General features: G+C 75.3%; 36 protein-coding genes. 22 read left to right on the top strand and 14 right to left on the bottom strand.

Going from position 1 to position 57,671, the window contains the following annotated elements; translation table 11 throughout:
- Positions 1-23: 23 nt before the first annotated feature.
- Positions 24-1,007, top strand: a complete 984-nt coding sequence (locus tag AC069X_RS04960) for a DNA topoisomerase IB (protein WP_478725200.1) — start codon at positions 24-26, stop codon at positions 1,005-1,007.
- 7 nt (positions 1,008-1,014) lie between these two features.
- Here the strand turns inward: AC069X_RS04960 and AC069X_RS04955 are convergent, their stop codons facing one another.
- A complete protein-coding gene (locus AC069X_RS04955; protein ID WP_478725198.1) occupies positions 1,015-1,560 on the bottom strand; it encodes a cysteine hydrolase family protein in 546 nt (181 codons plus the stop codon).
- 182 nt (positions 1,561-1,742) lie between these two features.
- Between AC069X_RS04955 and AC069X_RS04950 the strand changes: the two genes are divergently transcribed.
- Together AC069X_RS04950 and AC069X_RS04945 are read left to right on the top strand one after the other, a co-directional pair.
- Positions 1,743-2,726 carry a TIGR03557 family F420-dependent LLM class oxidoreductase gene (locus tag AC069X_RS04950; RefSeq protein WP_478725196.1) on the top strand — a complete coding sequence of 328 codons (984 nt, stop codon included), beginning with the start codon at positions 1,743-1,745 and terminating at the stop codon, positions 2,724-2,726.
- Positions 2,727-2,821: 95 nt separating this feature from the next.
- Positions 2,822-3,145, top strand: a complete 324-nt coding sequence (locus tag AC069X_RS04945; protein WP_478725194.1) for a plasmid stabilization protein — start codon at positions 2,822-2,824, stop codon at positions 3,143-3,145.
- A gap of 78 nt (positions 3,146-3,223) precedes the next feature.
- Here AC069X_RS04945 and AC069X_RS04940 read toward each other — a convergent pair whose 3' ends face one another.
- A complete protein-coding gene (locus AC069X_RS04940) occupies positions 3,224-4,117 on the bottom strand; it encodes a Rieske (2Fe-2S) protein (protein ID WP_478725192.1) in 894 nt (297 codons plus the stop codon).
- Between the two features lie 185 nt (positions 4,118-4,302).
- On the opposite strand from AC069X_RS04940, the gene AC069X_RS04935 reads away from it, so the two are divergent.
- On the top strand, positions 4,303-4,461 hold the full coding sequence (locus tag AC069X_RS04935) for a hypothetical protein (RefSeq protein ID WP_478725190.1): 159 nt from the start codon (positions 4,303-4,305) through the stop codon (positions 4,459-4,461).
- Between the two features lie 121 nt (positions 4,462-4,582).
- Here AC069X_RS04935 and AC069X_RS04930 read toward each other — a convergent pair whose 3' ends face one another.
- A complete protein-coding gene (locus AC069X_RS04930) occupies positions 4,583-5,002 on the bottom strand; it encodes a hypothetical protein (protein WP_478725188.1) in 420 nt (139 codons plus the stop codon).
- 90 nt (positions 5,003-5,092) lie between these two features.
- Positions 5,093-5,224, bottom strand: coding sequence for a hypothetical protein (locus AC069X_RS04925; protein WP_478725186.1), 132 nt, complete (start codon positions 5,222-5,224; stop codon positions 5,093-5,095).
- 101 nt (positions 5,225-5,325) lie between these two features.
- Between AC069X_RS04925 and AC069X_RS04920 the strand changes: the two genes are divergently transcribed.
- Positions 5,326-5,448 carry a hypothetical protein gene (locus AC069X_RS04920; RefSeq protein ID WP_478725184.1) on the top strand — a complete coding sequence of 41 codons (123 nt, stop codon included), beginning with the start codon at positions 5,326-5,328 and terminating at the stop codon, positions 5,446-5,448.
- A 278-nt stretch (positions 5,449-5,726) separates the two neighbouring features.
- Positions 5,727-6,683: a helix-turn-helix transcriptional regulator gene (locus AC069X_RS04915; RefSeq protein WP_478725182.1), complete on the top strand. Its 957-nt coding sequence runs from the start codon at positions 5,727-5,729 to the stop codon at positions 6,681-6,683.
- A 9-nt stretch (positions 6,684-6,692) separates the two neighbouring features.
- Here the strand turns inward: AC069X_RS04915 and AC069X_RS04910 are convergent, their stop codons facing one another.
- On the bottom strand, positions 6,693-7,076 hold the full coding sequence (locus AC069X_RS04910; RefSeq protein WP_478725180.1) for a hypothetical protein: 384 nt from the start codon (positions 7,074-7,076) through the stop codon (positions 6,693-6,695).
- A 136-nt stretch (positions 7,077-7,212) separates the two neighbouring features.
- On the opposite strand from AC069X_RS04910, the gene AC069X_RS04905 reads away from it, so the two are divergent.
- The gene (locus AC069X_RS04905) at positions 7,213-7,635 is read left to right on the top strand and encodes a VOC family protein (protein ID WP_478725178.1); all 423 of its coding nucleotides are present in this window, start codon (positions 7,213-7,215) and stop codon (positions 7,633-7,635) included.
- A 165-nt stretch (positions 7,636-7,800) separates the two neighbouring features.
- On the opposite strand, the gene AC069X_RS04900 is transcribed toward AC069X_RS04905, so the two are convergent.
- From AC069X_RS04900 to AC069X_RS04890, 3 genes are all read right to left on the bottom strand, one after another.
- Entirely contained in the window at positions 7,801-8,262 is a 462-nt protein-coding gene (locus AC069X_RS04900; RefSeq protein WP_478725176.1) for an ATP-binding protein, read from the bottom strand.
- A gap of 168 nt (positions 8,263-8,430) precedes the next feature.
- Positions 8,431-9,462, bottom strand: a complete 1,032-nt coding sequence (locus AC069X_RS04895; RefSeq protein WP_478725174.1) for an anti-sigma factor RsbA family regulatory protein — start codon at positions 9,460-9,462, stop codon at positions 8,431-8,433.
- An 8-nt stretch (positions 9,463-9,470) separates the two neighbouring features.
- Complete coding sequence (locus tag AC069X_RS04890) at positions 9,471-10,394, bottom strand: SigB/SigF/SigG family RNA polymerase sigma factor (protein WP_478725172.1); 924 nt, start codon at positions 10,392-10,394, stop codon at positions 9,471-9,473.
- Positions 10,395-10,581: 187 nt separating this feature from the next.
- On the opposite strand from AC069X_RS04890, the gene AC069X_RS04885 reads away from it, so the two are divergent.
- From AC069X_RS04885 to AC069X_RS04865, 5 genes are all read left to right on the top strand, one after another.
- Positions 10,582-10,926: an STAS domain-containing protein gene (locus tag AC069X_RS04885; RefSeq protein WP_478725170.1), complete on the top strand. Its 345-nt coding sequence runs from the start codon at positions 10,582-10,584 to the stop codon at positions 10,924-10,926.
- Between the two features lie 66 nt (positions 10,927-10,992).
- Positions 10,993-14,817: a HAMP domain-containing protein gene (locus tag AC069X_RS04880; protein ID WP_478725169.1), complete on the top strand. Its 3,825-nt coding sequence runs from the start codon at positions 10,993-10,995 to the stop codon at positions 14,815-14,817.
- Positions 14,814-17,219, top strand: coding sequence for a SpoIIE family protein phosphatase (locus tag AC069X_RS04875; protein WP_478725167.1), 2,406 nt, complete (start codon positions 14,814-14,816; stop codon positions 17,217-17,219). Before AC069X_RS04880 ends, AC069X_RS04875 begins: the two co-directional genes overlap by 4 nt.
- A gap of 112 nt (positions 17,220-17,331) precedes the next feature.
- The gene (locus AC069X_RS04870) at positions 17,332-17,688 is read left to right on the top strand and encodes an AsnC family transcriptional regulator (RefSeq protein WP_478725165.1); all 357 of its coding nucleotides are present in this window, start codon (positions 17,332-17,334) and stop codon (positions 17,686-17,688) included.
- A 62-nt stretch (positions 17,689-17,750) separates the two neighbouring features.
- Positions 17,751-18,557 carry an STAS domain-containing protein gene (locus tag AC069X_RS04865; RefSeq protein ID WP_478725163.1) on the top strand — a complete coding sequence of 269 codons (807 nt, stop codon included), beginning with the start codon at positions 17,751-17,753 and terminating at the stop codon, positions 18,555-18,557.
- Positions 18,558-18,584: 27 nt separating this feature from the next.
- Here AC069X_RS04865 and AC069X_RS04860 read toward each other — a convergent pair whose 3' ends face one another.
- On the bottom strand, positions 18,585-19,667 hold the full coding sequence (locus AC069X_RS04860; RefSeq protein ID WP_478725161.1) for a DUF5937 family protein: 1,083 nt from the start codon (positions 19,665-19,667) through the stop codon (positions 18,585-18,587).
- Positions 19,668-19,766: 99 nt separating this feature from the next.
- Between AC069X_RS04860 and AC069X_RS04855 the strand changes: the two genes are divergently transcribed.
- A complete protein-coding gene (locus tag AC069X_RS04855) occupies positions 19,767-21,074 on the top strand; it encodes an MFS transporter (RefSeq protein ID WP_478725159.1) in 1,308 nt (435 codons plus the stop codon).
- On the opposite strand, the gene AC069X_RS04850 is transcribed toward AC069X_RS04855, so the two are convergent.
- Together AC069X_RS04850 and AC069X_RS04845 are read right to left on the bottom strand one after the other, a co-directional pair.
- A complete protein-coding gene (locus tag AC069X_RS04850) occupies positions 21,049-21,450 on the bottom strand; it encodes a hypothetical protein (RefSeq protein WP_478725157.1) in 402 nt (133 codons plus the stop codon). The genes AC069X_RS04855 and AC069X_RS04850 overlap by 26 nt on opposite strands.
- A gap of 169 nt (positions 21,451-21,619) precedes the next feature.
- Positions 21,620-22,858, bottom strand: a complete 1,239-nt coding sequence (locus AC069X_RS04845; RefSeq protein ID WP_478725155.1) for an MFS transporter — start codon at positions 22,856-22,858, stop codon at positions 21,620-21,622.
- Positions 22,859-23,013: 155 nt separating this feature from the next.
- On the opposite strand from AC069X_RS04845, the gene AC069X_RS04840 reads away from it, so the two are divergent.
- Both AC069X_RS04840 and AC069X_RS04835 read left to right on the top strand, forming a co-directional pair.
- Positions 23,014-24,069 (top strand): hypothetical protein, encoded by a 1,056-nt coding sequence (locus AC069X_RS04840; protein ID WP_478725153.1) that lies wholly within the window; start codon positions 23,014-23,016, stop codon positions 24,067-24,069.
- A gap of 195 nt (positions 24,070-24,264) precedes the next feature.
- The gene (locus tag AC069X_RS04835) at positions 24,265-24,888 is read left to right on the top strand and encodes a TetR/AcrR family transcriptional regulator (RefSeq protein ID WP_478725151.1); all 624 of its coding nucleotides are present in this window, start codon (positions 24,265-24,267) and stop codon (positions 24,886-24,888) included.
- Positions 24,889-24,989: 101 nt separating this feature from the next.
- On the opposite strand, the gene AC069X_RS04830 is transcribed toward AC069X_RS04835, so the two are convergent.
- The 3 genes from AC069X_RS04830 to AC069X_RS04820 all read right to left on the bottom strand — a co-directional run bounded on the left by AC069X_RS04830 (position 24,990) and on the right by AC069X_RS04820 (position 29,641).
- Positions 24,990-28,202, bottom strand: coding sequence for a bifunctional cytochrome P450/NADPH--P450 reductase (locus AC069X_RS04830; protein WP_478725149.1), 3,213 nt, complete (start codon positions 28,200-28,202; stop codon positions 24,990-24,992).
- Positions 28,203-28,630: 428 nt separating this feature from the next.
- The gene (locus tag AC069X_RS04825) at positions 28,631-28,753 is read right to left on the bottom strand and encodes a hypothetical protein (protein WP_478725147.1); all 123 of its coding nucleotides are present in this window, start codon (positions 28,751-28,753) and stop codon (positions 28,631-28,633) included.
- Positions 28,754-28,828: 75 nt separating this feature from the next.
- Positions 28,829-29,641: a 4'-phosphopantetheinyl transferase family protein gene (locus AC069X_RS04820; RefSeq protein ID WP_478725145.1), complete on the bottom strand. Its 813-nt coding sequence runs from the start codon at positions 29,639-29,641 to the stop codon at positions 28,829-28,831.
- Between the two features lie 370 nt (positions 29,642-30,011).
- Between AC069X_RS04820 and AC069X_RS04815 the strand changes: the two genes are divergently transcribed.
- From AC069X_RS04815 to AC069X_RS04785, 7 genes are all read left to right on the top strand, one after another.
- Positions 30,012-32,894, top strand: coding sequence for a helix-turn-helix transcriptional regulator (locus AC069X_RS04815; protein WP_478725143.1), 2,883 nt, complete (start codon positions 30,012-30,014; stop codon positions 32,892-32,894).
- 601 nt (positions 32,895-33,495) lie between these two features.
- Positions 33,496-36,549 carry an AAA family ATPase gene (locus tag AC069X_RS04810; RefSeq protein WP_478725141.1) on the top strand — a complete coding sequence of 1,018 codons (3,054 nt, stop codon included), beginning with the start codon at positions 33,496-33,498 and terminating at the stop codon, positions 36,547-36,549.
- Entirely contained in the window at positions 36,546-39,683 is a 3,138-nt protein-coding gene (locus AC069X_RS04805; protein WP_478725139.1) for a helix-turn-helix transcriptional regulator, read from the top strand. The genes AC069X_RS04810 and AC069X_RS04805 overlap by 4 nt, the downstream gene beginning before the upstream one ends.
- Before the next feature lie 333 nt (positions 39,684-40,016).
- Complete coding sequence (locus AC069X_RS04800; protein WP_478725137.1) at positions 40,017-41,195, top strand: cytochrome P450; 1,179 nt, start codon at positions 40,017-40,019, stop codon at positions 41,193-41,195.
- A complete protein-coding gene (locus AC069X_RS04795) occupies positions 41,192-41,404 on the top strand; it encodes a ferredoxin (protein ID WP_478725135.1) in 213 nt (70 codons plus the stop codon). Before AC069X_RS04800 ends, AC069X_RS04795 begins: the two co-directional genes overlap by 4 nt.
- Positions 41,405-41,556: 152 nt before the next feature.
- Complete coding sequence (locus AC069X_RS04790) at positions 41,557-43,185, top strand: GMC oxidoreductase (protein ID WP_478725133.1); 1,629 nt, start codon at positions 41,557-41,559, stop codon at positions 43,183-43,185.
- A gap of 156 nt (positions 43,186-43,341) precedes the next feature.
- On the top strand, positions 43,342-57,671 hold a 14,330-nt coding region (locus AC069X_RS04785; protein ID WP_478725131.1), incomplete at its 3' end, for a type I polyketide synthase.

The following is a 57,671-nucleotide window of genomic DNA, read 5'->3' as shown; positions in this document are numbered from 1 at the left end:
CACACCGGCCGGGCTGGCGGCGCGTGCCCCACGGCCGGGGGTTCCGCTACCTCGACACCCACGGCCGGCCGGTCACCGCCGGACAGCGCGCACGGATCACCGCGCTCGTCATCCCGCCCGCCTGGCAGGACGTGTGGATCTGCCCCTGGCCCAACGGCCACATCCAGGCCACGGGCACCGACGCCGCCGGCCGCCGCCAGTACCTGTACCACCAGCGCTTCCGCGAGCAGCGGGAAGCGGCGAAGCACGACCACGTCCGGCGGGTGGCGGCGGGCCTCCCCAGGCTGCGGCGCGCCATCGCCGAGGACCTCGCCACGCGCGGACTGAGCCGCGACCGGGTCCTGGCCTGCGCGGCCCGGCTGCTGGACCTGGGGTTCTTCCGCATCGGCGGCGAGAGCTATGCCCGGGACCACGACAGCCACGGGCTGACCACCCTGCTGCGCGAGCACGCGCGGTGCCGGCGTGGCGAGGTCTGCCTGAGCTTCCCCGCCAAATCGGGACGCCACCAGCACCGGGCCCTCGCCGACGACGCCGCGTTCACCGCCGTACGGGCACTCCTGCGCCGCCCGGGCCCCGGCGAGCGGCTCTTCGCGTACTGGGCGGACCGGGCCTGGCACGAGGTACGGGCCGAGGACCTCAACGCCTACCTGCGCGAGCGCTCCGGACAGGACATCACCGCCAAGGACTTCCGCACCTGGCACGCCACCGTCCTCGCCGCCGTCGCACTCGCCGTGTCCGAGCCCGCGGCCGACGGCACGGCCACCGCCCGCTCCCGCGCCGTCACCCGTGCCGTCCGCGAGGTCGCCGACTACCTGGGCAACACCCCCGCCGTCTGCCGCGCCTCCTACATCGACCCGCAGGTCATCGAACACTTCGAGAACGGACGGACCATCGCCCGCGCCCTCGGGCGGCTCGGCGAGGACGCCCGCTTCGGCCACCCGGCCACCCAGGGGGCGATCGAGCGTGCGGTGCTGAGGCTCGTACGCGAGCCGCCGCACGGCCCCTGACCGGGGATCAGCCCGCGGGGGGCAGGGCCTCGGCGGCGGACACGACGCGGGCCCCCATGTTGGTCTCCATCATCTCCAGGGCGGCCGCGGCCAGATGGGGGTGGATGTGCGCGACCGCGTCCCGGGCCACCGTCACCGAGAGGTGCCGGATGTGCGCGTCGAGCGCGGAGTACAGCACGCACTGCTCCGTGACCTGCCCGCACAGCACCAGGTGGGTGACCTCCAGCCGGTTCACGAGGTAGGCGAGCGGTGTCTCGTAGAAGACCGAGTGGCGGGCCTTGACGACGAAGTACGAGTCGCCGTCCGGACGGAGCGGCTCCACCAGGTCGGCGTGGGCGCCCGCGAGCGCCACGTCCAGGATCTCCCCGTGGTGCGAACGCCACCTGCCGAAGTTGTCGTTCGCGTAGATGACCGGGACGCCCCGCTCCCGGGCCCGCTCCAGCAGTCGCACCATGGCCGGCAGCGCCCGCTCGACGGACCGGACGAGCGGCTCGGCATCCTCGTGTTCGTAGGTGTTGAGCATGTCGATGATGACCAGGGCACTCTTCGTCATGGCCGTCAAACTCCCAGATCCGCGGCTGCGGGAGGGCCACGGCGGCGCACGACACACGCGCAGGCCCCCGCTCGGCCCGGAGCGGGTCCCGCGGCCCGGGCGGCAGGGGCGTGAGCTCCCGGACACGGGGCAGACGCCGGGAACCGGGGCCCGACAGCGAGACGAGAAGAGGAGCACCCGCCATGACGTCCTACGGTTACTTCCTGGCCTGTGAGGAGTTCACACCGGCCCAGCTCCTCGACCAGGCCCGTCAGGCCGAGGCGGCCGGATTCACCTCGCTGGCCGTCTCCGACCACTTCCACCCGTGGAACGACGCCCAGGGCCAGAGCCCCTTCGTGTGGTCGGTCATCGGAGCCCTTTCACAGACCGTCTCCCTGCCCGTCACCACCCTGGTGACCTGCCCGACCGTACGCATCCACCCGTGTGTCACGGCCCAGGCCGCGGCCACCTGCGGCGTCCTGACCGAAGGCCGTTTCCGCCTCGGGGTCGGCACCGGCGAAGCCCTCAACGAGCACGTCCACGGCGACGCCTGGCCGCCCTTCGACGAACGCGCGGACATGCTGCGGGAAGCCGTCCACGTCATGCGCGAACTGTTCACGGGAGAGCAGGTCACCCACCGCGGCAGGCACTACACCGTCGAGAACGCCCGCCTCTACACCTGCCCCCGGACCCCGCCGCCGGTGTACGTGTCCGGATTCGGCCCGAAGGCCGCCGCGCTGGCGGCGGAGATCGGCGACGGCTACGTCCTGATGGGCCCCGACCGTGAGCTGGTCGACGCCTTCCACCGGGCAGGCGGGACCGGCAAACCCGTCATCGGCGGACTGAAGGTGTGCTGGCACGAGGACCGCGACACGGCCGTCGACACCGTCCACCGCCTGTGGCCGAGCGAACAGCTCCCCGGCGAGCTCGCTCAGCTCCTCCCCACCCCCGCCCACTTCGAACAGGCCGCCGAGCTCGTCACCCGGGACCAGGTGGCCGGTTCCACCCCCTGCGGGGACGACCCTGCCGAACACGTCGAAGCCGTCGGACGCTACGCGGACGCGGGGTTCGACGAGGTGTACATCGGCCAGATCGGCCCCGGCCAGACCGCGTTCTTCGACGCCTACCGCACGACGGTCCTCCCCGCCCTGGCACGGCGCGGCGGCGAAACCGCCGAGGCGGCGTGAGGCCCGGCGGCGCGGAGAAGCACGCTCGAACACGCTCGTGGGGACACCGGCGAGAGAGCACGAGAGAAGAGAACCCGACAGGAACGGAGAACGTCATGCCCCGTGGATCCTCCCCGAAGCGGGAACGGCAGTACGAGCACATCAAGGACTCCGCCCAGCAGCGGGGCGAGTCGGAGAAGAGGGCGGAGGAGATCGCCGCACGCACCGTGAACAAGGAACGGGCACGCTCCGGCGAGTCGAAGACGGCGAGCCGGTCCTCCACCCAGGACACGTCCTCGTCCAAGCGCGGCGGACAGCGCTCGCACAGCGGCTCCGAGGGACCGACGAAGGAGCAGCTCTACAACGAAGCGAAGAAGCGCAACATCAAGGGCCGCTCCGACATGGACAAGGCCGAGCTGAAGCGGGCCCTGGGACGCTGACCGGGCCCATGAGCAACCTGGGACCGCCCGGGCGGTCCCAGGCAGACCCCCTCATCGTGGTGGAGCAGCGGCCGCGGCCTACCGGCGCAGGCGGGCCTCCACCTGGCCGTCGACGGTCCGGGTGTCGAACGCGGGCTGGGGAGCGGTCGCGGGGCCCTCGACGTTCCACCCGTCCGAGAGCCGGAACACGCTGCCGTGCCAGGGGCACCGGACGCAGCCGTCCGAGATCTCCCCCTCCGAGAGGGGCCCGGCCATGTGGGAGCACCGGTCCGCCACCGCGCGGACGGTTCCACCGCTCTCGCGCACGACGAGTACGTCCACCCCGTCGACGCGCGCACGTCCCGCGCCGTCCACGGGGAAGCCGGCCACCGGACCGAGCCGGTGCCAGCCGTCGGACACCAGGTGCGGAACCTGCTCGGCGTGGTTCGCGCCGGCCGCCTGGCGGAACGCCAGGTGACCACCGAGGGCACCCGCGGCCCCCACCACGGCGAGCCCGGCCCACCCCAGCACCTTGCCGTGCAGGGTCCGGCCGCGGCGGCGCGCCACGAACGAGCTCGCGTACAGCGCCACGCCGGCCGTGTTGCCGAGGGCGTGTACGAGTCCCGTACGGGCCTGTTCGGGCGGCAGCTCCGCCCAGTCCGCCCAGCCGGCCACCGCGGCTGGGGCCGCCGCGGCCAGCCCGGCGCCGATCAGCAGCGGTGCCCCCGTGCGCCGGCCCGGGACCAGGTCCAGCACGCCGGCCGACAGCCAGGTGCCGATCGGGACCTGGACGAGCAGAGGGTGCGCGGGGTGGCCCAGCGGGCGACCGTGCAGCAGGTCGCGTGCCGCACCCAGGGGTACGGCCCGGACGGTCCGGCGCACCGCCGCGATCAGGGCGTCGGCCCGAGAGGAGCGCTCGAGGCGCTCCACGGCCGCGAGCAGCGGCCCGGGGCCGGCCCCGGCGACGGCAGAGGTTGTACGGTGCGTGTCCATGGGCCGCGCCTACCCGTCCCCGCCGGGCCCATGTGCGCGCGGCGCACCGCTGCCTCCGGGGCCAGGCCCGCCACGGGTACGCCGCTCGTGGCGCCACCGGGCGGGGTCGTGGTGGAGCTCCGGCACTGGTGATCCGGCTCCGTCCGCGATACTGGGCCTGCTGTGGTTCTGCCGAGGGAGGTGCCGTGACGGCGCAGAGGTGCTGTGTGTCGGCGGTGTTCTTCGACGACGAGGCGTTCGAGGCGGAGTGCACGCTCCCGGCCGGGCATCCGGGCACGGTGCACCAGGACCCGGTCATCGGCGGTTGGGACGAGGACGAGGTCTACACCGGCCGCTCCACCTGACCGCCGCCCGGGCCCCGGCCGGAAGCCTGTTGCGGGTCGGCGACGGACGGTGTTGGCTCTCTTTGGATCATGCCCGGCGACCGCGCCGGGCATACTGACCAGGGGGGACCCACATGCGTACTCACCGAGTTCGCGGCATCGCGGCCGCTGTCGCCGTGTCAGGAACGGCCCTCGGCCTCGCCCTTGCCACCGGCATGGCCCAGGCCGACTCGACAACTCCCGCGCCGGCTCCGATACCGAGCCCCACGTGCACGCCGACCCCGACCCCGGCGCCCACGCGGGTCCCGACGCCGACGCTGGCTCCGACGTCGACTCCGGCGCCCACGAAGGCTCCGACGTCGAGCCCGGTGCCGACGGTGGCTCCGACGTCGAGCCCGGTGCCGACGGTGGCCCCGACGCCGACTCCGGCGCCCACGAAGGCTCCGACGTCGAGCCCGGTGCCGACGGTGGCTCCGACGCCGACCCTGGTGCCGACGGTGGCTCCGACGTCGACTCCGGCGCCCACGAAGGCCCCGACGTCGAGCCCGGCGCCGACGTCCACGCCGCTCCCGACCTACGTGCCGGTCCCGACGGCGACCGCCGTGCCGACCGCGACACCCGTCCCGAAGTCCACCCCCACCCCGGTTCCCGCCTACGTGCCGGTTCCGACGGCGAGCCCCGCCTGCACGACCGGGCCGACGCCCACGCCCCTCCCCACGTACACGCCCGCCCCCACCCGCGTACCGGTCCCGACGTCCAGCCCCTCGGTGGGTCCGGCTCCCACCAAGCCGACGGTCGAGTAGCCAGGACGCCCGGGACTCGGCGGATCGCAACCGGATCCGCCGCAGCCGTGTCACATCTCCCCGGGCGGGCAAGCGCGTTCGTATGACATCCTCTGCGAACGCGGTGCTCGCCCGGGCCGCCGAATCCCTCCCCGTCTGGCTGCACCTCCTGGTGCTGGCCTTCGCCTTCGTCGTCCTGGTGGCCACCCTGGCCAGGCACAGGTAGACCTCCCGTGCTGTTCCTGGGGCTGCTGGTGCCGCCCCTGCTGATGTGCGCGGTCCTCGCGCTCGGCCGGTACGAGGAGCACCTGCTGGGACCGGCGGGCACGCCCGGCGGGCCCCCGTCGCGGGCGGTCCGGGGGAGGCACCGGCGGCGGGCCCGCCCCGCCGTCACGGGCCGGGCCGTCCGACCCCCGCCAACGCGCCCCGCGCGTCAGCCTCCCGACGTACCCTGAGCCCGCGCAGCTCCTCGTGCCGCGCCGCCGCGAGGAGGACTCCAGCGCCATGCAACGACAGCCGCACACCTTCCGGACCTCCGACGTGGACGAGGCGCGGGACTGGCTGAGGTCGGCGTACGGGACCAGCCTGCGCATGAAGACGCCCGCCCCGTCGAGCACCTTCCGGTACACCCGCCACAGCGCCGGCCCCGTGTCGCTGAGCACCATCGCGCTGCGGACCGACTACCGCTACGCCACCGGGCCCCTGGGCGCAGTGGCCGTCACGCACGTGGTCGGCGGCCGCATGGCCCGGGAGTGCTCCGACGACGAGGCCGAGGCCGGGCCGGGCGACGTCCTGGCGATCTCGCAGCCCCATCTGCCCTATGCGGGACGGGTGTACTCGGCCGAGCTGCGTGCGGTGACGGTACCGGTGGCGCTCGTGGAGGAGCTCGCGGGCCGCCCGGCCGACCGCGCAGGCCGCCCGCTGCGCTTCACCCGCTTCACGCCCGTCTCCGAGGCCATGGCCGCCCAGTGGAAGAGGACGGTCGCGTACGTGGAGGAGACCGTCCTCGCGCTGCCGGCCGGCGGCGAGCCGCTGGTCCTCGACGCCGCCGCGAGGATGCTCGCCGCGACCGTCCTGGCCGCGTTCCCCACCAACGCCCGCCCCGACCCCGTCCTGGCCGACGGCCGGGACGCGACGCCGGAGACCGTCCGCCGGGCCGTCGCCTTCATGGAGGCGCAGCCGGCCGCCGGAATTGGCCTGGCCGAGACGGCCGCGGCCGCCGGGGTCACGCCCCGGGCCCTCCAGTACGCCTTCCGGCGCCACCTCGGCACCACCCCGACGGCGTACCTGCGCCGCGTCCGCCTCGCGCTGGCCCACACCGACCTCGTCGCGGCGGACCCCGCCCGGGACACGGTCACGGCCGTCGCGCACCGCTGGGGCTTCCACCACCAGGGGCGGTTCGCCGCCGCCTACCGCGCCGCCTACGGGCGCATGCCCAGCCGTACGCTCGCCGGGTCCTGAACGGCCGGCTCAGGACGGCGCCCGCGGCGGCGGTTCCGGCGGCCGGACGGTGAGCAGGTGCTCGCCGTGGTCGGTGACGTCAAGGCCGGCCTCGCGCAGGATCACGGCGAGCGCCGTCCGGAGCGCCTTGTGCAGGCCCGCCAGCGATGTGAACCGTGACAGGTCGCCCTCGTGGCCGTGGACCTGGACGGTCGGCCGCAGCACCTCACGGGCGGCCCACCCGACCACGACCCCCTCCGGCGCCGTCCACACGCGCAGTCCGTCCCCCTCGCGCGGGGACGTGTCGAATCCCGCCAGCGCCAGAACGCGCCGGACGCGCTCGCAGTCGTCGGCGTCCCCTTCGTCGGGGGGTTCGGCGGGCTCGGGAGCCGGTGAGGGCGGTGTGCGTGGCATGTGCCCACTCCAGCGGCCCGGACGTCCGGACGAAAGCCGCTGCGCGAACGGATCCGCCCCGGCCGTCCGGAAAGCGAAACGCCCCTCCCCGCGTGACGCCACGTGTGCGGGCGGCCGCGCAGGGCACACGCGGGCCATGACCGTACCCAAGACAAGCGTCCTCGTACTGGACTGCGCCGAACCCGAACCGCTGGCCCGCTTCTACGCCTCCCTGCTGGGCGGCGAGGTGGGCCCGGCCGCGGGCGACGCCGGCCTCCTCCTCGTCTCCGGCGCCACCGGCACCGTCCTCGGGGTCCGCCACGACCCCGATCGGGTACCGCCGAGCTGGCCGCTGCCCGAAGGCTCCCAACAGCCCCACCTGCAGATCCTCGTGACCCCGGAGGAACTCGACGAAGCCGAGCGCGAGGCCGTGGCCCTCGGAGCACGCCCGGTCGCGGCGGAGGCGGACGGCGCCGGCACCGGCAGCAGGACCACGCAGCGCCGCTACGCCGACCCGGCGGGCCACGCGTTCGTCCTGACGGCCCTCGACGCGGCCGCGGGTGAACCATCGGGCCGATGACGGCAGGTGGCCGCACTCCGTTCCGGGGGGACGGAAAACGGAGTGCGGCCACCGTGCCCGGCGCGCTGCCACACCGCTCAAAGGGGAAACGCACCGGCACTGCGCGTGTGTCCCCGATCCGCGCCTTCAAACCCCCGGACCACCGGACGGTCCCGCGGCGCGGGCTCAGCCCGCCGTAGGCCTGCCGGAGACCAGCCGGGCGCCCTCGATCTCCGCCCACACCACCTTGCCCCGCTCGTGGACCTCGGAGCCCCAGCGGTCGCAGAGCCGGTCGATGATGTGCAGCCCGTGGCCGCCCGGGACCCCCGGCCGGGTGGCCGGACGGCGGTTCGGGAGCGCCGTGGAGCCGTCGAACACCTCGATGCGCAGGGCCTCGCCACGGGTGAGGACCAGCTGGAGGCAGCCGTCCGCGTGCAGACCGGCGTTGGTGACAAGTTCGGAGACGACGAGCAGGGTGTCCTCCGAGGTCTCGGTACCGTCCCACTCCCAGTCCCGCAGCGCCTGCCGCGCGAAGTCGCGGCCCTTCGCGACCTGGCCCCGGGCACCGGCCAGGGCCAGGAGCCGGCGCTGGCCCGCCGTCGGCCCGGGCCGCGGTGGACGGCCGGTCTGAGGTCCGCTGCTCTTCACTGTGGTCTCACCCCCGCCGTTGGCACGGCTGTCTTCTCCCGGCGACCGCTCGGGTCCCGGCTGGTTCCGTCGGAGTCCGGACGGTGGCCCCCGGCCCGGGCCGGGGACACCCGGCGGGCCGCCTCCCCGGTGACGTCGAGTGCCGGGACAGTTTACGGGGCCGGGTCCTCAGACGTCGGCCATGTGCAGTCTCAGGGTGAGGCCGGAGCGCGTGGCGCGGATCTCGACGAGGTCGCACAGCTGGTGGATCATCCACAGGCCGCGCCCGCCGTCGGTGGAGGCGAGCGGGGGACGGCGGCGGCCCGCCAGCGGGTCGGCCAGCCTGCCGCCGTCGCGGATCTCGGCCACCACGCCCCGCTCCTCCGGGCTGTTCCACAGCCGCAGGGTGCCGCGGCCGCCGCCGTGGGCGACGGAGTTGGCCGTGGCCTCGCCGACGGCGAGCAGCAGGTCGTCCCGCCGGGCCGTGGCGAGGCGGCTCCCCGTGGCCCAGGTCCGGGTGAACTCCCTTACCCGGGCCAGGTCTCCGCCCGCGTAGCCGAGGCCGGCCGCTCCGGTGGGGGGCTCGGGCAGCGGGGTGTCGCAGTCGCCGCTGACCACCGGGGCGTCGGCGTAGGCCGGGCTCGGCCGTTCGCGGCCGTCCTCGATGAGGGCGGGGTGCGTACGGCGGGCGTCGGCGAGTACGCCGGGGGAGAGGGCGCTGACCTCGTACGGGCACAGGACGGTGGCGTCGCGGCCCGCGAACGCGGTGTTGACGAGGGCTTCGTGGCGGGTGGCCTCCCGCACCTCGGCCGGCGTACGGCCCGGCCAGATCGGCTCGGCGACGATGCGGGCGGGCCGGCCCTCGTGCCGGTCGGCGAAGTCCCGCAGCGCGGCGAGGATCCGGCCGGGGTTGCGGCCCAGCCGCGTCATGTCCGCGAACTCGACGCCCGCCCCGCCCCCGAGGCCCTCCCGCAGCACTTCCAGCCGGGACCCGGGTACCGCGACCAGCACGGGCTCGTCCGCGGCGAGCGCGGCACGCACGAAGCCGCCCACGCCGTGGAGGTAGGCGTCGGGGCCCCGGTAGAAGAGCGCGGGATGGACGCACGCCCCGGGAGCGCCGGCCGCCGGAGCGGTGATCAGCGCCCGCCGGGTGTCCGGGTCCCCGCTGCCGCCGGGGCGCGCGCCCGCGCGGTCCCGCAGCGGTACGGCTGACAGTGCCACCAGGACTCCTACGGGGTGAGCATGCCCGCACGCAGCCGGCCCAGCGTGCGGGACAGCAGGCGGGAGACCTGCATCTGCGAGATGTTGAGTTCGGCGCCGATCTCGGCCTGCGTCTTCTCCTGCCCGAACCGCATGCTGAGGATCAGCCGTTCCCGCGGCTCCAGCTTCCGCAGCAGCGGAGCGAGGGTGTGGAAGTCCTCGAAGAGCTCCATCGCGGGATCGTTCCCGCCGAGCTTCTCGGCCAGCGCGCGGGCGGGGCGGCCCGTCCCCTGGGCCTCCTCGGCGTCGGCGGCGGTGTCGAGCGAGCCGCTGGTGTAGCCGTTCGCGGCGACCAGGCCGTCGATCACCTCCTCCTCGGACAGGTTGAGGTGGTGGGCGACCTCCTTGACGGTGGGGGCCCGGTTCAGGGTCTCCGTCAGGGTCTCCTGGGCCTTGGCGAGTTCGGACCGCAGCTCCTGGAGGCGGCGCGGGACGTGCACGGCCCAGGTGGTGTCGCGGAAGTGCCGCTTGATCTCGCCGGTGATGTAGGGCAGCGCGAGCGTGGAGAACTCGACCTCGCGGTCCGGGTCGTAGCGGTCGATGGCCTTGATCAGCCCTATGGTGCCGACCTGGACGATGTCGTCCATGTCGAGCCCGCCGCCGGTGGCCCGGGCCCGGAACCGGCGTGCGGCGTAGTGCACGAGCGACAGGTTCATCTCGATCAGCGTGTTGCGGGCGTACTGGTACTCCCGGGTGCCCTCCTCCAGGCAGCGCAGCCTCGCGAAGAACAGCCTCGACAGCTCGCGGGCGTCCGTGGGAGCGATCTCCCGGGCCTGCTCCACGCGGGGCAGCGGTGATTCCGAGGGCGGCCGCCCTCCCGCGGCCGGGGCGGTGGCCGGCACCCGGTGGTCCGTGGCGAGATCAGGGTTCACGACTGCTGCCGAACGAGGCATGGTGGCGGGTCCCTCCCTGTTGTCGATGGCTGCCGCCGCGCTCCTGCCCCGATACCGGCGCCTTACGCACACCGGAACGTGACGTCTGCCACGCGGCACTGCGCCGCCGATGGGACGTCGTCGCCGGGTGACCCAGCATGCATACTCCATTCCGGAACCCGTACAGGTGAGATCCGGGGAGGCGGACATGACCGGAGCAGGGGACGCACAGGGCGACGGCGTGGTCGGGGACAGCTATCCGGCGGGGCCCGGCTGGGTCGTCGCGGCGCGCGGAGAGCTGGACCAGGACACCCTGGCGTCGCTGGAGGAGGCCCTGACAGCGGCCGCGGACCGCCACCGGGTGGTGGTCCTGGACGCGAGTTCGGTCACGTTCGGGGACTCCTCGTTCCTCAACCTGCTGCTGAGGCTGCACCGTCTGACGGTGCTTCGGATCGCCGCTCCGGGCGAACAGTTGCGCCGCCTGTTCGCCCTGACCGGCGCGGACACGGTCCTGTCGCTGCACCCGAGCGTCGAGGACGCCCTCGGCCGGTGACGGCCGGGTGTCCCGCGTGACGGGGTTAGCCTTCACCGGTCAGGTACGGCGGAAGTGAGGTTGGCGATGGCTGAGCGGACTGGCGCGGTTGCACCGGGCGGAGCGCCAGTGGTGCCCGGCGAGGGCGGCATCACCGAGTCGGAGCTGCGCCTGCTGCTGGAGGGGCTGACGGCCGTACGGGACGGGGATTTCCGTACGCGGCTGCCCGGCGCGGCGGAAGGGCTCCTCGGGGAGATCGCCACCGTGTTCAACGGGATGGTCAACCAGCTGTCCCTGTTCACCTCCGAGGTGACGCGGGTGGCCCGCGAGGTCGGCACGGAGGGGACGCTCGGCGGCCAGGCCGACGTCCCGGGGGTCGGCGGAGCCTGGCTGGACCTCACGGATTCGGTCAATTTCATGGCCGGAAACCTCACCGACCAGGTACGCAACATCGCCCAGGTCGCCACCGCCGTCGCCCAGGGCGACCTCTCCCAGAAGATCACCGTCACCGCGCGCGGCGAGATCCTGGAGCTGAAGACGACCATCAACACGATGGTCGACCAGCTGTCCGCCTTCGCCGACGAGGTGACCCGTGTGGCCCGCGAGGTCGGAACCGAGGGCAACCTCGGCGGACAGGCCACGGTCCGCGGGGTCTCCGGGACCTGGAAGGACCTCACCGACAACGTCAACGTGATGGCCTCCAACCTGACGGGCCAGGTGCGCTCCATCGCCCAGGTCGCCACCGCCGTCGCCCGCGGCGACATGTCGCAGAAGATCACGGTGGAGGCGAAGGGCGAGGTCGCCGCACTCGCCGACGTCATCAACACGATGGTCGACACGCTGTCCGCGTTCGCCGACGAGGTGACCCGCGTGGCCCGCGAGGTCGGCACGGAGGGCCGCCTCGGCGGCCAGGCCCGCGTACCCAACGTGGCGGGCACCTGGAAGGACCTCACCGAGAACGTCAACTCCATGGCGAACAACCTGACCAACCAGGTCCGCAACATCGCCCTCGTGACGACCGCCGTGGCCAACGGCGACCTGTCCAAGAAGATCGACGTCGACGCGCGCGGCGAGATCCTGGAGCTGAAGACCACCATCAACACGATGGTCGACCAGCTGTCCGCGTTCGCCGCCGAGGTGACCCGCGTGGCGCGGGAGGTCGGCAGCGAGGGCCGGCTCGGCGGTCAGGCCGAGGTCGAGGGGGTGTCCGGCACCTGGAAGCGGCTCACCGAGAACGTCAACGAGCTCGCCGGCAACCTCACCCGGCAGGTCCGGGCCATCGCCGCCGTCACCAGCGCCGTCGCCGAAGGCGACCTGACCCGCTCCATCACCGTGGAGGCACCGGGCGAGGTCGGGGACCTCAAGGACAACATCAACTCCATGGTCGGCTCACTGCGGGAGACCACCCGCGCCAACCAGGAGCAGGACTGGCTCAAGTCCAACCTCGCGCTGATCTCCGGCCTGATGCAGGGCCACCGCGACCTCGCGGTCGTCGCCGAACTCGTCATGGACGAGCTCACCCCGCTGGTCGCGGCCCAGTACGGCGCCTTCTACCTGGCCGAGGACACCCCGCAGGGCACCATGCTGACGCTCGTCGGCTCCTACGGCCGCTCCGCCGCCGACGGCGTCGCCGTCCGGTTCGGCCTCGGCGACTCCCTCGTCGGACAGGCGGCCCGCAGCCACCGCATCATCGCCACCGACCAGGTCCCCGCCGACTACGTCATCTCCTCCGGCCTCGGCCACACCACGCCGGGCAGCCTGATCATCCTGCCGATCGTCGTCGACGACCAGGTCCTCGGCGTCATCGAACTCGCCTCGTTCTCGCCCTTCACCGCGGTCCACCGGGACTTCCTCGGCCAGCTGATGGAGACCATCGGCGTCAACGTCAACACCATCGTCGCCAACGCGCGCACCGACGAACTCCTCGGCGAGTCCCAGCGCCTGACCGCCGAACTCCAGGCGCGTTCCGCCGAACTCCAGGACCAGCAGGAGGAACTCCAGCGCTCCAACGCGGAACTGGAGGAGAAGGCCGCCCTGCTGGCCAGCCAGAACCGCGACATCGAGGCCAAGAACCTGGAGATCGAGCACGCCCGGCAGGAACTGGAGGACCGTGCCCAGCAGTTGTCACTGGCCTCCAAGTACAAGTCGGAGTTCCTGGCGAACATGAGCCACGAGCTGCGCACCCCGCTCAACAGCCTGCTGATCCTGGCGCAGCTCCTGGCGCAGAACCCGACCCGCAACCTCACCGCGAAGCAGGTGGAGTACGCGGGCATCATCCACTCGGCCGGCTCCGACCTGCTCCAGCTGATCAACGACATCCTCGATCTCTCCAAGGTCGAGGCGGGCAAGATGGACATCCACCCCGAGCGGGTCCACCTGCCTCAGCTGCTGGACTACGTCGAGGCCACCTTCCGGCCGATGACCACGCAGAAGAGCCTCGACTTCACCGTCACCACCGCCCCCGACGCCCCCACCGACCTGCTCACCGACGACGCCCGGCTGCGCCAGATCCTGCGCAACCTGCTCTCCAACGCGGTCAAGTTCACCGAGCGCGGCGGCGTCGAACTGCGCATCGAGCGGGCCACCGACGCCGAGGCCGCCGCCGGGCCGCTCCGCCGCGGGCCCATGATGGCCTTCCGGGTCCGCGACACCGGCATCGGCATCCCCGAACAGCAGCTGGAATCCGTCTTCGGCGCCTTCCAGCAGGCCGACGGCACCACCAGCCGCAAGTACGGCGGCACCGGACTCGGCCTCTCCATCACCCGCGAGATCGCCCAGCTGCTCGGCGGTGCCGTCGCCGCGGAGAGCACCCCGGGCCAGGGCAGCACCTTCACCCTCTACCTCCCGGTCAGCCACACCGAGTTCGAGGACGGACCCGGCTCCCTTCCCGCAATCCCGGTGCCGCCCACCGCGGACACCCCGCACGCACTGCCCGCGCCGCGGCACGAGGACGACGGGGAGAGCGGCGACGACGAGGGCGACGACGAGGGCCACGGCGGGGGCGGCGGCGCGCAGCGCCTGGCCCGCCGCCTGCTCGTCATCGAGGAACGCCAGGGCGGCCTGCTCTCGCTCGTCGCCGAGAGCGCCGAGCGCGACCTCGTACCGCACCCCGCCCCGAACGGCGGGCCGAGCGGCATCCAGGTGGTCGGCGCCACCAGCTCGCGCGAGGCCGCGTCCGTGCTGGCGTCCGAGCCGTTCCACTGCGTCGTCCTCGAACTGGACATGCCCGGCGGCGAAGCACTGGGCTTCCTCGACGCGCTCGACGGGGACCCGGCACTCGGCTCGCTGCCGGTCCTCGCGCACAACAACCCGCGCCTGAGGAGCGGCCAGGAGCAGGCCCTGCGCGAACGCGCGGCCTCCCACCGGGTCGAACTGCTCAGCAGCCTCGACGAACTCCGCGAGCGCATCGTCCTGCACCTGTCCGCCGACCGGCCCGGCGAGGTGCCGCCCCTCGCGGACGGGGCGGCGGAGCACGAGCAGACGCCCCCGCTGCCCGACGGGGAGCTGGCGGGACGCACCGTCCTCGTCGTCGACGACGACGCCCGCAACCTGTTCGCCCTCAGCGGCATCCTCGAACTCCACGGCATGCACGTGCTCCACGCCGAGGACGGCCGCAAAGGCATCGAGACGCTCACCCGCAACCCCGGCATCGACCTGATCCTGATGGACGTGATGATGCCCGAACTGGACGGCTACGCCGCCACCGCCGAGATCCGCGGCATGCCGGCCCACGCCGGACTGCCCATCATCGCCGTCACGGCCAAGGCGATGCCCGGAGACCGGGAGAAGAGCCTGGCCGCCGGGGCCAGCGACTACGTCACCAAGCCCGTGGACGCCGACGACCTCATCGGCCGCGTCCGCCACTGGCTCACCGGGCCCGGCCGCCGCCACGAGGGAGCGGCCGCACGGTGACCCACGCGCACACCTCCCCGGTCCACGGGGCACGAACGGGCGAAGAGCCGCAGGGCTCCCTCCCCAGGCAGGCGCCGACCCCGCTGGGACGGCTCGTCGCCACGGTCGAGCGGCTGCGCCGAGAGGTACGGGAAGCCCACGCGGCCGCCGACGGCCGGGCCCTGGTCGAACTGGCCAAGGGCATCCTGATGGGGCGGCTGAACTGCACCCCGGCCGCCGCGGCCCACCAGCTCGACGAGCTGTGCCGCGAGGCCGGGCTGTCCCCCCTCGAACTCGCCGCCGACATCGTCAACCAGGCGGCCCGCGACCACGTCAGCGAGGTCGCGGCCGAGTTCGTCGAGCGCACCTCGGCCGCCCCGCCCGCCGGCCGGGCCCCCACCTTGTCGGTACGCCTGCGCACCGCCGAGAGCGGCGCCCTCGCCGCCGCCGCCGACACCCAGGCCGTGGCGGAATCCCTGCTGGCCAACGCCCTCACCCCGCTGGGAGCGGTCGCCGTCGCCGTGTGGGCCGCGGCCCCCGACGGCTCACTGGCCCTCGCGGGCCACGCCGGATTCCCCTCCGAGGAAGCCTCCCGCTGGCGCCACGTCCCCCCGGGCGTCGCGACCGTCCCCCGGCTCGCCCTGAGCGAACGCGCCGCCGTCACCATCGCCGACCTCGGGCGCGAGGGCCTTCCCTCCATCGGGCACCTCCAATGGCCCGGAGGCGGCCGGATGGCCGTACCCGCCGGGACCGGCGGACGCGTCCACGGCGTCCTGGAAGTCTGCTGGCCGCAGCCCCTTCCGCCACAGCCCCCGCAGATCCAGCGCCAGGTGGAGGCACTGGCCGAGCTGTGCGCGCACACCCTGGACACGGCGCCGGTGCCCGACGCGGCAGCGGCCGAGGGACTGCTGCCCGACGTCTCGGAGCTCATCGACCTCGCCGAGGGGCTGCACGACCCCACCGTCGTCCTCACCCCCGTCCTCGACGCCGACGGCCGGCTGGCCGACTTCCGCATCCGCCACGCCAACAGCCGGTTCGTCGATCCCGTCGGCCGCCCGCGCGCCGACGTCAACGGAGCACGGCTGCTGGAGGCCTACCCGATGGCCGCCGGCGAGAGCGGCCTCTTCGACACCATCGAACGGGTGCACGCCACCGGCGAGCCCTTCCGGGCCGAGCGCGTCAGCCTGACCGCGCTGGTCGACCAGATCCCGCTGACCTCGGTCGCCGACATCAGCGTCAGCCGGCACGGCGCCGCCGTCCTGCTCGTCTGGCGGATCGAGGACGAGACCGCCCGGCTGGCCAACCTGCTCCAGCACGCCCAGCGCCTCGGCCGCATCGGCGGCTTCGAGGAGAACCTCGCCACCGGCGAGATCACCTGGAACTCCGAGCTCTACGCCCTCCACGGACTGCCGGCCACCGCGGCCCCCGTGCCCCTGCGGGACCTGCCCGAACACGCCCACCCGGACGACTCCGCCGCCCTCGGCCGCTTCCTGCGCGCGGTCCTGCGCTACCGGCGTCCGGCCTCCGTCAACCTGCGCCTGCGACGGTCCGACGGCATCCTGCGCCACATCCGGGTCGTCGCCGAGCCCGTACTCGACTCGGCCCAGCGGCTGCACACCCTGCGCGGCGCCTACCAGGACATCTCCGCCCAGCACTGGACGGAGGTTGCCCTCGCCGCCACCCGGGACCAGCTCGCCCTCTCCGAAGCCGAATCGGCCGAACGCAACCGGCTCGCCCTCCAGCTCCAGCACGCCATCATGCCCCCGCACCACCACATCGAGGCGCCGGGGCTGCGCGTCGCCGTCCGCTACCGGCCGGCGGAGACGGAGTCCCTGGTCGGCGGCGACTGGTACGACACGCTGGTCCTGCCCTCCGGCCTCATCATGCTCTCCGTGGGCGACGTCGCCGGACACGGCATCGAAGCCGCCACCGGCATGGTCGTCCTGCGCAACGCCCTGCGCGGCCTCGCCGTCACCGGAGCCGGCCCCGCCCAGCTCATGTCCTGGCTGAACACGGTCACCCACCACCTCACCAAGCAGGTCACCGCCACCGCCGTCTGCGGCCTCTACGACCCCCGCACCCGCGTCATGCGCTGGGCGCGCGCCGGACACCTGCCGCCCGTGCTCGTCAGGAAGGACGGGGCCCAGGCCCTCCCCCTCATCGAGGGCCTGCTCCTCGGCGCGCTGCCCGACGTCACGTACGCGGAGGGAGAGGTCCGGCTCGAACCGCGTGACACCCTGCTCATGTTCACCGACGGCCTGGTCGAGCGCCGGGACGCCTCCGTCCAGGACTCCCTGGCCCATCTGCTGGTCACGGCCGCCACCGGCGCGGGAGACCTCGACGGCCGGCTCGACGCGCTGCTCGCCGAGAGCTGGTCCGACACCGACGACGACACCTGCGTGATCGGCGTACAGGTCGACTGAGCCCGGCGGCCCGGCGGCCCGCCGGCCCGGGCCGCCGGGCGATGCCGGATCCGTACGGGAAGCCGGATTCCCCTCTGGCCATACCAGAATCGCAAACCATATAATTCCGGACATGGAGTCGGTGGAGTCCAGGTCCAGCTGGACGTTCGTCACCAACCACGCCCGGATCCTCGTCATGATCATCCGTGACCCGGAGATCCGGGTGCGGGACATGGCGGCGGGCTGCCGGCTCACGGAACGCGCGGCCCAGGCCATCGTCACCGACCTGGAGAGCGCGGGGTACCTGACACGGGTGCGCCACGGCCGCCGCAACCACTACGAGGTGACCCCCGGCACCGCCTTCCGCCACCCGGCCGAGGGGCACCACCAGATCGGGGACTTCCTGCGCCTGCTGGTCGACCTCGATCCACGGGCCGTCGCCCGCCCGGACCGGGAAGGTGACCACCGTGAGCCGGGTCAGGGCCGCTGATCCCGCCGGGGCCGGTCCGCCGCCGCGCCCCTCCCGCGTCGAGGCTGTGAAGGGAGCACGCCATGAGCTCTGATCCGGCCGGCCGGCCCGCCGCGCCCGCGCTCCACGTCAAGGCCACCATGCACCCCTCCGTCGTCAGCGTGCTCATCGAACCCGGCCCGCGGCGGGTGCTGGCACGGGTGCGGGGCGAGATCGACATGGACGACGCGGCCGGGCTGCGCGAGGACCTCGGCAGGGCCCTGACCGCCGGCGTCACCGGCCTCGACGTCGACCTGTCCGCCGTCGCCTTCTGCGACAGCTCAGGCCTGAACGTCCTGCTGGACCTGGACCGAGCGGCCCGCCGGGCCGGGAAGACCCTCGTGCTGACCGCCCCCGCACCCCAGATGGCCTGCCTCCTGCGCATCACCCAGGCCGACCGTCTCCTCACCGTCCGGGACTGGCCGGACGACCCCCTCGCGCGCGTGCCCACGCCGGCCGAAGGCGTCCCCCCGGCCGAGGGGGAGGGGGACACGGGTGTGCCGGGGGCGGACGACGTCGGCGCAGGCACCGAAGTGCGGGTCCGCGACGGGATGACCGTGGTCAGACCGTACGGCGAGATGGACATCACCCGCGCCGGGCAGTTCCGCGAGGCGCTGATGGCGGCCCTGGCCACCCCCGCGCGCCCGCACCGGGTCGTGGTCGACCTCCGCGACCTGGCCTTCTGCGATTCCTCCGGGCTCAACGTCCTCCTGAAGGCCCGGGCGGCGGCCGCCGACGGCGGTCCGGACCTGTACCTGGCCGGCCCGACCGGTCAGTTCACTCGGCTGCTGCGGATCACCGGGTCGGCGGAGCTGTTCACGATCGTCGCCTCTCCCGAATCCGCGGCCTGAGCGGGGAAAGGACGGGGACGGACGTGCTCACCGCAACACCGCGGCGAGCACGTCCGTCCCCAGCGTCGTGAGGTCCGTTAGGTTGAGGCTGTAGCGCACGTACCGCCCCTCCCGCCGGGCCACCAGGAGCCCCGCCTGCCGCAGCAGGGCCAGGTGGCGGGAGACCTCCGGCGGGGTCAGGTCCCATGCGTGGGCCAGCTCGCCGTTGGTGTGCGGGCCCCGGGCCAGGGTGCGCAGCAGACGCAGCCGTGCCGGGTGGGCCAGGGCCTCCAGCCGCAGGGTCACCGTGTCCAGGGAGACCGGCTCCGACGGGTCCGGCTCGGCCACCGGGTACTGCACCACCGGCTGCCAGCCCGGCGCGTGGACCATGGCCAGGTGCGGCCGGCCGAAGACGCTCGGGATGAACGTGACGCCGGTCCCGCGGGCGGTCGTCGTCTTGTCCAGCAGCTTGTCCACGAGGATGCGGTCGCCTTCCGGGGCCAGGGTGACCGCGCCGGACACCGAGGCGAGGGCGGCCCCGACGCCCTGGTGCTTCAGCAGGTCGTTCTTCAGGCGCAGGTCCGTGGCGAGGCGGACGGCGGCGTCGGCCCAGGCCGCGTCGAAGAAGGCCTCGGCGCAGGCCTCCAGGGTGTCGCGGACGCGCACCCGCACCGCCGAGGGGTCCGCGAGCAGCCGCTCCGCGAAGGCCTCCTGGCGCGGGCCCCGGGCCTGGGCCAGGTCCAGGGCCAGGTCGCGGGCGACGGTGTCGGTGAGGGGCGACGGGGAGGTGAAGTGGACCCGGTTGCCGCAGGTGGTGACCAGTGCGGCCGAGACGTACCGCTCGTCGTCGATCCGGTCCACGTCGTCCAGCTCCTCCCGGAGCGTCGCCCGGGGCCGGGCCGGGAGCATGAAGTCGGCCTGGGACGTGCGCCAGAGGAACTCCGCCTCCCGCAGGCGCTCGGCCAGTCCCGGCCGCAGCCCCGACCGTACTTCGGCGGCCCACGCGGCGAGCTCCGGATGGTGCTCGGGCTCGGCCAGCACGTGCAGCATCGCGGTCAGCTCGGCCAGCGGGGAGGCGGCGAACCGCAGCCCCTCGGACGGCATGCCGCCGATGTCGATCCTCAACGTCATCCGCACATCATCACCGCACCGGCGGACGGCCGCGACGACTGTTGACGATTCCCGTCAAGCGACGTGCCCGGCGGGGCCGGTGACCCCACCGTGCAGTCCATGGCAGTCACGAGCACCACCCCCACCCCCAGGACCGGCCCCCGGGCCCTCCTCCGCGCCTCCGGCGGCCCCCGGTACGCGGTCGCCCTGGCCGTCGACGCGCTCGGCACCGGCCTGCTGCGGCCCTTCCTCCTCCTCTACGGAGTGACCGTGCTCGGCCTGTCCGCGCCGGCCACCGGCCTCGCGATGACGGCCGGCATCGTCATCGGGCTGCTGTGCATGCCCGCCGTCGGGCGCTGGCTGGACCGGGGCGCCCGCAGCACCGTCGTCGCCGCGTCGATGCTGGTCCGCGTGGCCGGTGCCGCCGTGCTGCTGGCCGCACCCGCGGGGCAGGTCTGGCCGTTCGCGGTCGCGGCCCTCCTCCTCGGCATCGGCAACCAGGCGTGGCCGGCGGCGCACGCGGCCCTCGTCGCCACCCTCGCCCAGGGCCGGGAGCGCGACACCGCCCTGGCGGCGGGACGCGCCCTGCGCAACGCCGGGCTGGGGGTGGGGGCGCTCCTCGCCATGGCCTGCCTGGCGGGCGGCACCCCGGCCCTGCGGGCCCTGGCGGCCGGCACGGGAGTGGCGTACCTGGCGGCCGCCGGCCTCTCGTGGTCGGTCCGCGTCCGCGTGGACCGCGTACCGGGCCGGTCCGGCAGCCCGGCCGGGCAGGAGGAGCCCGCACCCCGCATGCGCGCCCTGCTGGCCGCCAACGTGGTCTACGTCTTCTGCCTCAACGTCCCCGAGATCGCGCTCCCGCTGGTCCTGCTGACCCAGCTGGACGCCTCCCCGATGTGGTCGGCGGCGATCTTCGTGGCCAACACGGTGCTGGTGGTCACGCTCCAGGTCCCGGTCACCGTCCTGATGTCACGCTACGCCCGGCGCACCGCGCTGACCGTCGCCGGCGTCGTCCTCACGGCCTCCTACCTCGGCTTCCTCGCGGCGGCCTCCCTGGGCGAGGGGCACGCGTGGGCCGCCCCCGCCGTCGCCGCGGTCTCCGTCGTCTGCACCCTCGGCGAGATCGTCTACGCGGGCAGCGCCACCGCCCTCGTGACGGCCCTCGCCCCGGCCCACGCCCTGGGACGCACCCTGGCCCGCTTCGAACTCTCCTCCGGCTTCGGCCTCGCCGTCTCCCCGGCCGTGATCACCGCCCTCGCGCCCCACGGCCCGACCGCTCTCTGGGGCACCCTCGCCGCCGCGACCCTCGTGTCCGCCTCGGCCGTCGCCCGGGAGGAGGGGGAGCGTGCGGGAGGACCGCCCGCGGTGACGGCGGACGGCCCTCCCGGTGGTGCCCGACGCGGCGTCAGTCCACCTTGTGCCAGTGGGTGACCTGGACCGCGCCGTCCTCGGCGCCGATGTGGGCGTACATGGCCAGGTGCTCCGGGGCGAGGAAGGTGTCCTTCTTCTCCTGGAAGAACGCCTCGTCGTACCAGGCCACGTCGAAGACGACCTTGCCGCCGGGCGCGCCGTTGCGCTCCACCCAGGTCCGCTGCCAGTCGTACGGGCCGTCGAGCCGGCCGGCGAGGCGCTCGTCGGAGGCCCGTAACGCCTGGACGCAGCGGTCCAGGGCTTCGTCGGAGGCGAGGTCGATCTCACAGTGGGACTGGGCGACCACGGTGCGGTCGCCCCGGCGCCCGGGCGCGGAGTCGCCCAGGAGCACCAGTTCGCGGGTGACGGGATTGCCGGGAAGGATCGTGCTGGACATGGGTTTCCCCCTCTGACGGGTGGCAGGGACCGCCTGGCACCCTCTGAGATCAGACACGATGTGCTCGGATGTGCTCGGCCGCATCCGTCCGTTGGACCGATTCCGGTCGGATTTCGACGCTAGGGACGACCCGGCGGCCCGTCAACGCCGACCAGCGGGAATCGGCCACCTACTCCTGCGAGGGGTGGTCGGGCACCTGGTCCGGAGCCCGTGACGGCTCCGGAGCGTCCGCCCCGACGGTGTGCCGCAGGAGGACCGGGCTGCCCGCCAGGGTGACGAGCAGGGTCCCCACCCCCGCCAGCTCCAGGGCCCCCGCGCCGCCGAGCAGCGTCGTGGCCGGACCGCCGAGGGCGGTCCCGGCCAGGTTGGCCCCGTTCAGCGTCGCCCCCGAAGTGGCGAAGGCCCGGCCCCGTACCGCCGCCGGGACCCGGGCGTGGATCAGGTTGCGGATCGCCAGCCCCTGGAGGGAGTTGGCGACACCGGTCAGGACGAACGCCGCCAGCGTCACGGCGAAGACCGGCACCGCCGCCCCGACGGCGAGCCCCGTCCCCATCAGGACCCCGGCCCCGGCCAGCACCCGCGGCTGCCACTCCAGGGGGACCCGGGGGGCGATCAGCGTGGAGGCGGCCAGCATCCCGACGGTGTGCGCGCTGACCAGGAAGCCGTACCCGGTGCCGGACACGCCCAGGTCGTCCCGGATGAAGAAGACGCGGGCCACGCTCAGCACGGCCGTGAACACGATCGCCGACGCCAGCGCGAGGATCGCGGTCCGCAGCAGACGGTCCCCGCCCAGCACCCGCACCCCCTCGCGGACCTGCACCAGCCAGCGCCCTCCCGGTCCCTCGACGGGCTCGCGCCGGACCCCCAGGAAGGCCAGCACCACGGCCATGACCAGGAACGAGGCCGCGTTCACGAGCAGCGCGACCCGTACGTCGGCCACGGCGATCAGCACACCGGCCAGCCCCGGCCCGGCCACGTTGCCGACGGACCGGAAGGCGTCGAGCCGGGCATAGCCCCGGGCGGTGTCGTCCGCGCCGACGATCCGGGGGACCAGCAGCAGCAGCGCCGGGGACGCCAGGGCCAGCCCGGCCCCGAGCAGGACCAGCAGGACCAGCGTGCCGGCCAGGCCGGTCACGAACACCAGCCCCGCGCCGGCCAGGGCCTGGAGGAGGGTGACCGCGACGATCAGCCGGCTGCTCTCGACCCGGTCGACCAGCGGGGCGGCCAGCGGCCCGACCACGACCAGCGGCAGGACGCTCGCGACGACCAGGGCCGAGACGGCGACGCCCGACCGGCCCTGGTCGTGCAGCCGGAGGGTCAGGGAGACGATCGCCATCTGGTCCCCCATGGAGGACAGGCCGTACGCGGCCGCCACCACGGTCAGGACGACACCACGGTTTCCCAGCATCCGCCGATGTTCCCAGCCCCGCTCCGCCCCCGGCGGTCACAGCGGCCGGATCAAGCCACTCCGCCGGCCGCCGCCCGCGCGGACGTGCGGACGTGCCCCACCGGTACCGTGCCCCCTGCGGAGGACCCCGCACGACGATGCGAAATGATGATCACATGAGTGATCGGCAAGGACATGCGGAACAGGAGTCCGTGGCGGGTCTCGCCCGCCGGCTCGTCGGGGCGGACACCCGGGGCTGGACGCCGGAGGGAGTGACGGCGCTGGTCGCCGCGCTCGGCTGGGAGTGGGACGGGAGCCCGGACGGCCCCGTCCTGACCGGACGCGCCCCGGGCAACGCCCGCCTGCGCCCGGTCGGCACGTACGAGGAACGCTACGCCGACGGCGAGTCGTACGTGGAGCTGGCCGTCCCCCTGACGGCCGCCGCGGCCGGCGCCGCGGCCCAGGCCGCCGCCTTCCGCGCCGCGTCCGAGGCCGTGAGCGCGGAACTCGGCAAGCCCTCCGTCATCGGCTCGCACGGCGACATCGGCCCCTTCTACGACAGCGGGCAGCTCTGGGGCGCCCCGTTCATGCGCTGGCGCGGAAGCCCGGACACGCTGGAACTGCGGGGCGGGAAGACCGGTCCGGAACTCGTGCTCCAGCCCACCGGCCCGGCGGAGAACTGGTTCTGGCGCCAGGGAGTCGGCGAGGAGCACTCGATCAGCGGCTTCTTCGGCAGCAACCGCGACGCGGCCAACGCCGGCCTCGGCTTCCCGGGCCGCTGGACCGCCCGCAGCTGGGAGACCGTCACCCGGTCGCTGGCCGACTTCCTCGGACCGCTGCCCGCCGAGACCTCCGCCCTCGGCATCCGGATCGGGATGCCCGTCTACGGGCGCACCGAGCACGGGGCCCCGCTCCTCTTCGACGTGGCGTGCGACGGCCGGCTGTCGATCGGCTGCTTCGCCCCCGACGGGACCGACCCGGCCGCGCTCGGCTGGGGCACCGTCGCCGAACACCCCGCCACGGCGGCGGTGTTCGACGACGGCGATCCCGTGTGGCGGGTGGACGGCGGCGGCCAGGGCGAGCCGCGGGGCCGGGAGCTCGCGGAGCTGCTCGTGGCCACGGCCAGGGCGGCCGGGGTACGGGAGCCCTCCGACCTGATCGTGGGCGGCGAGGCCGAGTACGTGGACGGCTACGACGTCACCTACTACGGCCTCGGCCTGCGGACCGGCTGACGCCGGGTCCGCCGCCGCACCCGGCCGGAGGCGCTCGGAGCCGCGCCGGCCGTCGGTCCTGGCCGGGGCGGGCCCGCGTACGCGGCGTCCACGCCCGGCCGGCAGCCGCAGGGCCGGGGGATCACCGTCGAGGACCCGCGGCGGCGATGTTCGTCCACCGACTTGATCCACCGACCAAGTCGCTATAGTGGCGGCATGGCTCACGTTTCCGCGGCCGAGCGCCGTCCCCAGCTGGTCAAGGCGGCCATCACCCTCATGACCCGGGAGGGCGTCGCGGCCGGGAGCACGCGGGCCATCGCCGCGGAGCTCGGCGTCGCCCAGGCGACGGTCCACTACACCTTCGGCACGAAGGAGGACCTGTACCGGGCCGTCATGGAGCAGCTCACCGTGGACCTGATCGCGCGGGTCGAACGGGCGGCCCCGCAGGACGCCCGTTTCGAGGAGGCGATCGCCGCACTAGCCGGCGCCCTCTGGCGCACCGTGGAGGAGGAGACGAGCGGCTACCGGCTGCTCACGGAGCTGGCCCTGCTCGCGCTGCGCACCCCCGCCCTCGACGAGGCCCGCCGCTCCCACCACCGGCAGGTCAGCGAGATCACGGCCCGGATCATGACCGAGACGGCGGCCCGCACGGGCTACGTCCTCGCCCAGCCCGCGGACCTGGTCGCCCGCTTCTTCCTCAACGGCTTCGACGGCCTGACCATGCAGCGCCTCTACGCCCCGGAGGAGCCCACCGGGAGCACCGACCTCAAGGTCCTGGTCGCCGCGACCGTCGCCCTGGCCGGCGGCCGGCTGGACTTCGCCGCCCTCCGGACCGGCTGAGCCGACGGCCACGGGTGCGCGCGGCACCCGTGGCCGTGACGTGATGCGGAGCCTTGGGGGCCTTCAGGGCCTTCAGGGCCCTCAGGGCGTACGGCCCCGGTTCAGCCGGCCCACACGTCCTCGACGTAGCGGCCGGACTCGATCAGGCCGGCCAGCCAGCCGGCCGCCTCCCCCTCGTCCGCGCCGGTCCGCTCGCGGCAGACGGCCGTGAACGCCTCCCGCACCGCGGGCGCCATCCGCCGGCCGTCGCCGCAGACGTACACCCGGCCTCCCGCCTCCAGGACCGCCCACACCTCCTCGGCCTCCCGGGCGATGCGGTCCTGGACGAACCGGGCCCCGTCGACGGGAGCGTGCGTGAAGGCGGGGCGCATGCGGACGGCTCCGGCCGCCTCGGCCGCCTCGAACTCCTCGCGGTGCAGGTAGTCGACGTCCGGGTGGTCGCAGCCGAAGTAGCACAGCAGCGTGCCGCCCGACCCGGTGTGCTGCCGGTCGAGGACCGCGCCGCGGAACGGCGCGAGACCGGTGCCCGCGCTGACCAGGATCACCGGGACGGACGGGTCCTCGGGCAGCCGGAACGACTCCCCGCACGGCAGCACCCGCGCCTGGACGACGTCACCGGCGCGCACGCGCCGCGCGTAGTCCGAGGCGATGCCCCGGAAGGTGCCCTCGCCGGAGCGGTGGGGCGCGGCGAGCAGCGACACCATCAGCTCCACCTCACCGGGCCGGGCGGCCGCGGACGAGGAGATGGAGTAGTGGCGGGGGCGCAGCACCGGCAGCAGCTCCAGGAAGCGCTCGAAGGGCAGCTCGCAGGCGCGGTACCGCTCCAGCAGGTCCAGGACGCTGATGCCCCGTGACGTCACCCGCTCGTGGAACGCCCCGGTGTCGGCGGCGAGCGCGGCCAGGGGCTGCTTCTCCGGCGGGCAGGCGGTGTGCCCGGCGAGGACGGCCACCTGCTCGGGGGTGGCCGGATCCTGGAGTTCCACGAACTCGGTGAGCAGCCGGCGCAGCGTCAGCGGGCGGTCGACGGGCAGCGCGCCGCGGCTGCGGCGCCGGGCGCGCAGCCGGACCGTCCGGTCGAGGTCGAGGCCGAACCGGTCGGCGACCCGCCGGACGAGCGGCTCCGGATTGGCGGGGAGGAGCGCCAGGTGGTCGGCGGTGCGGTACGTGACGCCCTCGGGCAGCCGCAGGCGCAGGTACCGCTTGGAGCGCCCGAGTGCGTGCTCCGTGTCGACGAGTTCGTACGCGTCGAGCACCTCCATTGGCTGGACGCCGTGCCGGGAGGCGAGGCCGGCGGTGACCGATGCGGCGGTGTCCTCCAGCTCGTACAGTCCCTGCCCCCGGTCGGGGTCCGCGGCGGCCGGGGCCCCGGCGGGGGCGTCGCCGTACCGCTCCAGCAGGGCGGTCCACAGGTCCGCCGTCCAGCGGTCCACCGTGCCGGCGAAGTCGCCGGAGGCGTCGGCGGCGCCGCGTGCGAGGAGGGGCACGGCCCCGGCCGCCGCGAGGCGCTCGTCTATGAGGGCGGGGATCCGCTGGTAGGTGGCGGCCCAGTTGCGGTCGCCGACGCCGAGCACGGCGTACGGCAGACCGGCGAGCGAGCCGGGCTCCAGCCCTTCCAGCCGGGCGACGAACCCGGCGGCGTCGTCGGTGGGGCGGCCGTTGTAGGAGGCCGCCACGATCACCAGCGGACCGCCGGCGGGGTCCAGCCGGCCGGCGTGGTCGTCGAGGGGGGACACGGAGGCGGCGAAGCCGCGGTCGCCGCCGTCCGCGGCCAGCTCGCGGGCGATCCCGGAACAGGTCCCGAGGTTGGAGCCGTGCAGCACGGTCAGCGCGGTGCCGGAGGCCCGCCGGGCCGCGTCGCCCGCCTCCGGCCGGCTCGCCGTCCCGCTCACCGGCGCGGCGGGGCGGCGCCGCTCCGCGCCGGTACGCCGGGCCAGTCCGAGGGTGAAGCCTTCGGGCTTGAGGGTGAGCGTCTGCTTGATCTCCAGCCGGTAGTCGTGGTGGTCGATGAGCCGGTAGCGGTGGACGAGGAGCCCGAGCAGGAGGGTGGCCTCGTGGAGGGCGAACTGACGTCCGATGCAGGCGCGTTCGCCGCTGCCGAACGGCTTGAAGAGGTGGACGGACCGCGCCTCCTCCCGCTCCCGGGTGAAGCGCTCGGGGTCGAACAGCTCCACGTTCTCTCCCCAGGCGGGGTCCCGGTGCAGGGCGGGGGTGAGCACGAGCAGCGTCTCGCCCTTGCGGACGGCGTACCTGCCGCCGATGACGGTGTCCTCCAGGGGTTCCACCGCGTAGCCGGGGGCGGTCGGCCACAGCCGCAGGCTTTCGTTGAGCACCTGGCGGACGTACGTGAGCCTGCCGACGTCGCCGTAGCCGGGGTCGGGCGTCTCCTGGTCGCCCCACAGCGCGTCGACCTCGGCCTGGGCCCGGGCGAGCACTTCGGGGTGCTTGGTCAGGTAGTGGAGGGCGAAGGACAGGGCGCCGCTGGTCGTCTCGTGCCCGGCGATGAGGAAGGTGATGACCTGGTTGCGGATGTTCACGTCGTCCAGCGGCCGGCCCGTCCGGGCGTCCGGGGTGTGCAGCATCCGGCCCAGGAGATCGCCGGTGCCGGTGTCACCGGACTGCCTGCGCCGGCGGATGACGTCGTCGACGAGGCCGGTCATGAGGTCGACGTCCTGGCGGAACTGCTGGGACCGCCTGGGCTGGAGCCATTCCGTGCCGGGGATGGACTCGACCGTGTCCTGGGTGAACGCCAGGGCCCGGCCCATGGCCCCCACGAAGGGGTGCGGGTCCTCCCGGCGGAACGACTCGAAGTCGTAGCCGAAGCCGCACAGTCCGATGGTGTCGAAGGCCAGGCGCGTCATGTCCTCGGGCACGTCCACGGCACTCCGGCCGGCGGCCCGGTCCCACGTGCCGATCAGGGACCGCGCCACCCGGAGCATGGTCGGGTGGTAGTCGCGCATGGCGCCGAGCGAGAAGGCCGGCATGAGGATGTCGTGCGCCTTCCGCCAGTTCGGCTCGTGGTTGAAGGCGGTGAAGAGGCCGTCACCGGCGAACCGCCGGATCTCGGCCAGGTCCGGGTGCACGTTCTTGCGGAAGCGGGACTCGTCCGCCAGCTCCGTCACCAGATCCAGGCCGCCGACGACCACGACCTCGGTCCCGAAGACGCGGATCCGGTAGACCGGCCCGAGTTCCTTGACCTCTTTCATCATGTGGACGGTCGCCGCGAACCCCTTGGGGAGGCTGAGGGCGTGGCCGACGAGCGGGAGGGCCGGGCGCTCGGGGACGGGCTGGGCCGTGAGGACGGACGGCTGGTTCATGGGCGTGCCTTTCGTTCCGCGGCGTCATTCGGTCCCCTCAACGTACAAGTGACTTTGTCAGTCGACAATGTCTCATGATTGTGTTGAACGACACGATCGCTTGACAGAACCATTCGGGGCCCTCGGACGTACCGCACGGGCCCTCGTCGCCGGCGACCGCTCGGCGGGACGGTCGGCCGCCCGCCGGTGCCGTCCTCGGCGGGTTGAGCAGGCCCTACGGGGGGCGGGGTGACGGGGGCGTGGGCGGGGCCGGAAGGTGTGCACGGCCCGCACCTGGACGGCCTTGCCGCCGATGTGCGTGAGCTTTGTCGTCACCTCGAAGCAGGTAATCCGCTTCTGCCCGTCCAGCCAAAGGTTGACGGCCGCCTCGTGCGGGGTGTGGTCCGGGAAAGCGGAGGTCGGCATGGAGTGGCCGGCCTCGGCCGCCGTCAGGCGGACCCCGACGCCCCCGGGATCTCGCGGGTGGACTCGCCGGAGCGGGCGGGCAGGGCGGCGGGCGCCAGGACGGCCGCGGCCGCCCGCGCCGAACGCCGGAAGGAGGCAGCGGACATGTGTGCCGGTCCCCGTGTACGGTCGATCCGGGGGAGGCCGGAGAACCCTGGTCCCCCCGGCCCGGTCCGGCCGGGCTACCGGACCCCGGACAGGGCCCCGGCGGCCGCGTCGTCCAGCACCCCGAGGTGGTGCGTGCGGACGGTGATCCCGGGGTCCGTGCCCGGCGCCCGCTCCAGGGCCACGGCCGCCGCGTGCCCCGGCCCCACCGGCACGTCCCGGACGCTCCACCCGGGCGGCCGGGCCGGCGCCCCGACGCCGGGGTCGCCGAGGTAGTCCAGGTCCGGGCTGCGGCCCACCCCCGTGCCGAGCCCCTTCAGGTAGGCCTCCTTGCGGGCCCAGAGCCGGGCGAACACGGCGGGCCGCAGGGCCGGCTGGGCGGCGCGGACGGCCCGCCGCTCGGCGGGGTGCAGGGCCTCGCTCACGGTGGCCGCCTTGTCCGGCGGCGGCAGCGCCTCCACGTCCACGCCGACCACCCGCCCGGCCACCCCGATCAGGACCAGGCCGCCCGTGTGGGACAGCGAGAAGTGCGGCGCGCCGGAACCGGCCAGGGCAGGGCGCCCGTGGGGTCCGCCGCAGCAGGGGCAGGGACTGCGGACGAAGTGCAACTCCGCCGGGCTGACGCCCTCGTAGGCGCAGAGCACCCGGCGCAGCGCGAGGTGCGCGGCCACGTACCGGCCCCGGTCGAGGGGGTGCACGAACGCGGCGGCCCGGGCGCGCTCCCGCGCGTCCAGCGGGGACCGGTCGAGGACCACGGAACGCAGCCCGGAGTCCGGGACGTGGAACAGCCACAGGTCCGAGGCGTCCCCGGCCGGCCGGGGACGGGGCCCGGGCCAGGGGGCGGGCGGCCAGCCCGGCGGCGGGCAGGACGGTTCCGGATGGGACAGCACGCAACTCTCCGGTGGATTCGGCGGCCAACTGCTGCTCCGGCACGATAAAGCAGCCGGTGAACGGGAATTGATGGCCGGATTCCGGCTGCGTTCTTCCGCCATGCGCCCGGCCCGCGCCCGCCGCTCCCACGGCGAATCGGGGAATTCGGCTCCGGGGAAAGTCCGAAATCCGGTGGGAATTCTCGCCGTTGGACGGTCCGCGGTGGCATGTGCCTCGGCCAAGGTCCGGCGCATTCTGGCTCAAATCGAGCGGATCGTCCGCAAGTTCCCGGGGAACATCCCTTACGATCTTGGTCACGCAGGGACATTCCGGCGTCGTACCGCCGGGATGACCGGAGGCGGTTCCACGAAGGAAGAGAGAAATACCGTGGTGTTCACCGCTGGAAAGGCGCAGGACCCCGTCCGTACCCCGGACGTTCCCACCCCTGAACTCGAAATCCTGCTGCGCCACGCAGCCGAGGCCCGGACGGGATCCGCGCGGGCCGTCCTCGTCAGGGGCCCCGCCGGAACGGGCAGGACCCGTCTGCTGGACCTCGCGCGGCAGCGGCTGGCCGCCGCCGGATGCGCCGTACGGTACGCCGCCGGCCCGCCCGCCGGCCCGGCCCGCACACCGGCGGCGGACACCCTGCTGCCGCCCGCCCCCGGATCCCCGCCCGGATCCCTGACGGGATTCCCGCCGGTATACCCGCCGGGGCTCCCGGCTCCCGCCGCACCCGGTGACCTCCGCCCGGACCGGCACGTGCTCCACCGCCGGGCCCTGGACCTGCTCGCCGCCGGCCCCCTGGCCCTCGTCATCGACGACGCGCAGTGGTGCGACGAAGCCTCCCTGCGCTGCGCCGACTTCATCCTGCGCCACGCCGCCGCCCGCCCCCTGCTCCTCGTCCTCGCCCAGCGCACCGACGCTCCCGGCCCCGGCACCCCCGTACTCGCCGAGATCCTCGCCCGGGGCCGCTGCACCCTCCTGGAACCCGCCCCGCTCACCGAAGCCGCCATCGCGCACCTGGTCAGCCGTACCTCCGGCGCCCCGGCGGACCGCCGGTTCGTCCGCCGCTGCGCCGAACTCACCGGCGGCAACCCGCTGCTCCTGCACCGGCTGCTCACCGCCCTGCGCACCCTCGGCATCCCGCCCGACGCGGACGCCGTACCCGGCCTGGACGCCGTCCACCAGAGCGTGCTGACCGCACGGGTCCCCGAACTGCTGGCCGCCGGCCCGCGCCGCACCCGCCAGGTCGCCACCGCCCTCGCCGTACTCGGCCGGACCGCGCCCGACCCGCTGGCCGCGCTCTGCGGACTGGACGTCCGCGCCGTGGAGGCCGCGCTGACGGCGCTGCGCCGGATCGAGGCCGTGGTGCCGGGCTCCCCGCCGCACATGCGCGAGGGAGTCCGCAGCGCTGTCCTCGCCACCCTGCCCGGCCCGGAACTGCGCGACCTGCGGGTCCGGGCGGCCCGGGTCCTCAGCGACGCCGGACGGCCCGCCGCGGAGGTCGCCGAACAGCTCGCCCCGCTCGACCGGATCGACGAGCCGTGGATGTTCGCCGTCCTGCGCGACGCCGCCGCCGAAGCACCCACCCGGGCGACCGTCAGGGCCGCCGGCCGCTGGCTGCGCTCGGAGGCGAGCCGCGGCCTCACCGACGCCGAACGCGGCGGCCTGCACGTGGAACTGGCCCGCGCCGCCAGCCGTACCGTCGTCACCCCGGCACACGCCCTCTGGCACCTGCGCCAGGCCCTCGCCCTCACCCCCGACCCGCGCGGACGGGCACCCGTCGCCGTCCAGTACGCCATGCTGGCGCTCGGCACCCGCCGGGCCCCGGAGGGCCTGCGCTTACTGGAGCGGGTGCTGGACGGCCTGACCGGCCCCCCGAACGGCGGGGCGGACACCGACCGGCACCTGCGCACCACCGTCGAATCGGCCCTGCTGGCCACCGCCGTCAACGACCGCGAGGCGCTGCCCGCCGCCCGAGCCCGGGCCGCCGCCCTGCCCGTCCCCACCGGGCACGGCCCGGCCGACCGGCGCCTGCTCGCGGCGCTCAGCGCCTTCGCCGCCCTGGACGGCGGATCCGCGGACCGGGCCGCCGCCCTCGCCCGCCAGGCACTACGGGCCGACGAACCCGGCACCGCCGGCTGGGGGGTGTTCTGTTCCTCCGCCGTCCTCGCACTCGCCGACTGCGTGGACGAGGCCCTCGCCGCCCTGGACCGGGTGCTGTCACCGGCCCAGGAGCACCCGCCGCTGTGGCCCCGGCGCGCCGCCCTGGCCGGCCGCTCCCTGCTCCTGCACGGCATCGGCGACGTGCCCGCCGCCGCCCGGGACGCCCGGGCGGCCACCGAGGTGACCGGCCCGGCCGGAGCCCCGCCCCTGGCACACCTCGCACTGAGCTCCGTACTGCTCTCCCAGGGGGAGGCGGGCCGGGCCGGCGCCGTCCTCGACGGACTCGCCCGCACCGCGGGCCACCTGGACCGCAGCGTCTGGGAACGGCACCTCTACCTCTACACCTCGGGGCAGGTCCGCCGGGAGCGGGGCGACCTCGAAGGCGCGCTCGAACTGTGGCGCCGGTGCGGGCGCAGCCAGGAGGAGGCGGGCATCGCCAACCCGGTCCTCGCCCCCTGGTGGCTGCCGGCCGCCACCACGCTGGCCCGGCTGGGCCGGGGCGCCGAGGCGGCCGGGCTCGTGGAGGCCGCCCGGGAACGGACCCGCGGCTGGGGCACCCCGCGCGCCCTGGGACTGGGCCTGGTCGCGGCGGCCTCCGTCGTCGGGGGCCGCGCCGGTACGGAGCTGCTGGCCGAGGCCGTGGAGACCCTGGCCGCCTCCCCGGCCCGGCTGGAACTGGCCAGGGCCGAGTACCGGCTGGGCCGGGAGCTGCTCGCCCTCGGCGACGCCAGGGCGGCGCGCGGCCACCTGCGCCAGGCCATCGAACTCGCCACCCGCTGCGGCGCCCACGCGCTGACCGCCACCGCCCGCGACACGCTGGTCACCGCGGGCGGGCGGATGCCGCAGCTGGCCGTGGCCCCGGTGGACTCCCTTACCCCCAGCGAGCGCCGGATCGCGACCCTGGCCCAGCGCGGCCACAGCAACAAGAAGATCGCCGAGGCGCTGTTCATCACCCCGCGCACGGTGGAGATGCACCTGACCAACGTCTACCGCAAGCTCGACGTCCGGGGCCGCGGCGACCTGCCGCGCAGCCTGGCTTCCCGCCCCCGCCCCCACCCCAGCCCCCGTTCCGCCGCACCCGACCCGGCCGACGGCGTGCCGGCCTAGTGCTGTGACCGGAAAGGCTCACCGGGTCGCGGCGCCCGGCACGGCACCTCGCGGCGTTGTCGGACCACGCAGGTACGTCCCGTACGAGCCGTGGCCCTCCGCCTTGCGATGCACCGCACCGGACACCGCGACCCGGCAAACCTTCCCGGTCACAGCACTAGCGGGTGTGCCAGGCGGCCCGGGCCCGGCCATGATCCGTCGGACACCCCCTAGTACCGCGGCCGGAAGGGTCTGCCCGGCCGCGGTGTCCGGTGCGGCGCGTCGCGGGGCGCAGGGCCCCGGCCCGTACCGCGCGTACGTGCGTGGTCCGACGGCGCGGCGAGGCGCCCCAGCGGCGCCGCGCCCCGGGAAACCTTCGGCCGCGGCACCAGGCCCCGCCGGCACGGCAGCGCCGGTCAGGCCCGTGGCGGCCGGGGCGCCGCACCGGCCGGGCGGTGACGGGCGGAGCCGCGCGCGGGGCGCGCGCGAGGGCGGCACCCCGGCCCGCTGCCTGACGGGCCTCACGGTCCGGGACCCACCCGGACGTCAGGCCCGCCGGCGGACGCCGCACGGGGCCGGCGGGGGAGCCCCATCGACACCACACCCAGGAGGACGGACAGCCATGCCACGGACGACAGCCGCCCCGACAGCCCGCCCGGCCGCCCCGCCCACGGGGCCGCCCGACCCGTACCCGTACCCGCAGCCGCATCCCGCCCCCGGCGGCCGGGCCGCACCGCCCGGGCGCGAGGCCGAGGACCGGCTGCTGCGCGGCCTGCTGGCCGACCTGAGGCGGGGACGGCCCGCGCTCGTGGAGGTGCACGGACCGCCCGGCATCGGACGCAGCACCCTGCTCGACCACGCAGCGGCCCTCGCCGCCGAAGCCGGGGTACGGGTCGCCGCGGCGGCGGGCTCGCCCGAGGAGACCGGCCTGCCCCACGGGATGGCCGCCCAGCTCCACACCCAGCTGTTCCCCGTGATCACCCCGGCCGCCAGGGCCCTCCGGCCCGGCCCCGTCCGGCCCCGCGACGCAGGCTCCCGCGCGCCCGGCGACGGCGGCCCCCGCGCGCCTGCCGACGGCGGCACCGGCACGCCCGCCGACGGCGGCACCGGCTCGCCCGCCGACCTGGGCGCCGCGTTCCTCGCCGCCGCCCGCAGCCGCCCCCTGCTGCTCGTCGTCGACGACACCCAGTGGGCCGACCCTCCGTCGCTGCGCGGGCTGCAGGCGCTGGCCCGGCGGCTGGCCGGGGTGCCGCTGATGCTGCTCACCTCCCGCAACAGCGCGTCCCACCCGGGCCCCTACGACCGGATCGAGCCCTGCCCGCTGGCCGACGGGCGCTCGGTGGCCCGGCACGTGCTGGAACTGCCCCCGCTGCCCGACGCCGCCGTCCGGCAGATCCTCCACGACACCTGGCCCGACGCGGTCGACGCGGAGTTCCAGCAGGAGGCCGCCCGCCGCATCGAGGGCAACCCCGCCCTGCTCCGGTCGGTCATCGCCCGCTTCGTACGCCACGGCTGGGCCCCCGGGAGCGGCCACCTCGCCCACCTCGCGGAGAGCACGGCGGAAGCCGTCAGGGAACGCACCGTACGCACCCTCCCCCTGCTGCCCCCGGAACTCCTCGCCGTCCTGCGCGCGATCGCGGTCGCCGGACCGGACTGCACGCCCGCCCTGATCGACGCGCTGGCCGCCGGCCCCCGCACCCCGGGCACGGCCCGGGCCCTGACCCTGCTGTCCGGCACCGGGCTGCTCGCCGACGGCCCCCGCCCCGCCCTGCGCAGCGAGGCCGCCGCCCGGGCCGTCCTGGCCGACCTCGGCACCGGCCGCCGGGAGGAACTCCACGCCCGCGCGGCAGCCTGGGCCCACCGGGCGGCCCTGCCCGACGGCGCGGTGGCCCGGATGCTGCTCGGTGCCGGCCCGGTCGGCGCCCCCTGGGCCGTCGCCGCCCTGCGCCGCCGGGCCGCCGAACACCGGGCGGCCGGCCGCCACGCCCGGGCCGCCCGGCTGCTCGAACGGGCCCTGCGCGAGCCGGTGCCGGAAGCCCTCCGGGTCCGGCTGCTGACCGAGCTGGGGACCGCCGCGCTCCCCGCCGACCCCGAGGCGGCGGGCCGGCACCTGTGCCGCGCCCTGGACCCCCCGGCGGACGCCACCGCCACCGCCCCCGCCGACCCCGGCACGGTACGGGCCCGGCTGCGGGCGGCGGAACTCCTCGTGGCCCGCGGCGACTTCCTCACCCCCGCCGCCCGCATCGCCCGGGCCGCCGCCGAGGCGGAGCCGGGCACCGCCGAGCACTCGGGACTGCGGGCCCTGCTCTGGCTGGCCGAGCACGGCCGCCCCGACCCCGAGGACGGCTGGGGGCCTCCGCTGCCCGACCCATGGCCGGGCCGGCCGGCGCAGGCCGCCGAGGCCGCCGTCGCCGCCTGGCGGACCGCGCAGCGGGGCCTGGACATCACCCGCGCCCGCGGGCTCGCCAGGGCCGCCCTGGCCCCGGAGGCCCGCGCGCACGTGCCGGCGGCCGTCCGGGCGGCCGCGGCGCACGCACTCGTCCTCAGCGGCGACACCGGCGAGGCCCGCGACGCCCTCGACGGGATCCTGGTGGCCGCCGGGCGCCGGGACGCCCGGCCGGTGGCGGGCGTGGCCCTGCTCGTCGGCTGCGTCGCCGAGCTGTGGGCCGGGCGGGACGCCGCCGCCTCGGAGGCCCTGGACCGGTGCGACGAGGTCATGCCGGGCCACTGCTGGCACCCCCTCATGGCGCCCGGCCCCCTCGCCCTGCGGGCCCTGCTGGACCTGCGGCGGGGCGACGCCGACGCGGCCGCGCGGACCCTGGACGTCCGGCTGCCGCCCGCCGCCGAGGGCGGTCTGGCCTGGGCCTACCTCCTCTACGCGCGCGGGCGGGTCCGGCTCGCCGCCGGTGAGCGGGACCGGGCCCTCGCCGACCTGCTGGAGTGCGGGCGCCGGCTGCTGGCCCGGCAGGCCGCCAACCCCGCCCTGCTGCCCTGGCGTTCGGCCGCCGCGCGGACCCGCGACCCCGAAGACCCCCTGGCGGTGCGACTGCTGGCCGAGGAACGCCGCGGGGCCCTGCTGTGGGGCTCGCCCGCCGCGCTGGCCACGGCACTGGCCCCCGGCCCCGGCGGGGCCGCCGCGCCCGGAGCGGCCGCGCGGCCCCGGGGAGGCGCGGCCGGCTGGCAGTACCGCCAGGCGCTCGTGGCCCTCGGCACGGCCCCCTTCTCGGGCCACCTCACCGTCGACACCCTGCTGGGCGACGAACGGGCCGCCGCAGGTCCCGTACCGGAACGCCGCGGAGGGCCGGGCCGGGGACCGGAGGCGGCCGGGCAACCGGGACCGGACGCGGCACGAGGCGTACGGGAGAGCCGCCGGCGGGACCCGGAGCGACACGGCCCCGCCCCCGGCGGGCCGCAGGGCACCCGGCGCGACGGAACCCCGGCCGGACGCCCTGCGCCGGCCGCCGGCGCAGGGCCCGTCCCCCTGACCGACGCCGAGTCCCGGGTCGCGGCGCTCGCCGCCGGAGGACTGCCCAACCGGGCCATCGCCGGGGAACTCGCCGTCACCCCGCGCACCGTGGAACAGCACCTCACGAAGGCCTACCGGAAGCTCGGCATCCGAAGGCGTCACCAGCTGGCCGCAGCACTCGAACGAACAGCGACGGAGGAACCGTTATGAATCCCCTGCTCCACCGGCAGCAGGAACTGGGCCTCATCACAGCGGCGTTGGACGCCACGGCTCGCGGAGCGGGAGGCGGGTCGCTGACCGTGGTGACCGGGGGCATCGGCATGGGCAAGACCGCCCTGCTGAGGTCCCTGCCGGACCTCGCCGAACGGCGCGGCATCCGCGTCCTCACCGCCAGCGGAGCACCGCACGAACAGGCCTTCGGCTCCGGTGTGCTCAGCCAGCTGCTGACCCCGCTGCTGCCCGCCGCCCGGGACGCCCTCACCCCGCCCGGGGACCCCGCCGACTCCGCGGCCGGTCCCGGACAGGACGCCGAGCTGCTCACCCTGGTCGCCGAACACGCCGACCGCAAACCGCTGCTCCTGCTGGTGGACGACCTCCAGTGGGCGGACGCCCCCTCGCTGCGCTGGCTCGCGCGGCTGGCCGGACGGCTGCCCCGGCTCCGCGTCACCCTGGTCACCGCCCTGCGCGAAGGGGACCCCGGCGAGGACGAACCCCGCCTGCACCGGCTGACCGGTCGCGCCGCCGCCGTCCTGCGGCTTCGCCCGCTGTCCCCGGGGGCCACCGCCGACCTCGTCGGGACCCGCCTCGGCCGGGCCGTGGACCAGGACTGCGCCCGCGCCTGCCACGAGGCGACCGGAGGCCACCCCCTGCTGCTCACGGCCACCCTCGACGCCCTGACCGCGGCCGGACCGCGGTCCCACGAGGACGGGCTGCCGGACGCGCGGGTCATCCGCGGGATCCGCCCCGACGGCCTGCGCGAACGCCTCGCGGTCGTCCTGCGCGGCCAGCGCCCGCCGGTATGGCGGTTCGCGGCGGCCCTGGCCGTCCTCGGTGAGGACGCAGGTGAGGGCGGCGGGTACACCGGGGCGGACGGGACCGGCGGGGCCGACGGGACCGGCAGGGCCCACGAGACCGACGGGACCGGCGGGGCCTACGGGATCGGCGGGACCGGCAGGGCCTACGGGATCGGCGGGGCCTACGGGACCGGCGGGGTCCACGAGACCGACGGGGTCCACGGGACCGACGGGACCGACGGGACCGACCGGGACGCGGGGGAATCCCGGGCGCGACGGGAGCCCGGCGCCTCCGGGAGCGCCGGCGACGCCCGGGGCCGCGGGAACGCGGGGAACACCGCCGCGGCCGGAGCCCCCCGGGACCACGGGGACGCCGGAGCCGTCGCGGAGGACCCCGCCGGGCGGCTCGCGGGCCTCGACGCCACCGGCCGCGCCGAGGCGGTCCGGGCACTGCGCCGGCTCGGCCTGCTGGCCGAGGACCCGGTGCCCCGGTTCGTCCACCCCGTCGTCGCCGACGCCGTGGAGGAGGCGATGACCCCCGCCGAAGCCGAGGCCGTGCGCCTGCGCGCCGCCCTCATGCTGCACCAGGGCGGGTACCCCGCCGAACGGGCCGCCGCGCAGCTGCTCGCCGTCTCCTCCTGCGCGGAACCCTGGACGCAGGAGGTCCTGCGGGCCGCCGCGACCGCCGCCCTGCGCCGCACCGCCCCGGAGGCAGCCGCCCGCTACCTGCGCCGCGCCCTGCTCACCGGCCCGCCCGACGGCCCCGCCCGCGCCGACCTCCTCGTCGAACTCGCCTCCATCGAGCGTGACTTCGCCCCCCGGGCGGCCCTGCGCCACTTCACCCAGGCCCTGCTCCTCCTCCCCGACCCGGACCGCCGCGCCCGGGTCGCGGGCCGCATACCGCCCTTCCTCCTCGACGACTGCCCGCCCGCCACCCTCGACACCGTCGCCAGGACGGCCGCCGAGCTGGGGGACGCGGCCGACCTCACCGGCACCGCCCGGCGCGGCGCCCTGCGGCTGGAGGCCCGGCTCCGGCACGCCGCCGTCGCCGCCCCGGCCGAACTGGCCGCCTCCGCCGACCGGCTCCGGGCCCTGGGCCGCGTCCCCTGCCTGGACACCGCCGCGGACCGCGAACGGGTCACCGTCCTGCTGCACGGCGCCGTCCTGGCCCAGCGGGTCACCGCGGCCGAGGCCGTCCCCCTCGCCGAACGGCTGCTCCAGCACGAGCCGGCCACCCCGGACCACGTCCACACCGCCCTGCCGCTGCTCACCGACGTCCTGGTCGCCGCCGACTCCCTCGGTACCATCGGCCCCTGGCTGCACACCGCCTACGACCGCGCCCGCCGCGACCACGCGGGCGTCCCGCGCGCCCTGATCTCCGTCGAGCTGGCCCAGCTCGCCCTGGCCCGGGGAGACCTGGCGGCGGCCCGCGCCCACGCCGCGGAGGCGCTCGGCCTGGGCGCCACCGACTGGGCCACCCTGCGCACCCTGGCCGCCGTCGTCCTGGCCGCCCTGGAAGCCCGGGACACCGCCCTGTGCGAACGGCTGCTGTCCGGCTCCCCGCCGGACGCCGTCCACGGCCACCTGCCCTCGCTGCGGCTGCTCATCAGGGGCTCGGCCGCCGCCCTGCGCCGCGACCTGCCGACCGCGCTGGGCTGCTACCTCGACTGGGGGCGCACGGCCGAACGCGCCCACTGGCACAACCCGGCCGTCGCACCCTGGCGCTCGTGGGTCTCCGCCCTCCACTACCGGATGGGCCGGCCCGGCCAGGCCCACGACCTCATGGACGAGGAGTACGAGCGTGCCGTGAGCTGGGGCAGCCCCGTGGCGATCGGCCGCGCCCAGCGCGGCCGGGGCGCGATCACCGGGGGAGAACGGGGGATCGTCCTGCTGCGCGAGTCCGCGGCCACCCTGGAACGGACCGCCCACCTCCTCGAACGGGCCCGCACCTCCCTGCTCCTCGGCAGACGGCTGCTGACGGCGGGCCGGGAGGCGGAGGCCGAGCACCGGCTGACCCTGGCCCGGGAACAGGGGCTGGAGTGCGGGGCCCCCTGGATCGCCGACCGCGCCGGCCGGGCCCTGCACACCATCGCCGGCTCCCAGGGCGCGGACGCGGTCGCCGCGCTGACCCGTACCGAGCGCCGGGTGGCCGCACTGGCGGCCGCCGGCACCTCCAACCGGGCCATCGCCGAACGGCTGGAGGTCAGCGCCCGGGCGGTCGAGAAGCACCTCACCCAGGCCTACCGCAAGCTGCGCATCGACGGACGCGCCGAACTCGCCCCGATGGCGAGGCTGCTGTCCGAGGACCGCTGCCCCGACCCCCCTGCGTAGCCGGGGGAGGACGGAGCGGGAGATCCGACGGGGGCGGGGGAGGGGGGCGGGGGGGCGTACCGTACCGAACCGAAGCCCCCCGGTACCGCCCGTAACCGTACCCCCCCGGCACACGCCCACAGGGTTAGTGCGCGGGGGATTGATTTCGTTGACACCTTTCACCGGATCTCCATACCTTCGTCATGGCGCTGATCGAACTGCGCGGACGGCGGAGTTCGAATTGCAGAACGCCGTGTCGAGAACGCGTTGACGCCGTGTTGAGGCCGCGTTTCCGAAGGATTCAGCCGCAATACGGCCGGCCATGGAAGGGCATGTATGAGCCAGGGTTTACCGGTGCACTTTTCCACCGTACGGGACGGATACTTCAACCCGCCCCCGGCGGTCCGGCAACTGCGCCGGAACGAACCGCTGACGCGCATGGAATTCGCCGACGGCCATCTCGGATGGCTCGTCACGGGCTATTCCGCGGCCCGGGCCGTCCTCGCCGACGCCCGGTTCAGCGCCCGCGGAGAGCTCAAGCACCCGCCGGTCCCGCGCGCCGCGACCCTCGACGAGGCCCCGGCGGCGCCGCCCGGCATGTTCATCCAGCACGACGACCCCGAGCACCAGCGCTACCGCAAGCTCCTGGTCGGGCAGTTCACCGTCCGCCGCATGCGCCTGCTCACCGAGTGGATCGAGAAGATCACCGCGGAGCGGCTCGACGAGATGGAGCGCCTGGGCTCGCCCGCCGACCTCTTCGAGCACTTCGCGCTGCCCATCCCCTCCCTCGTCATCTGCGAACTGCTCGGCGTGCCCTACGCCGACAGGGCCACCTTCCAGCACCACACCCACGTCTGGAGCAGCTTCGGCGAGTCCACCGAGGACGTCACCGCCGCCTTCCTGGAGCTCGGCGCCTATCTGGGCGGCCTGGTGCGCCTCAAGCGAGCCGACCCCGCCGACGACATCCTCAGCGGCCTGATCACCGCCGACCCCGGCCTCACCGACGAGGAACTCACCTCGATCGCCTTCCTGCTGCTCGTCGCCGGCCACGAGACCACGGCCAACCAGCTCGCCCTCGGCACGTTCGCCCTGCTGGAACACCCGGGACAGCTGGCCGCGCTGCGCGCCGACCCCTCCCTGATCGAGGGCGCCGTCGAGGAGAGCCTGCGCTACCTGAGCATCGTCCACCACGGCCCCACCCGGGCCGCCCTGGAGGACGTGGAGATCGAGGGCACCCTCATCAAGGAGGGGGAGGTCGTCATGGTCTCCCTGGCCGCCGCCAACCGCGACCCCGAGCGCTTCCCCGACCCCGAGGCCTTCGACGTGACCCGGCGCGCCGCCGGCCACCTCGGTTTCGGACACGGCATCCACCAGTGCCTCGGCCAGCAACTCGCCCGCATCGAACTGCGGGTCGGCTTCACCGCCCTGCTGGAGCGCTTCCCGGACCTGCGGCTGGCCTGCCCGCCGGAGGAGATCCGGCTCCGCCACGACATGCAGGTCTACGGCGTGTACGCGCTGCCGGTCGCCTGGTGACGGACGGCCCGCTGCGGGTCGGGGTCAGCCGCCGGCTGTGCTGCGGCGCCGGCATGTGCGCCCTGCTCGCCCCCGAGGTCTTCGACCAGTGCGACGAGGGCTTCGTGGTCCTCCTCGACCCCGCCCCGCCCGCCGCCGCGCACGCCGCCGTGCGCGAGGCCGCCGACCAGTGCCCCTGCTCGGCCATCACCCTGCGCACCGCCGGCTGACGCCTCACCGCACGCGCCCGCACGCCCGCACGCCCCCGCGTCCCCGGCGTGCCGTTCCCCGCGTCCAGCCCCCGACGCCTTCCCGCGTCCGCCGCGCCCGGCACCCCCACGCCACCGCTCGCCCCATTCCTCCCGAAAGTCAGGTACACACCGTGGAACAGCACCTGTCACGCCGCCGCTTGCTCGGACTGACGGCCCTCGGCGCGGCGGCCCTCGCGGGCGGCACCACCATCGGCGCCCCCCGGGCCCTGGCCGCCGACCGCGCCGACGGCACCGCGTTCGTCCCCGCCGTCGTCATCGGCACCGGCTACGGCGCCGCCGTCTCCGCCCTGCGCCTGGGCGAGGCCGGAATCCGCACGGTCATGCTCGAAATGGGCCGGCTGTGGAACCAGCCCGGCCCCGACGGCAACGTCTTCGCCGGCATGCTCAACCCCGACAAGCGCACCACCTGGTTCAAGAACCGCACCGAGGCCCCCCTCGGCAGCTTCCTCTGGCTGGACCTGGCCAACCGCGACATCGACCCGTACGCGGGCGTCCTGGACCGCGTCAACTTCGACCAGATGTCCGTGTACGTGGGCCGGGGCGTCGGCGGCGGCTCCCTCGTCAACGGCGGCATGGCGGTGGCCCCGAAGCGCTCGTACTTCGAGGAGGTGCTGCCGCGCGTCGACGCCGCCGAGATGTACACCCGCTACTTCCCGCGAGCCAACTCGATGCTCCGCGTCAACCACATCGACACCACCTGGTTCGAGAACACCGAGTGGTACAAGTTCGCCCGGGTCTCCCGTGACCAGGCCCAGAAGGCCGGACTGGGCACCGTCCACGTCCCCAACGTCTACGACTTCGACCACATGCGGCGCGAGGCGGCCGGACAGGCACCCAAGTCCGCGCTGGCCGCCGAGGTCATCTACGGCAACAACCACGGAAAGCAGAGCCTGGACAAGACCTACCTGGCCGCCGCCCTCGGCACCGGCAAGGTCACCATCGAGACCCTGCACCAGGCCAGGACCATCCGGCAGCAGAAGGACGGCACCTACCTCCTGACCGTCGAACAGCGTGACGCCGACGGCCGGCTGCTGGCCACCAGGGAGATCTCCTGCCGGTACCTCTTCCTCGGCGCCGGCAGCCTCGGCTCCACCGAACTCCTGCTGCGCGCCCGCGAGACCGGCACCCTGCCCGAGCTCAGCTCCGAGATCGGTGCCGGCTGGGGCCCCAACGGCAACATCATGACCGCCCGCGCCAACCACGTGTGGAACCCCACCGGCGCCAGCCAGTCCTCCATACCCGCCCTGGGCATCGACGACTGGGACAACCCGCAGAACCCCGTCTTCGCCGAGATCGCCCCCATGCCCGCCGGCCTGGAGACCTGGGTCAGCCTCTACCTGGCGATCACCAAGAACCCCGAACGCGGCACCTTCGCCTACGACGCGGCGAGCGACCGGGCGGCCCTGCGCTGGACCCGCGACCAGAACACCCCCGCCGTCAACGCCGCGAAGTCGCTGTTCGACCGCATCAACAGGGCCAACACGACGATGTACCGCTACGACCTCTTCGGCAAGCAGCTGAAGGCCTTCTCCGACGACTTCACCTACCACCCGCTCGGCGGCTGCGTCCTCGGCAGGGCCACCGACGACTACGGCCGGGTGAACGGCTACAAGAACCTCTACGTGACCGACGGTTCGCTCATCCCCGGCTCCATCGGCGTGAACCCGTTCGTCACCATCACCGCCCTGGCCGAACGGAACATCGAGCGCGTCATCCGGCAGGACGTCACCGCCTCCTAGCCGGCGGCGGACGCCGGTCCGCCGGGCCCGAGGGGGCGACCGGTCCGGCAGCACAGGGGAACACCACGGGGGTCCTCCCCGGTACGCCCGCACGCCCCGAGGCGCTGCGGAACCAGCACACCAGCAGTAGTTCAACGGGTCGATGGAGCACACATGATGCGCGAGTCTGTTGCGATGCCGGAGGAATCCGGGAACGGCGCACACGAGGTGATCGTGGCGATCGGGTCGGCACACCGGCCGGCCGAGGACACCGGCACGGGCCGGGCGTTCGACGCGGAATTCCTCGCGGAGGCCACCGGAGACCCGTCGGACCCCGCCCTGGCCGGTGCCCTGGCCGCGGCCCTGCCGTACGGCCCGGCCGCCGCGGAGACCTGGTGGGCGGCGCTGGAGGACGCCGGAGTCGTCCCGGCCGCGGCCCCGCGCACCGGCGTGTTCCTCGCCGTCCCCGCAGGGCCGGACGCCGGGCTCCCGGAACAGGAGGAGGCCGCCGCCGCGGTCGGTGCGGTCCTGCGGCTCGCCCCGGACGCCGCCCCGCCGCCGCACCGCCTCCCCACCGGCGCCGACGCGCTGCGCGCGGCCCGCGAGAGCCTCGGCCGGGGCGAGAGCAGCCTCGCCCTGGCCGCCGGCCCCGGCGTACACCTGCCGGGCGCGCCCGGCGCCGGGGCCGGCGGCTACGGCGCCGTCCTGCTGAAGTCCCTCGCCGGAGCCCGGGCCGACGGCGACCGGGTGCTCGCCGTACTCGGCCCGGACGGCCGCTTCACCACCCCCGCCGCCCCCGGTACGGGCCCCGAGGCCGCCACTGCCGACCTGGGCTGGAACGCCGTCCCCCGTACGGCTTCCGGCGCGGCCGCCGTCACCGGCCGCGCCGACGGTGCCGGGGCGCCGCTGCCCTGGGTCCTGTCCGCCGCCGGCCCCGAGGCCCTGCGCGCGCGAGCCCGGCAGCTCCACGAGCACCTCACCGCACACCCCGGCCTCGACCCCGCCGCCGTGGGGCGGGCCCTCGCCACCACCCGGCACTCCTTCCCGCACCGCGCCGTCCTCCTCGGCGACGGCCCCGGCCGGCTCCTCGACGCCCTCGCCAACCTCGCGGACGGCGGCTTCGCCGCCGACGTGGTCCGCGGCACCGCCACCGACCGCCCCGCCGCCTTCGTCCTGTCCGGCATCGGCGGACAGTGGCCCGGCATGGGTGCCGAACTCCTCGACACCTCGGCGGAGTTCCGTACCGCGGCCCTGCGCTGCGAGCAGGCCCTCGCCCCCTTCACCGGCTGGCTCCTCACCGACGTGCTCCGCGGCGCGCCCGGCGCCCCCGCCCTGGACACGCCCGACGTCAGCGTGCCCGCCACCTTCGGCGTGCAGATCGCCCTCGCCGAGACCTGGCGGGCCCACGGGGTCCGCCCCCGTGCCTACGCCGGCCACAGCATCGGCGAGGTCGCCGCCGCCCACCTGGCCGGTGCCCTCGGCCTGGAGGACGCCGCCCGCACCATCCACGCCTGGGGCGAGGCCCTGGCGGAACTCGCCCGACAGGGCGGCGACATGCTCGCCGTGAGCCTGCCCGGTCACCGGCTCCAGGAGCGGCTCGCCCACCGGGCGGACCGGCTGGTCATCGCCGCCCACAACGGACCCGAGTCCCACGTCGTCTCCGGCGACGGCGACGCCGTACGCGCCCTGCGCGCCGAACTGGAGGGCGAGGGCGTCCGCTGCGGCCGCGTACGCCTCGGCGCCGCCGCCCACTCCGCGCACGCCGACGCCGTACGCGACCGGATGCTCGCCGCGCTCACGGGCCTCGCGCCCCGCGCCGCCCACACCCCCCTGTACTCGTCCGCCACCGGCGGCCTCGTCGACGGCCGCACCCTCGACGCCGGGTTCTGGTTCGAGGCCCTGCGCCGTCCGGTCCGCTTCGAGCAGACCACCCACGCCCTGCTGGCCGACGGCCACGAAGCCTTCGTGGAGATCAATCCCCATCCCTCGCTGACCGCCGCCGTGCAGGAGACCGCCGCGGCCGCCGGACGCCACGCCGTCACCGTCGCCACCCTGCGCCGCGACCAGGGCGGCCTGCACCGCCTGCGGACCGCCCTCGCCGAGGCCTGCGTCCACGGCGTCGGCGTCGACTGGGCGGCCGCCTTCCCCGACGCCCCGACGGACCGGACGCCGCTGCCGACCTACCCCTTCCGGCGGACCTCCGCCGACGACCGGGCCGCCGAAGGCGAGGCCGCCGCCGACCCGTCCCCGGCCGCCCGGCTCGCCCTGCTGCCCGCGGCCGAACGCGAACGCACCGCCGCCGCACTCGTCCGCTCCCTCACCGCCGCCCTGCTGGGGCTGCCCGGCCCCGACGCCGTCGCCCCCGGACGGGCCTTCCGCGACCTCGGCCTGGACTCCGTCACCGCCGTCGAACTCCGGGGCCGCCTGAACGAGGCCACCGGCCTCCGCCTGCCGCCCACCGTCGTCTTCGACCACCCCACCCCCGCCTCCCTCACCGGCCGGATCCTCGCCGAAGCCCTCGGCACCCACGAGGGCCCGGCCGACGACGACACCACCGCGGCCACCACCGCGGCCGCCTGGGAAGAACCCGTCGCCATCGTCGCCATGAGCTGCCGCCTCCCCGGCGGCACCGACACCCCCGAAGCCCTGTGGCGGCTGCTCGCCGAGGGCGGCGACGCCGTGTCCGCCCTGCCCGCCGACCGCGGCTGGGACGTCGAAGGCCTCTACGACGGCGAACCCGGCCGCCCCGGCCGCTACTACCAGCGCGAAGCCGGCATGCTCCCCGAAGCCGCCGCCTTCGACCCGGAGTTCTTCGGGATCTCCCCGCGCGAGGCCCTCGCCATGGACCCCCAGCAGCGGCTCCTCCTGGAGACCGGCTGGGAGGTCCTCGAACGCGCCGGCATCGACCCCTCCACCCTGAGCGGCACCCGCACCGGAACCTTCGTCGGGGCGATGAACCAGGACTACGGACCCCGCCTCCACGAGGCCCCCGAGGACATCAGCGGCTACCTGCTGACCGGCAACAGCGTCAGCGTCGCCTCCGGCCGCCTCGCCTACACCTTCGGCTTCGAAGGCCCCGCCGTCACCGTCGACACCGCCTGCTCCTCCTCCCTCGTCGCCCTGCACCTCGCCGCCCAGTCGCTGCGCACCGGCGAATGCTCCCTGGCCCTGGCCGGCGGCGTCACCGTCCTGCCGACGGCCGGCTCCTTCATCGAGTTCAGCAAGCAGCGCGCGCTGGCCCCCGACGGCCGCTCCAAGGCCTTCTCCGCCGACGCCGACGGCTTCGGCCTCGCCGAGGGCGCCGGCATGGTCCTCCTGGAGCGGCTCTCCGACGCCCGCCGCAACGGCCGCCGGGTCCTGGCCGTCGTACGCGGCTCCGCCATCAACCAGGACGGCGCCTCCAACGGACTCACCGCGCCCAGCGGCCCCGCCCAGCAGCGGGTCATCCGCCAGGCCCTGGCCAACGCCGGGCTGACGCCCGCCGACGTGGACGCCGTCGAGGCGCACGGCACCGGCACCCGGCTCGGCGACCCCATCGAGGCCCAGGCCCTGCTGGCCACGTACGGCCAGGACCGGGAGGCGGACCGGCCGCTGTGGCTGGGCTCCCTCAAGTCCAACATCGGCCACACCCAGGCCGCCGCGGGCATCGCCGGCGTACTGAAGTCCGTACTCGCGCTCCGGCACGGGCTCCTGCCCAGGACCCTGCACGCCGAGGAACCCTCCCCGCACGTCGACTGGACCGCCGGACGGGTCCGGCTGCTGACCGACGCCGTGGACTGGCCCGCGACCGGCCGCCCCCGCCGCTTCGGCGTGTCCTCCTTCGGGATCAGCGGCACCAACGCCCACGCCATCATCGAAGAAGCCCCCGCCGACGAGACCCCCGAGGCGCGAACCCCCACCGACGGGGCTCCCGAGGCCGGGACCACCGCCATCCCCTGGATCCTGTCCGCCCGCAGCCCCGAGGCACTGGCCGCCCGGGCCGAAGCCCTCCTCGCGCACACCCGGGCACACCCCGGCCGCCGGCCCGCCGACACCGGCCACGCCCTCGCCACCACCCGCACGGCCTTCGAACACCGCGCCGTCGTCACCGGCACCACCGAAGCCGAACTCACCGAGGGCCTGCGCGCCCTCGCCGCCGGCGGCTCCACGCCCCGCACCGCGCAGGGCACGGCCGCCGACGCCCGCCGCGTCGCCTTCGTCTTCCCCGGCCAGGGCTCCCAGTGGGCCGGCATGGCCGCCGGACTCCTCGACACCTCCGCCGTCTTCCGCGAGCGGCTCCGCGCCTGCGGCCGCGCCCTCGCCCCGTACGTGGACTGGTCCCTGGAGGACGTCCTGCGCGGCACCCCCGGCGCCCCCGCCCTCGACAGCGCCGACGACGTGGTCCAGCCCGCACTGTGGGCCGTCATGGTCTCCCTCGCCGAACTGTGGCGCTCCTTCGGCGTGGAACCCTCCGCCGTCATCGGCCACTCCCAGGGCGAGATCGCCGCCGCCGCCGTATCCGGCGCCCTCAGCCTCGACGACGCCGCCCGGGTCGTCGCCCTCCGCAGCCGCCTGCTCGCCCGCCTCGCCGGACTCGGCGGCATGGTCTCCGTACCCGAACCCCTCGCCGACGTCACCCGGCGCCTGGAACGGTGGGGCCGGCGGCTCGGCATCGCGGCCGTCAACGGACCCCGCTCCACCGTCGTCTCCGGCGACGCCGACGCCCTCGACGAACTCCTCACCGCCTGCGCCGCCGACGGCGTCCGCGCCAAACGGGTCCCCGTCGACTACGCCTCCCACTCCGCCCACGTCGAACTCATCGAGGCCGAACTCGCCGAAGCCCTCGCCGGCATCACCCCGCTCACCCCCCGCGTACCGCTCTACTCCACCGTCACCGGCGAACCCGTCGACACCGCCGCCCTCGACGCCGCCTACTGGTACACCAACCTCCGCACCACCGTCCGCTTCGAGCCCGCCGCCCGCCGCCTCATCGCCGACGGCCACCGGCTCCTCGTCGAATGCAGCCCCCACCCCGTCCTCGCCATCGGCCTCCAGGAGACCGCCGAGGACGCCGCCGCCACCGTCGACGTCATCCCCTCCCTGCGCCGCGGCGACGGCGGCTCCGCCCGCTTCCTCACCTCCCTCGGCGAGGCCTGGACCCGGGGCGCCCCCGCCGACTGGGGCGCCGCCTTCACCGGCCCGCACCCGCGCCCCGCCGACCTGCCCACCTACCCCTTCCAGCGGCGCCGCTTCTGGCTCGACCCCGCCGCACCGGCCACCCCCGCGACCGGCACCGCCCACAGCGAGGACGAGGCCCGCTTCTGGGCCGCCGTCGAGAACACCGACGTCCAGGCCCTGACCAGCTCACTGGACCTGGACCCCGACGCCTCCCTCGACAGCATGCTCACCCGGCTCGCCCACTGGCGCCGCCGCACCACCCGGACCGCGCGCATCGACACCTGGCGCTACCGCGTCACCTGGACCCCCACCGAACCGCGGACCCGGCGCGGCGCCAGCCCCCGGCTCACCGGCACCTGGCTGCTCGTCACCACCACCGCACACCACGACAGCGCCACCGCCACCGCCGTCCACGAGGCCCTCACCGCCCGCGGCGCCCGCGTCGAACACCTCGCCCTCGACCCGGCTGCCCACCCCGACCGGCAGACCGTCGCCGCACTCCTCACCGACCGGCTCGGCCGGGCCGCCCTGACGGCCGACACCGTCACCGGAGTCCTCTCCCTGCTCGCCGAAGACCCCGCCGACGCACCCGGACACCGCGTGCCGGCCGCCCTCGCCGCCACCCTCGCCCTCGTCCAGGCCCTCGGCGACACCGGCATCGGCGCACCCCTGTGGTGCGCCACCTCCGGCGCCGTGGCCACCGGACCCGCCGACCCGCCCCGCCACCCCGCCCAGGCCCAGCTCTGGGGCCTCGGCCGGGTCGCCGGCGCCGAACACCCCCAGCGCTGGGGCGGCCTCGTCGACCTGCCCGAAACCCTCGACGCCCGCGCCCTCGACCACCTCACCGGCCTCCTCGCCGACCCCGGCGGCGAGGACGAACTCGCCGTCCGGGCCGGCGGCATCCTCGCCCGCCGCCTCGTCCGCGCCACCGCGGACCGGGCCGCCCCCACCGGCGACCACACCCTCGCCCGCCCCCACGGCACCGTCCTGGTCACCGGCGGCACCGGCACCCTCGGCGCCCACGTCGCCCGCTGGCTCGCCCGCTCCGGAGCCGCCCACCTCGTCCTGACCAGCCGCAGCGGTCCCGCCGCCGAAGGCTCCGCCGAACTCCGCGAGGAACTCGCCGCCCTCGGCTGCCGCGCCACCCTCGCCGCCTGCGACGTCAGCGACCGCCCCGCCCTCGCCCGCCTCCTCGGCTCCCTGCCCGCCGAACACCCCCTCACCGGCGTCATCCACACCGCGGGCGCCCTCGACGACGGCGTCCTCGACGGCATGACCACCGACCGGCTGGAACACGTACTGCGTCCCAAAGCCGAAGCCGCACTCCACCTCCACGAACTCACCGCCGGCCACGACCTCGACTTCTTCGTCCTGTTCTCCTCCATCGCCGGCATCGTCGGCAACGGCGGCCAGGGCGGCTACGCCGCCGCCAACGCCCACCTCGACGCCCTCGCCCACCAGCGCCGCGCCCAGGGCCTGCCCGCCACCGCCATCGCCTGGGGCTCCTGGGGCAGCGGACGCATGATGGGCCGCCACGCCGAGGAACACCTCACCCGGCGCGGCATCCTCCCCATGCCCGCCGACCTGGGCATCGCCGCCCTGCGCCGCGCCCTGGACCACGAGGACACGGCCGTCACCGTCGCCGACATCGACTGGGAGCGCTTCGTACCCGCCTTCGCCCACACCGGCGACTACCCGCTCCTGCACCGCCTCCCCGAAGCCCGCCGCATCCTCGAAGGCGCCGCCCACCCCACCGGCGCGAACGGCCCCGCCGACGGCGGCCCCGCGCTCGCCGGACAGCTGGCCGGACTCCCGGCCCCCGAACGCCTGCGCGCCCTGACCGAGCTCGTCCGCACCCGGGCCGCCACCGTCCTCGGCCACTCCGGCGCCGACGCGATCCAGCCCCGGCGGGCCTTCCGCGACACCGGATTCGACTCGCTCACCGCCATCGAACTCCGCAACCGCCTGGCCGGCGCCACCGGCCTGCGGCTGCCCACCACCGTCGTCTTCGACTACCCCAGCCCGGCCGAGCTCGCCGCCCACCTCGACACCCTGCTCCTCGGCACCACGGCGACCGGTACGACCGCTCCCGCACCCGCCGCCCGGCCCGCCGACGACGAACCCATCGCCATCGTCTCGATGAGCTGCCGCTTCCCCGGCGGGGTGACCTCCCCCGAGGACCTGTGGAAGATCCTCGCGCAGGGCGAGGACGCCCTCTCCGCCTTCCCCCGCAACCGCGGCTGGGACCTCGAAACCCTCTACCACCCCGACCCGCAGCACCCCGGAACCACCTACGCACGCGAAGGCGGCTTCCTCCACGACGCAGGCGACTTCGACGCGGCCTTCTTCGGCATCTCCCCCCGCGAGGCCCTCGCCATGGACCCCCAGCAGCGACTGCTGCTGGAAACCACCTGGGAGGCCTTCGAACGCGCCGGCATCGACCCCGCCACCCTCAAGGGCAGCCGCTCCGGCGTCTTCATCGGCTCCAACGGACAGGACTACGCCTCGGGCCTGCGCCAGGCCCCCGAAGGGGTCGAGGGCTACCTCCTGACCGGCCGGGCCGCGAGCGTCGTCTCGGGCCGTCTCGCCTACACCTTCGGCCTCGAAGGGCCCGCGCTGACCGTCGACACGGCCTGCTCCTCCTCCCTCGTCGCCCTCCACCTCGCCGTCCAGTCCCTGCGCCAGGGCGAATGCGAACTCGCCCTAGCGGGCGGCGTCACCGTCATGTCCGGCCCCGGCATCTTCGTCGAGTTCAGCCGCCAGCGCGGCCTGGCCCCGGACGGCCGCTGCAAGGCCTTCGCGGCCGCCGCCGACGGCACCGGCTGGGGCGAAGGCACCGGCATGCTGCTCCTGGAGCGGCTCTCCGACGCCCGCCGCAACGGGCACCGGGTCCTGGCCGTCGTACGCGGCTCCGCGATCAACCAGGACGGCGCCTCCAACGGCCTGACCGCCCCCAACGGGCCCTCGCAGCAGCGCGTCATCCGCCAGGCCCTGACGGACGCGGGCCTCGCGCCCGGCGACGTCGACGTGGTCGAGGCCCACGGCACGGGCACCCGGCTCGGCGACCCCATCGAGGCCCAGGCCCTGCTGGCCACGTACGGCCAGGACCGGGACGGGGACCGGCCGCTGTGGCTGGGCTCCCTCAAGTCCAACATCGGCCACACCCAGGCAGCCGCCGGCGTCGCCGGCGTGATCAAGCTGGTACTGGCCCTCCAGCACGCGGAACTTCCCCGCACCCTGCACGTCGACGCCCCGACGCCGCACGTCGACTGGACGGCGGGCTCGGTCGCACTGCTCTCCGCCCCCGTAGCCTGGCCCGACACCACGGGACACGTCCGCCGGGGCGGGGTCTCGGCCTTCGGCGTGAGCGGCACCAACGCCCACGTCATCATCGAACAGGCCCCCGCCGCACCGGCCGCGCCCGAAGCCGCCGGGTCCGCGCGGGACAGCGGGGACGGCGAGGACGTCGAGGCCACGGCCGCGACGGCTGCCACGGCTGCGGCGGAGGACACCGCCTCGGACACCTCCGTCGCCTGGCTGCTGTCCGCGAAGACCCCCACCGCACTCCGCGCCCAGGCCCGGCGCCTGCGCGCCCACCTCGCCGCGCACGAGGACGCCACCCCGGCCGACATCGGCTTCTCCCTGGCCACCGGCCGGGCGGCCCTCCAGCACCGCGCCGCCGTCCTCGGCAGCGACCGCGCCGAACTGCTCCGCGGCCTGGACGCCCTCGCAGACGAGGACACGGCGGGCACCGCCGCCCACGTCATCACCGGCGTCACCGACGTGGCCACCGGCCACGAACCGGGCCGGACCGCGTTCCTGTTCTCCGGGCAGGGCAGCCAGCGTCTGGGCATGGGGCGTGAACTGTACGCGGCCTACCCCGTGTTCGCCGATGCCTTCGACGCGGTCTGCGCACACCTGGACGGACACCTCGAACTGCCTCTGAACGAGGTCGTGTTCGGCGGGGACGCGGAGGTTCTGGAGCGGACCGCCTTCACGCAGCCGGCGTTGTTCGCGGTGGAGGTGGCGTTGTTCCGGCTGGTGGAGTCGTGGGGTGTGCGCCCGGACTTCCTGGCTGGGCATTCGGTGGGGGAGTTCGCGGCGGCTCATGTGGCCGGTGTGCTGTCGTTGGAAGACGCGGCGATGCTGGTCGCTGCTCGTGGTCGGTTGATGCAGGAGTTGCCGGCCGGTGGTGTGATGGTGGCGGTCCAGGCCTCGGAGGAGGAGGTACGCCCCCTGCTGGCCGGGGTGGAGGACCGGGTGGGGATCGCTGCCGTCAACGGGCCTGCGTCCGTGGTGGTTTCGGGTGCCGGGGACGCGGTGGCCGTGGTGGTGGAGCGGCTGTCATCGGCCGGCCGCAAGACGAAGGCGCTGTCGGTTTCCCATGCTTTCCACTCGCCGTTGATGGACCCGATGCTGGACGCTTTCCGCCGGGTTGCGGAGTCGGTGTCCTTCCAGGTGCCGAAGGTTCCGGTCGTTTCCGCGCTCACGGGCCGGATCGTGGCGGCGGAGGAGTTCTGCTCGGCCGACTACTGGGTGCGTCATGCCCGTGAGGCCGTGCGTTTCGCCGATGCCGTCGACTGCATGGCCCTGGAAGGGGTGCGGACCTTCCTGGAGATCGGCCCCGGCGGCGTCCTGACCGCCCTCGCCCGGGAACTCCTGGACGAGCAGGCCGTCACCGTGCCCGTGCTGCGGGCCGACCGCCCGGAGGAGCTCGCCGCCACGACCGCCCTGGCCCACCTCCACGTCCACGGCACCCCCGTCGACTGGACGGCCCGGTACGCGGAAGACGGTGCCCGCCGCATCGACCTGCCCACCTACCCCTTCCAGCGCGAGACCTACTGGCTGCACGTCCCGGCCACCGCCGACCCCACCGCGATCGGCGTCACCGACACCGAACACCCCCTCCTGGGCGCCACCGTCGTACTTCCGGACGGCGGCATCGTGCTCACCGGCCGGCTGTCCCTCGCCACACACCCCTGGATCGCCGACCACACCGTCTCCGGAGCCGTACTCGTCCCCGGCACCGCCTTCGTGGAACTGGCCCTGCGGGCCGGCCGGGAAGCCGGCCGCGCACACATCGAGGACCTCACCCTGGAGGCCCCGCTCGTCCTTCCCGAACACGGAGGGGTCCAGCTCCGCCTCACCGTCGGCGCACCCGACCCCACGGGCCGCTGCGCCCTGGAGCTCCACTCCCGCCCCGAGGACCCCGCCACCGCCCGCGACTGGACGCGGCACGCCGGCGGCACCCTGTCCGCCGAACCCGCCGCACCCCCCGCCGGCGCAGCGGCCGACCTCACGGCATGGCCCCCGCCCGGCGCCGAACCGGTCGCCACCGACCACCTCTACGAGCTCCTCGACGACCTCGGCTTCGGCTACGGCCCGGTCTTCCGCGGACTCACGGAAGCCTGGCGGCACGGCGACGCCCTGTACGCCGCCGCGGCCCTGCCCGCCGGCACCGCGCCGGACGCGGACGCGTTCGGCCTGCACCCGGCGCTCCTCGACGCCGCCCTCCACGCCTCCTGGCTCGGCCTGCTCTCCGGCACCGGAACCGGACAGGGGCTGCTGCCCTTCTCCTGGAGCGACGTCACCCTCCACGCCACCGGAGCCACCGCCGTACGCGTCCGGCTCACCCCGGCCGGCCCGGACACCGTCTCCGTCCTGGTCGCCGACACGGCGGGGCAGACCGTCGCATCGGTCGGAGCCCTCGTCCTGCGCCCGGTCTCCGCCGACCGGCTGCGCGCGGCGGCGGCCCCCCGCGCCGACAGCCTCCTCCGCCTCCACTGGACCCCGGCCCCGGTGCCCGCCGACGCCCCCGAACCCGACTGCGTCGTGGCCCTCGCAGGCCCGGACCCCGACGGCACCGGTACGGCACCGGACGGCCCGGCCGAAGCCGTACGCGCCACCGCCCACCGCACGCTCGCCCTGATCCAGCGGTGGCTCGCCGAGGAGACGTCCGGCCGCCCCCTCGTCGTCGTCACCCACCGCGCGGTCGCGGCCACCCCCGCCGAACGCGCCACGCTCGACCCGGCCCAGGCCGCCGTGTGGGGCATGCTGCGCACCGCACAGTCGGAGAACCCGGACCGCTTCGTCCTCCTCGACCTGGAGCCCGGCCTGGACCCGGACGCCGGACCCGGCCGGGCGGCCCTGCGCGCCGCGCTCGCCACCGGCGAACCCCAGCTCGCCGTACGCGGCGGCGGCACGGTGCTGCTGCTGCCTCGCCTGACGGCACACCCGGACCGCCCGGCCGACGAGGCCCCGCAGCGGCACCAGGGCTTCCGGGCCGACGGCACCGTCCTCGTCACCGGGGCCACCGGCACCCTCGGCCGGCTCGTCGCCCGCCACCTCGTCACCGAGCACGGCGTACGCCACCTCCTGCTGGCCGGCCGCCGGGGCCCGGCCGCCGAGGGCGCGGCCGATTTCGAGGCCGAACTCACCACCCTCGGAGTCCGGGTCACCACCGCCGCCTGCGACGTGGCGGACCGCGCCGAGCTCGCCGCACTCCTGGCGTCGGTTCCCGTCGAGCACCCGCTGACCGGCGTGGTCCACGCGGCCGGCGTGACCGACGACGGCATACTCCCCGCCCTCACCCCGGACCGCGTCGACCACGTACTCCGCCCGAAGGCAGACGCCGCCCTGCACCTGCACGAGCTCACCCGCGACATGGACCTGTCCGCGTTCGTGCTCTTCTCCTCCGTCTCCGCCACGCTCGGCGGCGCGGGCCAGGCCAACTACGCCGCCGCCAACGCCTTCCTCGACGCGCTCGCCCAGCAGCGCCACGCGGCCGGGCTGCCCGCCGTGTCCCTGGCCTGGGGCCTGTGGGCCGACGGCAGCGGCATGACCGGCAAGCTGGACTCCACCGACCTCGCGCGGATCCGCCGCATGGGCCTCGTCGCCATGGACGCGGCCACCGGCCTCGCCCTGTTCGACGCCGCCTGCGCGAGCGGCGCGGACCTCCTCTTCCCCGTGCCGCTCGACCACGCCGGACTCCGCGTCCAGGCAGCCGAGGGCAAGGTCCCCGCCCTGCTGCGCGGACTGGTCAAGCCCCCGGTCCGCAAGGCCCACGGCGGCCCCGGCGCCCCGTCCACCCCTGCCGCCGACCGCGCCTCCGCCCTGGCCGCGACCTTGCACGCGCTGCCCGAAGCCGAACAGGACCGCGTCCTGACCGACCTGGTGATCGGCCAGGTGGCCACGGTCCTCGGCCATGCCTCGCCCGACCGGGTGGAAGCCGAACGCCCCTTCAAGGACCTCGGCTTCGACTCGCTCACCGCCGTCGAACTGCGGAACCTGCTGGGCGCCGTCACCGGCACCCGGCTGCCCGCGACCCTCGTCTTCGACCACCCCACCCCGCTGGCCCTGAGCCGCTTCCTGCGCGCCGAGATCCTCGGCAACGCGCCCGCGGGGGCGGAGCCGGCCGTCGCCGCCGGTCAGGTGCCGGCGGTCGACGATCCGATCGCGATCGTGGGGATGAGCTGTCGTTATCCGGGTGGGGTGCGTTCTCCGGAGGACTTGTGGCGGTTGGTGGCCGGGGGTGGTGACGCGGTCGGCGGGTTCCCGGTGGACCGTGGCTGGGCGTTGGATTCGTTGTTCCATCCGGATCCGGATCATGCGGGGACGAGTTATGCGCGTGAGGGTGGGTTCCTGTACGGGGCTGGGGAGTTCGATGCGGGGTTCTTCGGGATCTCGCCGCGTGAGGCGCTTGCGATGGATCCGCAGCAGCGGTTGCTGCTGGAGGCTTCGTGGGAGGTGTTCGAGCGGGCCGGGATCGATCCGGGGACGGTGAGGGGTTCGCGTACGGGTGTCTTCGCCGGCGTCATGTACCACGACTACGGCTCCCGACTCTCCGTCGTCCCCGAGGGATTCGAGGGCTACCTCGTCAACGGCAGCGCGGGCAGCATCGCCTCCGGCCGCGTGGCGTACACCTTCGGCCTGGAGGGGCCGGCGGTGACGGTGGACACGGCGTGTTCGTCGTCGCTGGTGGCGTTGCACCTGGCGGCGCAGGCGCTGCGCCAGGGCGAGTGCTCCATGGCCCTGGTGGGTGGGGTGACGGTGATGTCGACCCCCAACATCTTCGTGGAGTTCAGCCGGCAGCGTGGGCTGGCTGCCGACGGGCGGTGCAAGGCCTTCTCGGCGGATGCCGACGGGACGGGCTGGGCCGAGGGCGTGGGGATGCTGCTCGTGGAGCGGCTGTCCGACGCGCGCCGCAACGGGCATCGGGTGCTGGCGGTGGTGCGGGGTTCCGCGGTGAACCAGGACGGTGCCTCGAACGGTCTGACGGCGCCGAACGGGCCCGCGCAGCAGCGGGTGATCCGGCAGGCCCTGGCGCAGGCCGGGCTGTCGGCGGGTGATGTGGACGCGGTGGAGGCGCACGGTACGGGCACCACCCTCGGCGACCCGATCGAGGCCCAGGCGCTGCTGGCCACCTACGGCCAGGGCCGGGAGGCGGAGCGGCCGTTGTGGCTGGGTTCCCTCAAGTCCAACATCGGACACACGCAGGCCGCGGCCGGTGTGGCGGGTGTCATCAAGATGGTGATGGCGATGCGCCACGGGGTGCTGCCGAAGACCCTGCACGTGGACGAGCCGTCGCCGCACGTGGACTGGTCGGCGGGAGACGTACGCCTGCTGACCGAGGCCCGGGAGTGGGAGGAGCGTGACGGCCGTCCGCGCCGGGCGGGCGTCTCCTCCTTCGGCGTCAGCGGCACCAACGCCCACGTCGTCATCGAGCAGCCCGCACAGGACGAGGACGCGGAACGGCACCACACGCCCGAAGGGGTACCGGCCCCCGCTCCAGCCGTCGTCTGGCCGCTGTCCGCCAAGGACCCGGCGGCGCTGCGCGCGCAGGCCGGACGCCTCCTCGCCCACCTCACCGCCCACCCTGACCTCCACCCCCTCGACGTGGCCGTGTCCCTGGCACCCCGGGCAGGCCTGGACCTGCGGTCCGCCGTCGTCGGCACGCACCGCGAGGAGCTGTTGGCCGGCCTGGAGGACCTCGTCGCAGGCCGCACGACGGCCACGGCGGTCCTGAGGGGGGAGACCGCGCAGGGCACGCCCGTCGGTGGCAGCCGGACCGCCTTCCTCTTCTCGGGGCAGGGCAGCCAGCGCCTGGGGATGGGACGTGAACTGCACGCGGCGTTGCCGGTGTTCGCTGAGGCCTTCGACGCGGTGTGTGCGGCGTTGGATCCGCATCTGGAACTCCCGCTCAGGGATGTTGTGTTCGGCGGGGATGCCGGGCTCCTGGAGCGGACCGCCTTCACCCAGCCGGCGTTGTTCGCGGTGGAGGTGGCGTTGTTCCGGCTGGTGGAGTCGTGGGGTGTGCGCCCGGACTTCCTGGCCGGGCATTCGGTGGGGGA

It is taken from the genome of Streptomyces sp. NPDC043896 (assembly GCF_056435605.1).
This window is presented reverse-complemented; position numbering and strand designations above follow the sequence as displayed.

Excerpts from the sequence above, each read along its gene's own strand:
- AC069X_RS04955 (WP_478725198.1), bottom strand. The coding sequence starts at position 1,560 with ATGACGAAGAGTGCCCTGGTCATCATCGACATGCTCAACACCTACGAA.
- AC069X_RS04950 (WP_478725196.1), top strand. The coding sequence starts at position 1,743 with ATGACGTCCTACGGTTACTTCCTGGCCTGTGAGGAGTTCACACCGGCC.
- AC069X_RS04945 (WP_478725194.1), top strand. The coding sequence starts at position 2,822 with ATGCCCCGTGGATCCTCCCCGAAGCGGGAACGGCAGTACGAGCACATC.
- AC069X_RS04940 (WP_478725192.1), bottom strand. The coding sequence starts at position 4,117 with ATGGACACGCACCGTACAACCTCTGCCGTCGCCGGGGCCGGCCCCGGG.
- AC069X_RS04920 (WP_478725184.1), top strand. The coding sequence starts at position 5,326 with ATGACATCCTCTGCGAACGCGGTGCTCGCCCGGGCCGCCGAATCCCTC.
- AC069X_RS04915 (WP_478725182.1), top strand. The coding sequence starts at position 5,727 with ATGCAACGACAGCCGCACACCTTCCGGACCTCCGACGTGGACGAGGCG.
- AC069X_RS04910 (WP_478725180.1), bottom strand. The coding sequence starts at position 7,076 with ATGCCACGCACACCGCCCTCACCGGCTCCCGAGCCCGCCGAACCCCCC.
- AC069X_RS04905 (WP_478725178.1), top strand. The coding sequence starts at position 7,213 with ATGACCGTACCCAAGACAAGCGTCCTCGTACTGGACTGCGCCGAACCC.
- AC069X_RS04890 (WP_478725172.1), bottom strand. The coding sequence starts at position 10,394 with ATGCCTCGTTCGGCAGCAGTCGTGAACCCTGATCTCGCCACGGACCAC.
- AC069X_RS04885 (WP_478725170.1), top strand. The coding sequence starts at position 10,582 with ATGACCGGAGCAGGGGACGCACAGGGCGACGGCGTGGTCGGGGACAGC.
- AC069X_RS04880 (WP_478725169.1), top strand. The coding sequence starts at position 10,993 with ATGGCTGAGCGGACTGGCGCGGTTGCACCGGGCGGAGCGCCAGTGGTG.
- AC069X_RS04870 (WP_478725165.1), top strand. The coding sequence starts at position 17,332 with ATGGAGTCGGTGGAGTCCAGGTCCAGCTGGACGTTCGTCACCAACCAC.
- AC069X_RS04865 (WP_478725163.1), top strand. The coding sequence starts at position 17,751 with ATGAGCTCTGATCCGGCCGGCCGGCCCGCCGCGCCCGCGCTCCACGTC.
- AC069X_RS04860 (WP_478725161.1), bottom strand. The coding sequence starts at position 19,667 with ATGACGTTGAGGATCGACATCGGCGGCATGCCGTCCGAGGGGCTGCGG.
- AC069X_RS04855 (WP_478725159.1), top strand. The coding sequence starts at position 19,767 with ATGGCAGTCACGAGCACCACCCCCACCCCCAGGACCGGCCCCCGGGCC.
- AC069X_RS04850 (WP_478725157.1), bottom strand. The coding sequence starts at position 21,450 with ATGTCCAGCACGATCCTTCCCGGCAATCCCGTCACCCGCGAACTGGTG.
- AC069X_RS04845 (WP_478725155.1), bottom strand. The coding sequence starts at position 22,858 with ATGCTGGGAAACCGTGGTGTCGTCCTGACCGTGGTGGCGGCCGCGTAC.
- AC069X_RS04840 (WP_478725153.1), top strand. The coding sequence starts at position 23,014 with ATGAGTGATCGGCAAGGACATGCGGAACAGGAGTCCGTGGCGGGTCTC.
- AC069X_RS04835 (WP_478725151.1), top strand. The coding sequence starts at position 24,265 with ATGGCTCACGTTTCCGCGGCCGAGCGCCGTCCCCAGCTGGTCAAGGCG.
- AC069X_RS04830 (WP_478725149.1), bottom strand. The coding sequence starts at position 28,202 with ATGAACCAGCCGTCCGTCCTCACGGCCCAGCCCGTCCCCGAGCGCCCG.
- AC069X_RS04825 (WP_478725147.1), bottom strand. The coding sequence starts at position 28,753 with ATGTCCGCTGCCTCCTTCCGGCGTTCGGCGCGGGCGGCCGCGGCCGTC.
- AC069X_RS04810 (WP_478725141.1), top strand. The coding sequence starts at position 33,496 with ATGCCACGGACGACAGCCGCCCCGACAGCCCGCCCGGCCGCCCCGCCC.
- AC069X_RS04805 (WP_478725139.1), top strand. The coding sequence starts at position 36,546 with ATGAATCCCCTGCTCCACCGGCAGCAGGAACTGGGCCTCATCACAGCG.